Origin of the sequence: Microbacterium testaceum (assembly GCF_001476285.1) — a bacterium.
Classification (GTDB): domain Bacteria; phylum Actinomycetota; class Actinomycetes; order Actinomycetales; family Microbacteriaceae; genus Microbacterium; species Microbacterium testaceum_B.
Genome location: NZ_LDRU01000071.1, coordinates 1 through 44,195, shown reverse-complemented (window position 1 = coordinate 44,195; position 44,195 = coordinate 1). Strand labels below are relative to the sequence as shown.

Here is a 44,195-nt window from a genome sequence, read left to right as displayed (position 1 = left end):
CGATGTCCTGAGACATCACAGGCGGGAGCTTAACGGCGTGTCTTGGACACTCGACATTCGTGCGGGCGCCGGGGCGCGGTGCGCCGCGGCGGGCACCGCCGAGGTCAGCCCTGCGTCGGGATCGAGCCGGTGATCGCGGTGGTCGCGGCCTCGGCCGCCGGCATCCGGTGCTCGGGGTGACGACCCGAGCGGTCCTCGACGCGGTACGACACGATGGCGACGATGAGCCCGCCGAGGGCGAGCACCGCCCCCACCCACGCGGGAGCGACGAGTCCGAGACCGGCGGCGATCGCGAGACCGCCGAGGAAGGCCCCCAGGCTGTTTCCGATGTTCAACGCGGAGTGGTTCAGCGCGGCGGCGATGGACTGGTTGTCTTCGGCGACATCCATCAGCCGGGTCTGGATGCCGGGACTCAGGGCGGCACCGCAGAACGCGACGAGGAAGGCGAACAGCACGAGCGTGACGATCCACCCGGCGGTCAGTGCCAGTCCGACGGACGCCGCGCCGAGCGCGACGAGGCCGACGAAGAGCCAGAACCGCAGGTCTTTGTCGGCGAGTGCCCCGCCGACGACGTTGCCGACCGTCATGCCGACGCCGACGAGCACGAGGACGAGCGACACCGCCCACTCGGGCTGCCCGGCCACCTCGGTGATCATGGGGGCGATGTAGCTGTACATCGCGAAGAAGCCGCCGAAGCCGACGGCGCCGATGCCGAGCGCGAACCAGACCTGTCCGATGCGGAAGACGCGCAGCTCGTCGCGCAGTCGTCGTCCCGGTGCGCCGGGGTGCTTCGGGACGAAGAGGGCGATGCAGATCGTGGCGAGCACGAAGATGCCGGTGACGACCGCGAACGCGGCGCGCCAGCCGACCTGCTGGCCCAGGAGCGTGCCGAGCGGGACACCGACCACGTTGGCGATCGTGAGACCGGTGAGGACGAAGGCGACACCCTTCGCGCGGTTACCGGGACCGAGGGCGTCGGCGGCGACGAGGGCACCGATACCGAAGTAGGCGCCGTGCGGGAGGCCCGCGAGGAATCGTGACGCGGCGACGAGCTCGAACGTCGGGGCGATGACGGTGAGGAGCGTGAAGAACGCCAGGGCGGCCGCGAGCACGATCATCACCCGGTGCCGCGGGAACCGCGCGACGGATCCGGCGATCGTGGGGGCGCCGACGACGACGCCGAGCGCGTAGAGCGACACGAGCCAGCCGGCCTGGGCGATCGCGTCGTCGGGCGACGCGGCCCACACGGTGGGCACCAGTTCGCGGGCGATGTTGGGCAGGAGGCCCATCACCACGAACTCGGTCATGCCGATGCCGAAGCTGCCGATGGCGAGAGAAAGGAGCGCCCGCATCGCCGCACCTCTCGAGGTCGTCGAAGAGGTCACCCGACGATGGTAGTCGGCGGGAGAACGCCTGTCGAATCGTTTCGAGGCGAGGAGCCGCCGCCCGCGCGAACGTCGGATGCCGACGAACGACGGTGGGGTCAGATGTCAAGCTCGACCCCCGAATCTGGCGATGTCAGCGGGAGCGACTACGATCGACGGCGGCTGCCGGACGGTGTTCAAGGGGGACGGATGTCAGTGGGGAAATCTGTAAAGGGTCGAGGCGCGCTCCCGCGCGTCATCGCGGCGATGGTCGCTGTCGGCGCGCTCGTCACGGTGACCGCGTGCACGAACGGTGAGGCGCAGATCACGGCCACCCGACTGCTGCAGTCCGTCGCCGTCGGGGTCACCACCGACGCCGCCATCCAGAGCGTGCAGTCCACGACGATCGCCATCGGCAACTCCCCCTCGGAGACGACCAGCGAGACGGCCTCGTTCACCCCCGCCGACGTCGCGAACGACATCCCCGTGCGCATCCGCACCTCGTACCGCACCGCTGACTCGAGCGGCACCGACCTGGGCGACCTCAAGGGTTACTCGGGCCGCGTCGAGATCGACGTGACGGTCGAGAACCTCACCGTGAAGCCCCAGGAGCTCACGTACGACGCCGCGGGTCAGTCGCGCACGCGCGAAGCGCTCGTGGGCGCGCCCCTGACGATCGCCGCGTCGACCGTCCTCGGCGGCGTGGCCCCCAGCCGCGTGGTCATCGACTCCGACACCGACTCCGCCGTGACCAACGGCGTGCTGAGCCGCTCCGACGACGGCGACGCCGTGGTGCAGTGGGCGTCGCTGCTCGCCCCGCCCTCCGGTCGCGCCAGCAGCACCCTCACCCTCGTCGCCGACGTCGACGACTTCTCGGTGCCCGCGTTCGACATCGCGGTGCAGCCGGGGATCTCGACCGATCCGTCGATCGGCGGTGTCCTCGACGCGGCATTCAACGACGACCCCACGTCGCAGCTCGCGCTCCAGCGCCGCACCATCGAGGTCGTCGCGGCGGTGAACGAGGTGCTCGGCCGAGCCGGGACGACGATCACCGAGGTGCGCACGAACCTCGAGAGCACGGCCGACACCCTCGGTGTACGCACGGCACGAGAGCTCGCCGACAGCACCACCTCGCTCGGAACGTCGATGCGCGGTCTCACCGCGCAGCTCACGGGTCTGCAGTCCGACCTCTCGACGACGGTGAACAGCACCAACTCGGCGGTCCTCCAGCAGCTCGGCAGCGCCCTCTCGGCCGTCGACGGCATGCTCGGCGACACCAGCGCACCGCCGCCCCCGTCGATCCCGAGCGGCAGCGGATGCTCGGCGACGTCGACGATCCCGGGCGAAGCCAACACGATCTACGGCAACATCCAGCGCCTCGCGGTCGAGCTCGACAACTACGCCTCCGCCGCCGACGAATGCAAGGGCGAGGTGCAGAACGCGCTGCGCTCGACCATCGGCCCCGACGCTCCCAGCGCCGACACCTGCCAGACCCCGTCGACGACGTGCGCCCTGTTCAGCGCTCAGGGCGAGGTGAACGCCACGCTCGCCCAGCTGGTGGTCGACGGTCGAGAGCTCGTCGACTCTCTCAAGCCCGAGCTCATGTCGTCGGTCGTGACGCAGTTCGACCAGACCTCGCAGGCCGTCGAAGCCGTTCAGGCCGCGACGAAGAAGGTCACCGACGGCCTCCCCGACGGCTCCGTCCCGCAGTCGCTGGGCGAGGTCAGCACGGCACTCGACACGCTGTCGGGTTCGCTCGGATCGCTCAACTCCGCACTGTCGCAGGTCAACCAGATCTCTCGCGACGCCCAGGCGGAGTTGGGAAACCCGGATGTGCGCGGCTCGATCCGGGAACAGGCGGACCGCCTGGCGGACGAGATCTGCACGCTGGCCCCGGACGATGACTGGACTCCTCCCGGCGGCGGCAACGAGCCCACGCCGAAGCCCACCTCGACCTCCGGAACGGGCGGCGACGACGAGGGAAGCGGCGACTCCGACGCGAAGAGCTCCTCCTCCCCCGTGGTCATCGGCGGCCCGACGCTCGCCGAGGTCGACCGTCTGCGCTCCTTCCTCACCTCCGAGGGATGCGAGGGAGACCAGCTCTCGACCCCGTGGGGCTACTCGGCGCCGCTCCTCGACCGCCTGAAGGCCGACACCGCCGCGTGGATCAGCGTCGATGAGAAGACGCAGCCCTCCGGCGACCTCGGCACCGCCATCGCGGGACTGCTCGACCAGACCTCGAAGGTCCGCGACGCGGTCAACCGCATCAGCTCCTCCGCGTGGAACGGCAACGAGAACCTCACCGCTCTGGTGACCTCGCTGACCGACTCGACGAAGGCCCTCGCCGACCAGCGCACCGAGCTCGACCAGCGCATCAACGCCCTCGAGAAGCAGCAGGACGGCCTCGGCCCGAGCATCGAGCGGGCATTCGCCGACGCCGACGCCGAGGCGGCCGCGAAGGTCTCGGCCCTCATCGAGGAGCAGGTGCGCGTCATCTCCGCCCGCGGGAAGACGGACGCCGCCACCATCGGCGCCATGTTCGACCGTTCCGTGTCGGGTCTGACCTCGACCTCGACCGACATCGCGCAGAGCGGCAAAGAGACCGTCGAGTCGCAGCGCGACGACCTCACGGCCGCCGGCGAGGCGATCTCGCAGAGCGTCTCCGCGCAGACCCTGTCGTCGCTGTCGTCGATCTCGTCGAGCATCGGCGCCGCCACCCGCGACACGGACGGCGCGTCCTCGCTCCTGCAGGCCGACCTGAACAAGGTCCTCCTCGACCTGGGCGACCGTCAGGTCAACGGCTCGGGACTCCTGGGATCGATGGTCACCAGCGCCGCGAAGGTCGACACCGCCGACGTCCAGCTCGCCCTGGCCTCGCAGCAGGCGCAGGGGTACGCCAACGTGCGCTCCGAAGACGTCGCGGGCATCCTGCTCCAGCAGGCGCAGACGCAGGCTTCGCTGGAGGCCGGAGCGAAGCTGCCGCCGTTCCACATCGAGGCTCCCGCGGGCGCCGCGACGCAGACGGTGTACACCTTCCGGATCGGAGACGGCAAGTGAAGCGTCGCACCGTGGCCCTGATCGCCGGGGCCGCCGCCGTGGTCCTCGTCGCCGCCGGCGTCACCACCTGGTCGCTCACGCGCCCCACCGAGGCCCAGGCGGTCGGCTCGATCCCCGTCGCCATCTCGGCGCCGGTCCCCGATGACCTGACGATCGGCGTGATCGTCTCGCTCTCCTCCGCCCCCGGCGAAGGCGCGGAGTGGAAGGATGCCGCGAACGGCGCGGTCGTGGCCGCCCGCCGCCTGGCTCTCGGCGGTCACGACATCACGGTCCGCGCGGTGGACGACAAGGGCACCGCCGATGGCGCGCGCGCCGCCGCACAGGAGCTCGTCGACGACGGAGCCGCCGGCATCGTCGTCGCCACGAGCGGGTCGCACGTCACCGGTGCGGTCGAGGTCGCCCGCTCGGCCGGCGTCCCCGCCGTCCTTCCGTACGTCACCGACGGCTCGCTCGCGGGCGACGGCGTCTGGCTGACCGGCCCCACGAGCGACGCGATCGGCGCGGCTCTTCCCGCGGCGCTGAAGGGCGCCTCGTCGGTCCTTCTCGTGGACGCCGGGTACGGCACGCCCGCGGGCCTCTCCCCCGCCGCCATCGTGCCGTTCGCAGCCGGCGGCGACGCCGCGGCCTTCCGTGCCGCCGTCGCCGCGGCCCGTGGATCGCGCCCCCTCGACGCGGTCCTCATCAACGGGCCCGCCTCGACGCAGGCGAGCGTCGTACAGCTCCTCCAGAGCGACGACGCCGATCTCCCGATCGTCGTCACGCCCGAGGCCACGTCGCCGGCGTTCTCCGAGGCGCTCGTGTCCGCGGGCGGCACCCTCTCGACCGACCTGACCACGGTCGGCGCGGGCTGGAGCGACACCGTCGCCCTCTCGTCCGACGCCGACGGCCGAGCCATGTCCGCCTTCCTCGCGGGCGTGCGCGTCGTGGCCGACGACTCCTCGGCGACGACACTCTTCGAGGACCGCTCGTTCGCCTCCGTCGCCGGCCTCGCCGACTCGCGCAGCCACGACGCCACCATCCTGCTCGCGCTCGCTGCGGCATCCGCCGGCAGCACGCAGCCCTCCGCGGTGGCCTCGGCACTCGGCACGCTGTCGGCCGGGGCGGCCGACGGCATCGCCGGTCCGCAGCTCGACGGCACGAAGCCCACCGCCCTGGTGCCCGGAATCGTTCCCCTGTACTCGGCGGATCAGAATCTGGGCCTGCGCCCCCTGTCGGCCGACACCACCGCACCGCTGGTGTGGTTCGCCGGACAGCCCGACTGACATCTCCCGGAGGCTCCGATGCGTCTGCTGATCGCGATCGACGAAGACGAGCAGGTGGTCGACCTCGCCCGTCACCGCAGCCAGGCGACGCTGGGCGAGTTGATCGCGGCGGCGACCGGACACGATGTCGCCCCCGACACCCTCGTCGCGGTCGACGCGGAGCGGCACCCCGCCTCGACGGCGTTGAGCGAGGTGCTGCTGCTCGAGGGCACGCGCATCGCCCTCTCGGCGTCGCCCCGACCGAAGCCCGCGACGGACTGGACGGCGACCCTGTCCGGCGGCCTGGAGGCCGGACCGGTCGTGGACGTGCCGCGCGGGCGGGCACTGATCGCGGGACGCTCCCCTCAGGCCGACCTCAGGCTCCCCACCACGAGCGCCTCGTGGGAGCACTTCTCGGCCGCGCGCGACGACGACGGGCTCCGCGTCGACGACCGCGGATCGACGAACGGCACCCTCGTCGACGGCACCGCCGCCGCCGAGGACGGCACGGTCGTCGAGAGTCCCGCCGTCATCACCGCGGGAGGCACGACCGTGCTCCTGCGCCCCTCGATCGATGAGACCCCCGCCCCCGAGCCCGGTTCGCTGCACAACATCACCCCGGCCGCGACCGCGCCCTTCAACCGTCCGCCGCGGCCCGGTCGGCCCCCTGAGCCCGACCCGATCACCCCGCCGAGCCGCAAGGACGTCCCCCCGGCCTCCAAGTTCAGCATCATCACGGTCGCGGCCCCGCTGGTGCTCGCGTTCGCGATGGTCCTCATGCTCGGCGACGCGAGGTACGCCCTGTTCGCCGCCCTCAGCCCCGTCCTGGGTGTCGGCGTCTGGTTCGAGCAGAAGCGCCGCCACACGAAGAACGTGAAAGAAGAGGACGAGCGGTTCACGCAGGCCCTGCAGACCCTGCGTGACGACATCGCCTCGGCCGGGCAGGCCGAGAAGGCCCGGAGAATGGATGCCATCCCCGACCCGGCCACGACCCTCCGGCGCGCGGCGATCCCCGCGACCACGCTGTGGCAGCGCCGCGCGGGCTCGCCCGACCTGCTCGCGCTGCACGCCGGGATCGGCGATGTCCCGTGGCGCCCCGCGATCGACGAGCGTTCCGGCGCCCGCCTCGAGGACGAGGTCCGCGAGATCCTCGACACCGCCGCCATCCCCGCCGCGCCCGTCGAGATCGACCTCACCGCGGGCGGGGTCGTCGGAATCGTCGGCGACCGCGACGGGGCTCTCGCGCTGGCCCGGAGCCTCGTCATCCAGGCGGGCATCCATGTCGGCCCGGCCGATCTGACCCTCGGGGTCTTCTGCGATGCCGGCCGTTCTCCCGACTGGGCGTGGGCCGGATGGCTCCCCCACACGCGCCGACAGGGCACGGGCACCCAGGAACGCTGGATGTCCGACAACCGCGAACGCAGCACGGATCTGCTGCGTGGTCTGCGCGACGGCATCCACGACATCCCCACGGCAGCCGTTCTGCTGGTGCTGGACTCCGACGTCCTCACCGAGGGGCGCAACGCCCCCGCGCGCGAGCTGCTCGGCCACGGACGCCCCGACGGCGCGACCACACTCTCGCGCGACCGACAGGGCGTGCAGGTCTCGGGGATCGTCCTCGCGTCGTCCGAAGAGCAGCTCCCCGCCGCGTGCACCGTCGTGGTGCGGGTGGCGCCGGATGCCGCGGCCACCGTCACCCGCCCCGGTGACCTCGTGACGGTCGACGACGTCATCCTCGCGGGTATCGACGTCGACACCGCCGCGGCGGGAGCCCGCGACGTCGCCCGCTTCGACGATCCCGAGCTCGTCGTCCCGGGCGCGGCGCTGCCCGGCCTCGTGCGTCTCCCGCCGCTCCTCGGCCTGGACGAGGTGACGGCGGACGCGGTCCGCGAGCTGTGGGCCAACGCCCGCGGTATCACGGCCCCGATCGGGACGGGCGAGGGCGGCACGATGGAGCTCGACCTCGTGCACGACGGCCCGCACGGCCTCGTCGGCGGCACGACCGGCTCGGGCAAGAGCGAGTTCCTCCGCTCGCTCGTCGCGGGGCTCGCCCTGCGCAACGACCCCACCCGCCTGAGCTTCATCCTCATCGACTTCAAGGGCGGCGCGGCCTTCGCTGCGTGCGAGCGGCTCCCGCACACGATCGGCACGATCAGCAACCTCGACGAGCAGCTGGCCGACCGCGCCCTCCGCTCCCTCGAGGCCGAGATGCGGCGGCGTCAGCGCATCTTCGCCGCGGCGGGCGAGGGCGTCGACAACCTCGACGCCTACCTCGCGACGAAGCCCGCCGAGCCCATGCCGCGGCTGCTGCTCGTCGTCGACGAGTTCGCGATGCTCGCCAAGGACTTCCCCGACGTGCTGTCGTCGCTCGTGAGCGTCGCCGCCGTCGGCCGTACGCTCGGCGTCCACATGATCCTCGCCACCCAGCGCCCCGCGGGTGTCGTCAACGACGACATCCTCGCGAACACGAACCTCCGGGTCGCTCTGCGCGTGCAGAGCCGCGACGACTCGAACAACGTGATCGGTGTCCCGGCGGCAGCCGCGATCGGTCGCGCCCAGCGCGGTCGCGCGTACATCAAGCGCGGACAGGACGACATCGCGCCCGTGCAGACCGCGCTGGTCACCGGCGCCTCGGAGCGCGCCGTCGTCGAGGCCGTCGAGCTGCAGCCGGTGACGTTCTCGGGGATCGCTCCCGCGTCCAAGACGACGGTGGTCGACGACTCGACGACCGACCTCGACGTCGTGATCGACGCCATCCGCGCGGCGGCCGACGAGGCTGGGATCGCCGCTCCGCGGCCGGTGTGGCCCGAGGCGCTGGGCGCGCGTGTGCCGCTGGTCGGGTTCGGAGACGACGCCCCGACGCCGGGTGTCCCCGCGGTCGGCGGCGTGCAGGGTGCGGAGGTGTTCTTCGCTCTCGCCGATGAGCCGGACAGCCAGCGGCAGGTCGCCGCGGGGTGGAACCTGTCGCGGGGCAACCTGCTCGCGGTCGGCATCCCCGGCAGCGGCACCAGCACGGCCCTGTCGTCGATCGCCCTGGCCCTCGCGGCCGAGTCGCACCCCGACGACCTCGACATCCTCGTGCTCGACGCCGGTGCCCGCGACCTCGCGCCGCTCGCCGACCTTCCCCACACCGTCGCCTACGTGGGTGCCGGGGGCGGTGCGCGCGAGCAGCAGGCGCGATTCCTGCGCCACCTCCGCACCGACCTCGAGCGGCGCCGCGCCGACGAGGGACAGCGTCGCCGCGCGATCGTGCTGATCGACGGGCTGGCGGCCCTGCGCGACGAGTTCCAGGACCACGAGGGCCAGCAGCTCCTCGACGGTCTCTACCGCGCGTACGCCGACGGCCCCGAGCTCGGTCTGCATTTCGCCGTGTCGACGACCCGTGCCAAGGCGGTCCCCTCGGCGATCGACGAGGTCACCACCCAGAAATGGATGTTCCGCCTCGCCGACCCCTACGACTACACCTCCGCGGGCCTGCGCCCCAAGGACGCCCCGGCGTCGGTCCCGGGTCGCTGCGTGCTCGCGGAATCGGCCCGGCAGGCGCACGTCGCCACTCCCGCCGACGGGCTGGCCGGCGCCGTGGCCCGCGTGAAAGAGACGTACGCCGGCGCCGCGGCGAAGGCTCCGGTGGTGGGCCGGCTTCCCGAGCAGGTCGGGATCGCCGACCTCGGGGTCGCGGCCGACCTCCGGCAGGAGCCGTGGCGTATCCCCATCGGCGTCGCCGAATCCGACCTCGCCCCGGCGTTCCTCGAGGTCTACGAGGGCGAGCACGTCCTCGTCGCCGGACCCGCCCGCTCCGGCAAGTCGACGCTGCTCCTCGCGATCGCGCAGTCCGTGCGGATGACTCCGGATGCCACCGCCCCGGTGACCGTGTGGGGTGTCTGCGGTCGCCGCTCACCACTGGCCACGGCCGACCTCGACCGCGTCGTCGTCGGCTCCGACGAGATCCCCGCGCTCGTGGCATCCGTACGTCTCGAGAAGGGGCCGGTCGTGATCCTGGTCGACGACGCCGAGTCGTTCGAGGATTCCGACCAGTCGCTCGCGGGGCTGCTCACGATGTCGCAGCCGCACGTGCTGATCATCGCGGCGGGACGCTCCGCCGACCTCCGCGCGCAGTACTCCGGCTGGACGAAGACCCTGCGCAAGTCGCGCTGCGGGGTCCTGCTGCAGCCCGACGTCGACTACGACGGCGATCTGCTGGGCGTCACGCTCCCCCGCCGCGCCCCCGTCGCCGTCACGACCGGCCGCGGGTATGCGTGCGTCGCGGGCGCGGCCCGCTTCGTCCAGGCGGCGGGGCCGTCGGTCGCCGTCCCCGCGGGCTGAGCGGAACGCCCGCTCCGCACGCGGCTTGGCGCGCCTCCGAGCGTCTTCGCGCGAGACTGAGCGCCTCCGCGCCACTCCGCGCGCCTCAGCGCCACTCTGCGCGTGCCCGCGCGCCTCAGCGCGTCGTGATGCCGAACGGCGGGCTCACGAGGTCGGTGAAGTTGCCGACCCGAGCGCGCACCGTGCAGTCGGGAGCGACCGACAGCGCCGTCACCACGAGCCCGTCCGATGAGACGGTCAGGGCGCCGGCGCATCCGTCGCTGAAACGCACCCCGCTGGTCCCCCCGGCGACGGCGTCGAGCATCGCACTCGGCTCCCCCACCGACGGGCTCGTGAACAGGGGGTTCACCGGATCCGGGCCGCTGGGCCAGACGGGGAGCAGCGTCACGGGCAGGGCCGTCCCGCCGACGGTGCGAGAGGGCGTCGTCACCTGAACGCTGCGCAGCCGCTGCACGGGATACGCGGCCCCCGACACCTCGGAGTCCGAGATCGCCTTCGTCGTGGCCGCCGCGGCCGCCTTCAGCCACGCATCGACGGCCTCCTGACCGTTCAGCGCGATCGAGACCTGGGCGGTGACGGTGACCGAGTCCTGCGTCGGGACGGTGAGGCCGTCCACGCTCCACCCGCAGGGCACCGAGATGCCGGTGACGCTCGCCTGGTTGCGATCGACCGTGGCGTCCGCCCACGTGACGGCGGGACACGCGTCCGATTCCGCCGCCCCGGGCAGCACCTCGAGGAACGGCCCGCCGAGGGGAGCATTCTGCGCGCCGTACTCGATCGTGACGGTCGCCAGCTTCTTCTCCGGGTCGTAGCTGACCGAGCGGCTCACGCTCAACCCGGTCGGCAGGGCCCGGTCCTGCTGGCTGGAGGTCACGACGGGTCCGGCTGCCGCCGGTGCGGACTCCCCCGCGGGAGGGCGGAACACGAAGAACGCCGCGACCGCGGCCACGGCGACCACCGCGGCTCCCGCGATCCAGAGGGCGCGGCCGCGCGGCATCCGGGTCCACAGCGAGGTCTTCGCCTCGGGCTCTGCCTCGACCGGCCTGGGCGCCTCGCGACGCGGCATCGGTCGGAGGACCGTCGCCTGGGTCGCCGCACCGAGCTCGGGTGCCGGCTCGTCCGACGACACCGCGACCGGTTCGGGAGCCGTCGGGGCGACGCCCCGGAGCACGGTCGCCGGTCTCTCCGCCTCGACGAAACCCTCGGGAGCGGCGGCCGGCGTGAGAGCCGCGAGCTCCGCGATCGACGCTCTCAGACGCCGAAGGCTCGCCGCGGCCTCGGTCGCCGACGGGCGCTCCGCCGGCGCCTTCGCGAGAAGGCGGGCGAGAACACGCCAGAGGTCGTCGGGCACGTCGAGGCGGGGCACTTCGGCGCTGACGTGCCGATACGCGACGGTGAAGTCGGTTCCCGGACCGGCGAACGGCGTCCGACCCGAGAGGAGTTCGTAGAGCAGGATGCCGGTGGCGTAGACGTCGCTCGGAGGCCCGGCCTCGCCGAGGGTGACGAGCTCGGGCGACATGTACTCGGGCGTGCCGATGACGGCGGTCGTCGAGCGGCGGCGCTCGTCGAGCACGCGCGCGATGCCGAAGTCGACGACACGGACGGCAGCCCCGGGGTCGTCGCCCTCTCGCGCGTCACGATCGAGGAGGACGTTGTCGGGCTTGATGTCGCGGTGGACCGTGCCCACCGCGTGCGCGGCGGCGAGCGCGTCGAGCACGGCCGCGGTGAGGGCGACGGCTTCGGCGGGCGGCAGGGTACCGCGCTCGTCGAGGGCCTGACGCAGGCTCCCGCCCTCGACCAGGTCCATGACGATCGCGAGGCGCTCGCCCTCGACGACGAGGTCGCGCACCGCGACGACGTGCGGGTCGCGCAGGCGGGTGAGCACGGTGCGCTCGCGGATGAAACGCTCGACGAGGTCGGCATCCTGTGCGTGTTCCCGGCGGAGCACCTTGGCGGCACGCAGCGTCTCGTCGCGCACGTCGCGCACGCGCCACACCTCGCCCGCGGCGCCGGATCCGATCCGATCGACGAAACGGTACGAGGCGCCCAGCGCCTCACCGATCTCCGGTTCCACCCGTTCCCCCCGCTCTCCCTGTCTCAATTTATCCGGCCGCGCGCTTCGATCCTGACGCTTGCGCGACGCGTGATCCCGCCGCTTGCGCGACGCGCGACGGCGCGGCAAGGGACCTCGGAGCGGATGCCGGCCGGGTCAGCGCGGACTCACTCCGATGCGGCGTCGTCGATCGCGCGCTCGAGGCGCTCGATCTTGCCGTCGATCTCGCCCGTGCGGCCGGGTCGGATGTCGGCCTTGAGCACGAGCGACACGCGCGAGCCGTACGGCAGGACCGCCTCGGTGGCACGCCTGACGACGTCGAACACCTCGTCCCACTCGCCCTCGATCTCGGTGAACATCGAGGTGGTGCGGTGGGCGAGCCCCGAGGAGCGCACGACGGCGACCGCGGCGGCCACGGCGTCGTGCACCGACCCATCGGGGTTCTCGGCAGAGAGGCTGCCCGTTCCGGACGGGGCGACGGAGAAGGCGACGAGCATGGTGTCGAGGTTAGTCGGCCGTCGCAGCGATCGCCGTCGTACGGCGGCCCGTCACGAACTCGCGCAGGTCGCCGGGGCGGGCGACGCGCCCGACGGGCACCCGCACCACGCGCACGATCGCCCACACCATGAGCACGATCGCGAGCACGTTGCGCGCCTCGAGCAGGAAGACCGGGAAGGGAGCGGGGTGCGTGGCCATGAGGCCGTCGTAGACCATCGGGTACATCCACTGCGTCAGCCCGGCGATCACGAGGGTGAGCGCCGCGAGACCGTACCACCGGCGGCGATCGATCATCAGCCCGAGGATCACGGGCGCGAACACCCACACGTAGTACTGCGGCGAGCCGACCTTGTTGAGCGCGATGAAGGCCGTCACGAGGGCCAGCGAGAGCGGTGGGAACAGGGTCACGAAGGTCGCGCCCGCCCAGAGCTTGCGCGCACCAACGACCGCGACACCGGCAATGACGAGGAGCATCAGCGGGGTCATGATCGCGATGACCGGCTCGACGCCGGGACCGGTCACCTGGAACGTGAGCACCCCGCCGTCGTAGTAGACCTCCGAGCCGGGCACGTAGAAGGAAGCGAGGATCATGTAGAGACCCCCGACGGGCGCTTCCATCTGGATCCCGCGCGAGGTCTGGTCGCCCACGAACCCGAGCACGAACGGCGCACCGCCCAGCGCCACCACGGGAATGACCGTGGCCAGCGACACCGCGACAGCGCCCCAGACGAGCGAGAGCCGGCGTCGCACCACGATGAGTCCCGCCGCGAGGATCGCCGCGGGCCACACCTTCATCCACACCGCGATCGACAGGAGGACGGATGCCACGAACGGCCGCCGCACGAGCCAGATGCTGCCGAGGATCGCGAACGGCACCGTGATCCCGTCGATGCGGTAGAGACCGACCGGCCCGATGAGCAGGATCGCGGCGAGCCAGAACCACGCGGCCACGACCCGGCCGGTCGAGCGACCCTTGCCGACGAGGATGACGAAGGCGACGAGGTTCGCCAGCGACACGGTGAGCGCCCACGCCGGGGTGTAGCCGATCGCCCACGCGAACACCCACGCGAAGGTCATGGGCACGAAGGCGAGCTGCGGGTAGATCCACTTCTCGGTGATGCCGGGCCATTCCCACGTCGTGGACCGCGTGCAGGAGGTCACGTCGATGCCCCCGAACAGCGCGCAGCGCGACCAGGGTTCGTAGACCAGGTACACGTCGCCCATGGGTTCGTTCGGCTGCTGGTAGCCGAGGACCGCCACGGTGACGTGCACGGCGACGAACGCGATCAACAGGGGAACGACACGCCTCAGCACCGCCTCATCCTAAGCGGGAGACCCTCGACGGCCCGGACGGGCAGCCGCGCTCGGCCGGTGTGGACGCGGCAACCGTTACGCGATCGAGTCCGACAGCACCTCCGCGATCACCCGCGGCAACGCCTCCGCCACGTCGAGCGCGGTGATCGGCCCGCCCGCTCCCCCGTGGATCCCGGATGCCGCCCGCCCGGCCGTCCCGTGCAGCCACGCCGCGGTCGCCGCACACGCCGCGAGATCCTCCAGACCGACGCGATCCTCCGCGACCGCCCCCGCCGTCACGGCGCCCAGGACTCCCGCGAGCACGTCACCGGTCCCCGCGGTCGCGAGCCAGGGCGTGCCCGCCCGCACCCGACGGGTCCACCCGTCCGCCGTCGCGACGATCGTCGTCGCGCCCTTCAGGAGCACCACTCCCCCGAACGCCGCGGCGGTCTCGCGAGCCGCGTCCTCGCGTGCGTCGTCGTCCGTGGCATCCATCGACGGCAGCCCCAGGTCGGAGCGGAGACGATCGAGTTCCCGCGCGTGCGGCGTCACGATGACGGGGGCGCTGGCCCCGACGACGAGATCGAGCGCGCCCGCGTCGACGACGACGGGCAGGTCGCCCTTCAGAAGGCCGCGCAGCGCCGCCGTCTCGGCCGCGTCACGCTCGGCGGCATCCGTTCCCGATCCGATCACCCACGCCTGCACGCGCCCGTCGGCGGTCACCGTCTCGGGTCGACGCTGCAGCACGAGATCCTGCGCGCGCTCGGGGCCGAGGTAACGCACCATGCCCGTGCCGGTGCGCCACGCGGCCTCGACGCCGAGCATGGCCGCGCCGGGGTAGCGGGTAGAGCCGGCGCGAAGGCCTACCACCCCGCGGGAATACTTGTCGTCGCGAGCCGTTGGTCTCCGCAGGGCGCGGGAGCAGTCCTCCCCGGTCCATTCCTTCGCCGTCATGGCGCCACCATAGAACGCAGAGGTCCGACGTGAGCACCCTCTTCACACCCCTGTCCGTCCGCGGTATCGAGACGCGCAACCGCCTGTGGGTGTCGCCCATGTGTCAGTACAGCGCGACCGAGGGGATGCCGAACGACTGGCACCACGTCCACCTCGCCCAGTTCGCGGCCGGGGGTGCGGGCCTCGTCATCGCCGAAGCGACCGCCGTCTCCCCGGAGGGGCGCATCTCGCCCGACGACGTCGGCCTCTGGAACGACGCGCAGGCCGAGGCGTGGGCCCCGATCGTCGCGGCGATCCGTGCGCGCGGTTCGGTCGCGGGCGTGCAGCTCGGCCACGCGGGGCGCAAGGCCTCGACCACATCGCCGCTCACCGGAGGCCGCGGCAGCGTCTCGCCCGCCCACGGCGGCTGGACGACCGTCGCTCCCTCGGCGCTCGCGTACGACTCGTTCGCCGAGCCGGTCGCGCTGGACGTGGAGGGCATCGAGAAGGTCGTCACCGATTTCGCGGATGCCGCCCGCCGGGCCGTCGCGGCCGGCTTCGAGGTCGTCGAGATCCACGCCGCCCACGGCTACCTCCTGCACCAGTTCCTCTCGCCGCTCACGAACCACCGCGACGACGCCTACGGCGGCTCTTTCGAGAACCGCGTGCGCCTCGTCGTGCGCGTGACCGAGGCCGTGCGCGCCGCCGCCCCCGACGTGGCCGTGTTCGTCCGGTTCTCGGCGACCGACGCCGCCGAGGGAGGCTGGGACGTGGCCGACACCGTCGCCGCGTCGCGGCTGGTCGCCGAGGCGGGCGCCGATCTCATCGACGTCTCGAGCGGCGGGCTCGTGCCGCATCAGCACATCGTCCCCGGGCCGGGATACCAGGTCGACTACGCGGCGACCGTCCGCCGCGAGACGGGACTGCTCGTCGCCGCCGTCGGCATGATCGACGACCCGACCTTCGGCGAGCAGATCCTTGCCGACGGCCGCGCCGACGCGATCCTGTCCGCCCGCGAATGGCTCCGCGACCCGCACTACGCGCTGCGCGCCGCGGCCACCCTCGGCGACCCCGTTCCCGCGCCCGCGCAGTACCTCCGCGCCTACTGAGCCGCAGGCGGGCGCGCGGCGAACCCCGCGCGAACCGCGCGGCATCACGCGAACCGCCCGGCGGTGAGAACACCGGATGCCGCGAGGCCTGGGCCCCGTGGCATCCGGTGCTCTGCGTCAGGCGAAGCGGCGGCGCGCGGTGGCGTCCTGCACCTCGCCGACCAGCTCTTCGATGACGTCCTCGAGGAAGAGCACCGCGCGCACGTCGCCGGCCTCGTCGCGCACCTGCGCGAGGTGACGACCCGAGCGGCGCATGAGCGCGAGGGCGTCCTCGAGGTCGGTCGTCTCGAGCACCGACACCATGTGATGGATCCGCTTGCTCGGGATGGGGCGCGCCATGTCGGCATCCGACCCGTCCGCCGCGCGGAGCACGTCCTTGAGGTGCACGTAGCCCGTGGGATGGCCGGCCTCGTCGACGATCACGTACCGCGAGTAGCCGTGCTGGGCGACCGCGCGCTCGATCTCGCCCGGCGTGGTCCGCTCCGGCAGCGTGACGAGCGCGGCCATCGGCACAGCGATGTCGGCGGCCTTCTTCTCGGTGAACTCCACGACCGCCGTGACCGTACCCGCGGCGTCGTCGAGCACGCCCTCGCGCCGCGACTGGTTCACGATGGTGGCGACCTCATCGAGGGTGAAGGTGGATGCCGCCTCATCCTTCGGCTCGACACGGAACAGTCGCAGCACGTGGTTGGCGGTCCAGTTCAGCGCGACGATGATCGGGTGGAACGCCTTCGACACCGCGACGAGCGGCGGGGCGAGCATGAGCACAGCCCGGTCGGGCAGCGAGAACGCCAGGTTCTTCGGAACCATCTCGCCGAACACGACGTGCAGGTACGACACCAGCAGCAGGGCGACGACGAAGCCGACCACGCCGACGGCCGCCTCGGACAACCCGGTGAGACCCAGCGGACCCTCGAGCAGGTGGTGGATCGCCGGCTCCGAGACGTTCAGGATCAGCAGCGAGCAGATCGTGATGCCGAGCTGGCACGTGGCCAGCATGAGCGTCGCGTGCTCCATCGCGTAGAGGGCCGTCTTCGCCGCACGCGAGCCACGCTCCGCGAGCGGCTCGACCTGTGAGCGACGGGCCGAGATGACGGCGAACTCCGCGCCGACGAAGAAGGCGTTGGCGACGAGGAGGACGACCAACCAGGCGATTCCAGCCCAATCGCTCATCGCTGATCACCGCCCTTCGCGGCGCGCACGAGGTCGTCGATGTTCTCCTCCACCGGGTTTGCCGTGTACTGGACGCGATCGACACGACGGCCGTCCATGCGGTTCACGGTCAGGACACCGTCCTCGATGTCGACGGTGTCCCCCACCGCGGGGATCCGTTCCAGGGTCGCCATGATGAAGCCGCCCACGGTGTCGTAGGCGTCGCCCTCGGGCACGCGGACGCCCGCGCGGTCGAGCGCCTCGTCGGGACGCAGGTCGCCGGGGAAGGTCAGCGAGACGGCCGTCCGCACCACACCGGCGCGCGAGCGGTCGTGCTCGTCGAGCACCTCGCCGACGATCTCCTCGACGAGATCCTCGAGCGTCACGATCCCCGCGGTCCCGCCGTACTCGTCGACGACGATCGCCATCTGGTAGCCGCGCGAGCGCAGCTCCGACACGAGGGCGTCGAGGTGCACCGTCTCGGGAACGCGGAGCGGTTCGGTGGCGAGGGCCGCCACCGGCACCTCGCCGCGCTTCTCGCGGGGCACCCCGATCGCGGCCTTGAGGTGCACGACGCCGACGATGTCGTCCATCGACTCGCCGTACACGGGGAAGCGGCTGTGCCCGGTCCGTCGGGCGAGCTGCACGACGTCGTCGGTGGGGTCGCCCGCGGCGAGCGCGTGAACGCTCGGGCGGGGAGTCATGACGTCGGCCGCGCTGAGGCGCGCGAACGTCAGGCTGCGATCCAGCAGCGAGGCGGTGTCCTTCTCGAGCATGCCGGCGCTCGCCGATCGCTTGACGAGGCTCGACAGCTCCTCGGCCGACCGGGCTCCCGACAACTCCTCTTTGGGCTCCACGCCCATGGCACGCAGCACGCCGTTGGCGCTGCCGTTGAGCACGACGATCGCGGGCTTGAAGACGGCGGTGAAGGCGACCTGGAACGGGATCACGAGCTTCGCCGTCTGCCGCGGGATGGCGAGCGCGAAGTTCTTCGGCACCAGTTCGCCCAGGATCATCGACAGCACGGTCGCGAAACCGACGCCGATGACGGCCGCGACCGAGACGGTCACCGCCTCGGGCAGTCCCCACGACGCGAACACGGGGCGCAGCAGGTTCGAGATCGCCGGTTCCATCGTGTAACCGGTGAGAAGGGTCGTCAGCGTGATGCCCAGCTGCGCGCTCGACAGGTGCGTCGAGGTGATGCGCAGCGCATCGATCGTGAGCGACAGTCGGGACTCGCCGGCTTCGCGGCGGGCTTCGAGGTCGGCGCGGTCGAGGTTGACCAGCGCGAACTCGCTCGCGACGAAGAGTCCGGTTCCCACGGTGAGGAGCAGCCCCACGCCCAGCATGACGTAATCCATCAGGCATCACCCCCGCTCGAGCGGTCGGCGGGAGAGGGTCGTTGGGGCCTGGGTCTACAACTGGGAGGGTCGTCCATCGTGCCGACGATTCTAGGGCAGCGCCACGCCCCTCGCGGCCGGTCCGACCGGATCCGTGCCGCGGGCAGGATGGAGGAATGGATGCCACCTCCCCGGCGCAGGCGCGCGCGATGTCCGCCGAGGCCGCCGTCGTCCGCCGTTTCGTCCACCGCCTCGGTCCGGTGGCGTGGGCGCACGCTGCGGCGCCCGGGGTCGCGGGGGCGCGCACGTGGCACTACTGGTGGCACGCGCACCTCCTGCACGCGTTCAGCGACGCGCAGGAGCACCGCCCCGATCCGCGGCGGGCGCGGCTGCAGCGCGAGCTGCACCGCGGCGTCACCCTCCGCACGCTCGGTCGCTGGACGACGCCGTTCTACGACGACGTTGCGTGGATGACCCTCGCACTGCAACGCTACGACCTCGGGGATCGGCGGATCGAGCGGCTCGTCCGCCGACTCGCCGACGCGATCGACCCCGCCGTGGGGGCGCTGCCGTGGGCGGTGGGCAGCAGCCTGTACAACGCGCCCGCCAACTCCCCCGCGGCGATCGCCCTGGCGTGGACCGCGCGACGCGGGGTGGCGGTCGACCTCGACGCGTGGGTCGCGGCGACCCTCGACGACGCCGGGACGGGACTCGTCCGCGACGGCGTCGAGCACGGCGCCGTCCGGCCCGAGCTGTGGACGTACAACCAGGGGGTGGCGATCGGCTCGGCTCTCGCGCTCGCGGAAACGGCGCCCGACGCCGATTCGCGCGACGCGCACCTCTCTCGCGCGGCGGGCCTCGTCGATGCGGTCGAGCGCTGGTGTGCCCCGGACGACGGCCTCTTCCCCGCGGCCGGGGGTGGCGACGGCGGTCTCTTCGCCGGCATCCTCGCCCGCTACCTCGCCGAGGCGGCCGCGTCGTTCTCCGACGGCCCCACGGACGACGAGCAGCGCGCGGTGGCCGAGAGCGCGCGACGCCTGGTGCGCGTCAACGCCGAGGCGCTGTGGGAGGGCCGTCGCGGCGACCTGTTCCCCGCAGATCCGCGTCAGGCGGCACGCGCCGACGGCGACGACCTCGACCTCTCGGTGCAGCTCGGGGCGTGGATCACGCTCGAGGCCGACGTCGCGGCATCCGTCACCGGCTGACGGACGTCACCAGCTGACGGGGAGCGCCTTACCCTCTTCGTAACCGGCGGCCGACTGGAGGCCGACGCGCGCACGCTCGTGGAACTCCGCCACCGTGGCCGCACCCGCGTACGTGAACGACGAGCGCACGCCCGAGGTGATCATGTCGAGCAGGTCTTCCAGCCCCGGACGCTGCGGGTCGAGGTAGATGCGCGACGACGAGATGCCCTCGGCGAAGAGCTCTTTGCGGGCGCGTTCGAACGGGTCGAGCCGGCCGAAGCGCCCCTGCACGGCCTTCGTCGAGGCCATGCCCCACGATTCCTTGTAGATGCGGCCGCCCTCGTCGGTGCGCAGGCGCCCCGGGGACTCGATCGTCCCCGCGAACCACGAGCCGATCATCACGGATGCCGCGCCCGCCGCGAGCGCGAGGGCGACGTCGCGGGGGTAGCGCACCCCGCCGTCCGCCCACACGTGCGCGCCGACGCCGCGCGCCGCCTCGGCCGTCTCGAGGACGGCCGAGAACTGCGGGCGACCGACGGCGGTCATCATGCGGGTCGTGCACATCGCGCCCGGACCGACACCGACCTTGAGGATCGACGCGCCGGCGTCGGTGAGGTCGCGCACGCCCTCGGCGGTGACGACGTTGCCCGCGGCGATCGGGATGCCGAGATCCAGCGCCGCGACCTCGCGGAGCGCGCGCAGCATCTGCGCCTGGTGTCCGTGCGCCGTGTCGACGACGAGCACGTCGACCCCGGCCGCGGCGAGCGCGCGGGCTTTCGCCGCGACGTCGCCGTTGACGCCGACGGCCGCGGCGACGATCAGGCGCCCCTCGGCGTCGACGGCAGGGCGGTACACCGAGTCGCGCAGCGCGCTGCGCGCGGAGAGCGTGCCGACGATCCGGTCGCCGTCGACCACCGCGACGATGTCGGCCTCCCCCACGAGCGCGAACACCTCGCGGGGGTCGCCGACCTGCGTCACCTCGACCAGCGGCGCGTCGGTGCGGGCGATGTCGCCGAGGGTGGCATCCGGGAGCGCCGTCGCCAGGCGCGGGGCGGGAACGATGCCGCGGAAGTCCGAGACGCCGATGACGCCGTCGTCACGCGTGTCGGCCACGACGATCCCGCGCCCCGGCACCGGCGGCAGCACGAGACGGGCGTCGGCGACCGTGGCCGAGGGCGGGAGGACGAGCGGAGCATCCCACGCCACGGGCTGCGCCTTGACCCAGCCGACCGCGTCCACGAGCTCGGGAAGCGGCAGGTCCTGCGGCAGGACGCCGAGCCCGCCCCGGCGCGCCAGCGTCGCCGCCAGCCGCGTCCCGGTGACCGAGTTCATGTTGGCCGACACGAGCGGCAGGGTCGCCCCGCTCCCGTCCCCCGGAGCGAGATCGACGTCCAGGCGGCTGCGTACCTCGGAATGCCGCGGGACGAGGAAGACGTCCGAGTAGGTCAGATCGACATCGGGCTGAGCACCGGAGAACTCCATGGCATCCACCTCACCACATCAGGGGAATGTAAAGACCCGGAAGCCGTCCAGATTCCTCGGCTAGGGTTGAGAGAGTGCGTGACGGTGACGTCGTGCGCATTCCACAGGAATCTTCATCGAGGAAAGCAGGCGATCGACTGTGTCGAGCCAGGTGACGGGCGTCGGTACTTCGAGCGAGGGCGAGTTCGGCGCGAACGAGTGGCTCGTAGACGAACTCTACGAACAGTTCAAAGTCGACAAGCACTCCGTGGACAAGGCCTGGTGGCCGATTCTGGAGGCGTACCACCCGGTCGTCGACGGATCCGCCGCGGCCGGCAGTCCTCCCTCGGCCCCCGCGGCCGAGCCGAAGCCCGTGACGGCCCCCATTCCCGTGGTCGGTCAGGCTCCCGTGGCTCGCACCACGACGAAGCCCGCGGCCCCCCAGCCGATCCCCGCGCAGGCGCCCGCCGCGGCGCCGTCGTCCGGGACCGAGAGCACCGAAGAAGACCGCGTGACGGTCCTGAAGGGGATGCCGAAGGCACTGGCATCCAACATGGACGACTCGCTGACGGTCCCCACGGCGACGAGCGTCCGCACGATCCCGGCGAAGCTGATGATCGACAACCGCATCGTCATCAACAACCACATGTCGCGCACGCGCGGCGGCAAGGTGAGCTTCACGCACCTCATCGGGTGGGCGCTGATCCAGGCGCTCAAGGAGTTCCCGAGCCAGAACGTCTACTACGCCGAGATCGACGGCAAGCCCTCGGTCGTGGCGCCCGCGCACATCAACCTGGGCATCGCGATCGACATGCCCAAGCCCGACGGGTCGCGCGCCCTCCTGGTGCCGAGCATCAAGCGCGCCGACACCCTCACGTTCGGCGAGTTCCTCGCCTCGTACGAAGACCTCGTGCGCCGTGCGCGCAACAACAAGCTCACCCCGGCCGATTTCCAGGGCACCACGATCTCGCTGACGAACCCCGGCGGCATCGGCACGGTGCACTCGGTCCCCCGCCTCATGCGCGGCCAGGGCGCGATCATCGGCGCCGGTGCTCTCGACTACCCGGCCGAGTTCCAGGGCGCGAGCGAGAAGACGCTCAACGAGTTCGCGATCGGCAAGACGATCACCCTCACCAGCACCTACGACCACCGCGTCATCCAGGGTGCGGGCTCGGGCGAGTTCCTCAAGAAGGTGCACGAGCTGCTCATCGGGCAGCGCGGCTTCTACGACGACATCTTCGCGGCGCTGCGCATTCCGTACGCGCCGATCCACTGGGCCGCCGACATCAACGTCGACATCTCGGAGCGCATCGACAAGAGCGCACGCGTGCAGGAGCTCATCAACTCCTACCGCGTCCGCGGCCACCTCATGGCCGACATCGACCCGCTCGAGTACGTCCAGCGCACCCACCCCGACCTCGAGATCGAGTCGCACGGACTCACGTTCTGGGACCTCGACCGCGAGTTCGTGACCGGGGGCCTCGGCAACCGGCGCGTGGCGAAGCTCCGCGACATCCTGGGCGTCCTGCGCGACTCGTACTGCCGCACCATCGGCGTCGAGTACATGCACATCCAAGACCCCGTGCAGCGCACCTGGTTCCAGAGCAACGTCGAGGTCAAGTACACCAAGCCCGGCCACGACGAGCAGCTGCGAATCCTGTCGAAGCTGAACCAGGCCGAGGCGTTCGAGACCTTCCTGCAGACGAAGTACGTCGGCCAGAAGCGGTTCAGCCTCGAGGGCGGCGAGTCGCTCATCCCGCTGCTCGACCAGATCCTGCAGGGGGCCGCGTCCAAGGGCCTCGACGGCGCCGCGATCGGCATGGCCCACCGCGGTCGCCTCAACGTGCTGACCAACATCGGCGGCAAGACGTACGGCCAGGTCTTCCGCGAGTTCGAGGGCGCCGTCGCCGTGGGCAGCAAGCGCGGCTCGGGCGACGTGAAGTACCACCTCGGAACCGAGGGCACCTTCGTCGGCGACAACGGCGAAGAGCTCCCCGTGTACCTCGCCGCGAACCCGTCCCACCTCGAGACCGTCGACGGCGTGCTCGAGGGCATCGTCCGCGCCAAGCAGGACCGCAAGCCCATCGGGACGTTCTCGTGGCTGCCCATCCTCGTGCACGGCGACGCCGCGTTCGCGGGCCAGGGCGTCGTCGTCGAGACGCTGCAGATGTCGCAGCTGCGCGGCTACCGCACGGGCGGCACGATCCACGTCGTGGTGAACAACCAGGTCGGCTTCACCACCACGCCGACCGACGCCCGCACCTCGGTGTACGCCACCGACGTCGCCAAGACGATCCAGGCGCCCGTCCTGCACGTGAACGGCGACGACCCCGAGGCCGTCGTCCGCGCCGCGGAGCTCGCGTTCATGTACCGCGAGGAGTTCCACCGCGACGTCGTGATCGACCTCGTCTGCTACCGCCGCCGCGGTCACAACGAGGGCGACGACCCCTCGATGACGCAGCCGCTGATGACCAACCTCATCGAGGCGAAGCGCTCCGTCCGTCGCCTGTACACCGAGTCGCTGGTCGGCCGCGGTGACATCACCGAAGACGAGTACGAGCAGGCCAAGCAGGACTTCCAGAACCGTCTCGAAGTCGCCTTCGCCGACACGCACGAGGCCGAGACCGGGACGAACCCCGTCATCTCGACCGAGGCCGCCGACGACGTGCCGACCGGCGCGCCCGAGACGACCGGGGTGTCGCGCGAGGTCGTGCACCACATCGGCGACGCCTTCGTGAACAAGCCCGACGGCTTCACGGTGCACAACAAGCTCCAGCAGCTGCTCGAGAAGCGTTTCGACATGAGCCGCAACGGCGGCATCGACTGGGCCTTCGGTGAGCTCCTCGCCTTCGGCTCGGTACTCATGGAGGGAACGCCCGTCCGCCTCGCGGGTCAGGACTCGCGCCGCGGCACGTTCGTGCAGCGTCACGCGGTCCTGCACGACCGCAAGAACGGCCAGGAGTGGCTGCCGCTCGCGAACCTCAGCGAGAACCAGGGCCGATTCTGGGTCTACGACTCGCTGCTGAGCGAGTACGCCGCGATGGCGTTCGAGTACGGCTACTCGGTCGAGCGCTCCGACGCGCTCGTCCTGTGGGAGGCGCAGTTCGGCGACTTCGCGAACGGTGCCCAGTCGGTCATCGACGAGTTCATCTCGTCGGCCGACCAGAAGTGGGCGCAGCAGTCGAGCGTCGTGCTGCTGCTCCCCCACGGCTACGAGGGCCAGGGCCCCGACCACTCGTCGGCGCGCATCGAGCGCTACCTGCAGATGTGCGCGCAGGACAACATGATCGTCGCGCGCCCGTCGACCCCCGCGTCGTACTTCCACCTTCTCCGTCGCCAGGCGTACCAGCGCCCGCGCCGTCCGCTCATCGTCTTCACCCCGAAGGCCATGCTGCGCCTGCGCGGGGCGACGAGCCCGGTCGAGGACTTCCTCGAGGGTCGCTTCGAGCCGGTGATCGACGATGACCGCGGTCTCGACGGCGGCGCCGTGAAGCGCGTGCTGCTGCACGCCGGAAAGATCCACTGGGATCTGCGGGCCGAGCTCGACAAGAACCCGAACCCCGAGATCGCCCTCGTCCGGCTCGAGCAGTACTACCCGGCGCCGATCGAAGAGCTCACGCGCGCTCTCGACCAGTACCCGAACGCCGAACTGGTGTGGGTGCAGGACGAGCCCGAGAACCAGGGTGCGTGGCCCTTCATCGCGCTCGAGGTCGACGACAAGCTGGGTCGCCCGATCCGCGTCATCTCGCGCGCTGCCGCCGCCTCGACGGCGACCGGCTCGCCCAAGGTGCACGCGAACGAGCACGCCGAGATCATGAAGGCGGCTCTCGAGCGCTGATCCTCCCCACGAGAAAAGGCCCGGTCGAAAGACCGGGCCTTTTCTCATGGGGCCCCTCACGCCATCTGGCCCCCGTGTGCCCCGACGGTGATGGCGCATGCATACGGCGCACGTCAGCACGCTCGCGGCCGCGCGGCCGTGTCAGGACACAGGCGCGTCAGGACGCGGGCGGAGCCAGACCGAGCACCGGGGCCAGCACGGGGAGGGAGTACGTGAGGCTGGCATCCAGTGCCTCCCCGGTGTGCCCCGCTCCCTGCACGACGTAGGTCACGACGGTGAATCCCGCGGCCTGGGCGGCCTCGGAGTTCGCCTTCTGCCCGGGGCCGTAGGTGGTGTCCTCGCTCCCCCACGTGAAGATCGCGAGGTGGCCGGTGTAGCTGCCGGGGGGCGCCGCGGCCATGATGACCGACGGCTTCGTCGCCTGGAACGCGTTCGCGTCGCCGTTGAACACCTCGGCCACGGTCTTGTCGACGTGCTCGGAGCCCGGGAACTCGTTGCCCATGATGTCGAGCATCTGGCCCCACACCTCGGGATACTTCGCGCCGTACACCGCGGCGCACGACCCACCGTTCGAGAACCCGCCGATGGTCCAGTACCGGTGGTCCTTGACGATGTTGAGCTTCGCCTCCGCCCACTGCGGCACGAGCTGGTTGATGTAGGTCGACACGGCGCCGTACTTCGCGGAGTCGACGCAGGCGGGGTCTCTGTCAGCGGCGCCCAGCTGGTCGACGACCACGGCGATGGGAGCGAGACCGTTGTGCTGAGCGGCGAACGCGTCGAGCGCCTTGGCGAGGTTGGTCGGGTCGGGGGAACCAGGCTGCCCCATCATGAACACCAGGAGCGGGAGCGCGGGCGGGTTCGCGACCTGCGCCGCCGGCGGGAGGTAGAGGGAGGCGTCGCGCGCGGCGTACTGCCCCGTCGGGATCTTGGCATCCCCCGTCAGGGCGCTCACCGAACCCTTCGAGGGCATTCCCGCGGGAGGCTGCCAGTTCTGGTACAGCGTCGCCGGATCGCCCGCGGTCGCGGTGGGTGCGGGCAGCGACGCGGGGTCGAGAGCCTGCACGCCCAGGATCGCCGCGAGATTGTGCGTGACGCCGTACGACGTGTTGACGCCGAGCGCGGCCGCGAAGAGGCCGGCGAGCACCGTCACGACACCCACCACCCGACGACCCCACGGGCGGCGGCAGATCCCCACGACGCCGATGGCGACGGCGACGATCCCGCCCGTGGCCCAGGTGGCCGCGTGGGCCGGTAGCGGCCCCTGAAAGAGCCCCCTGGCCTCCAGGATGTGGGCGACGATGTACATGAGGATGCCCGCGCTGGCACCGATGAGCAGCGTCGGGACGATCCGCCGCGGGGCCCACGCGATCACGGCGATCACGCCCAGACCCGCGATCACCGCGCAGATCGTGAGCAGTGGACTGTCGATGAGTTCGAAGGACAGCACGAAACGGTTCACCGGCGCCCCTCCCATGCGGTTCTCGCCAAAGCGACGATCTCACGGCGCGACGCGTCGGGGAGGTAGGCGCGGCCGACGGCCGCACCGATTGCCGGAAGCTGGAGCGGGTCGCGATAGGCGAGCGAGAGCGGGCGGTAGCGCGGGCGGAACTTGCCCTTGAAGCGGAACAGCGACGCGAAGCCGTACGCGGGTTCGAGCACCTCGGCGAGCCACCGCAGCAGAGCCCGCAGCGGACCGGGGTCGCCGTCCGCCGGCTCATCGGGATCGTCCGCGAGGGGCGCTCCCGACAGGCTGAGGACCGTAGCCCCCTCGGACTGCAGCTGCAGGGCCGCCTTGGCGATGAGGAACTCCATCATCCCGTTGGGCCCGTCGGTGCGTCGACGCATGAAGTCGAGCGTCCACCCCGTGAGCTCGCCGTCGGTCCAGCTCGGCATCCAGCTCGTCACCGCTTCGATGCGGTCGTCGGGCCCGACCGCCAGGAGCAGACGGACGTCGCGGTCGCGCAGCTCATCGAGGGAGCCGAGCGTGAAGCCCATCTCGGGCAGCGCCCGATCGGCCACCCATTCCTCGTCGATGGCGATCACCTGCGACACCTGCGACACCGTCAGCTCGTGCCATCGGGTCCAGACGGCGGTGTAGCCCTCGCGCTCCGCGCGCGTCATCGGCTGCCGGACCTTCTGCCACGCTTTGCCCGCGAACGTCAGTCCGGGAAGATCCATGACCGTCTCGACGCCGACCGGGATCTGCCTCCACCCGAGGTCGCGCAGATCGTCCGCGGTGTCGGAATGGATGCTGTAGAACGCAGGTGTCCACCCGTGCTCGACGCAGAAATCGGTGAAGGCCCGCAGCGCCTCGGTGCGCCCGCCGGGCGGCGTCAGGGGGTCGCCGACGGCGAGCGCCACGTCGCCGACCAGTCGATACGCGATCGCGCTCTGCCGATCGGCCGACGACCAGTGCCGGTTTCCCTCCCATGTGCCGAGGAAGCCGAGGGTGTCGCTCCCCCGCCGCAGCAGTTCCCGGTAGAGCGAGTCGTCTTCGGCATCCGGGCGCTGCACCCGGCGATACAGCCACAGGATCGCCGCGATCACGATCGCCCAGAAGAGAACGCCGACCCACTGGTAGGCGAAGAGGGCCACGCCGTGGTGCGGGAATCCCGAGGCCCCGGGCGTGGTGTACGACGGCGGGAAGAACCGACGCAGCGTGAGTCCCAGCATGTCGAGCACGGAAAGCTCGCGGTCGAAGGCGCGTCGCCCCAGCTCCTCGGTGACGAAGAAGCCCGAGCCGATCGCGACGAAGGCGAGCCCGACGATGACGGCGAAGGTGCGCGTCGCGCGCCGCGTCGCGCGCACGGGGAAACGGCGCCGAGCCACCACCAGGGCTGCGGCGAGGACCAGCGGGATGACGACGGATGCCAGGGCCCACAGCACGTACTCGGCACCACTGCCGTCGACCCACGGGTCGATGCGCAGCCGACCGTTCGCCAGGGCGACGAGGGGCGAGACAGCGGACATCACGAGGGTGAGGACCGCGAGGACGAGGGCCGCACGCCGGCCCTGACGCAGCCCCCAGGCCGCGACCAGCATGAGGGCGAGGGGAACGATCGCCAGCAGCGCCGGTCCCAGCCCCCGGGTCATCAGCAGCGCGACCTGCTCGTTGCAGACCGACTCCGAGAGCTGTTCGCACCGCGCGAGGAGGGCGTCGTCGTACTGCGTGTACGCGTCGACGACGAGGGACAGGGGTCCGCGTCCGCCGCCGCTGATGAGCGCGACGAGGGGCCCGCTCCCCACGACGGCGACCATGAGGGCCAGGAGCGTCCGCGTCTCGCGCGCGGAGCTGCGATGCCAGGACCGTCGCTCGATCCCCCGGGCGAGCACCGCACCCACGACGAGTCCGATGGTCGCCGTGATGATGCGGTACCAGGAGTCCGCGTCGCCGGCGTAGAGCGCGAACAGCGAGAGCAGGGCGAACCCGACCAGGCGGAGTCGACGGCGCCACAGGGTGAGGGCGAACGCGCTGGCCACCATCACGACGCCCGCGAGCGGTGTCGTGGGGTCGAGGACCGGCACCTCGGCGGCCACGACCGGTCGCAGATCGGTCACCGACCAGACGGCCGCGTGCATCCCCACGCCGGCGAGAAGCCCGACGACACCGATGACGAGATACAGGATGCCGGTACGCCGGGAGCCGAGGAGTCGTTCGGCCGCGGCGAGCGCCGTCAGGGCGAGAACCACCGACGTGACCGCGTCGATCGGCGAGTCGGGGATGAACAGCGCGGTCACGATCGTCCACCACCGCCCGGAGGCGAACGTGGCGAGGGGGCCTGCGCCCCAGATGAGAGCGTCCTCGCCCCAGAGCGTGCCCGTCGCCGCCGCTGACGCGGTGATCAGCACCGCGATGCACACCGCGACCGGGTTGGCCCGCACGTACCGCCCGAGGGCCGCCGCGACGGCGCGCGGATCGACCCGGAACCGCGAGCGCCGCGGCGGGGAGGGGGGTGGGGCGTCGGACATCGGCAGGAGATTACGGGGCGACCCTATGAGAAACGCTCAGTACCAGATGTCCAGGAGAGGGGCGACGTCCGGAACGAAGGCGGCGTCGACCTCGGCCAGTGCCTGCGCGGAACCGTGCACGAGGCCCGCGGCGGCGAGCTCACGGGCTCGGACACCGCCGAGCAGCAGGGAGCTGAGCGCGCCGACCGACAGTTCGACGTCGACGGCGCGGGACTCGGGGGCCGCGTCGACCTCCGCCACCCCGTCGGCGTCGATGCGCAGGCTCCATGCGCCATCGGCGAAGCCGAGGGGATCCTCGACCCGCATGACGACGTCGAGAGCACGTGCGTAGCGGCGCGCACTCAGGGTCGCGGGCACGTCGAGGATGCGCAGCCAGTGGTGGTCGGTGAGCGTCGCGGTCACGGCCCGACGGTCCGCGACCATCCACTGAACCGGCGGAACAGCGGGCTGCAGCGACGCCTTCACCTCGCCGACGAGATCGTGCTCGATCGCGAAGCGCCACAGCGCAGCCGCCGCCTCGTCGCCGTCGGCGAAGAGCGCCCGCACGCTCAGGACGTGTGCCGAGTAGTCGTCGTTCGGTCCGGGGTCGAGCGTGTACACGAGGATGCCGCGTTCCTCGCCCGCCGCGTCGCGGTACGACACCGCGCGCACCTTGTTGCCGTCCTTGGCGTCGGGGGTGAGACCGGCCACGCCGCGCCAACGCCCCTCCCAGCCGGGCACGGACCCGGGGCGTTCGAGGCGAACCCGCTCGTGGACGCGGCTCAGTCGCTCGGGGAGGCTCTCGCGCGAGACGAAGTCCAGGCGCCCCGGTGCGACGGGACCGGTCCACCGTGCGCGCCGCGTGTCGACGACGACGTCGGAGGCCCAGGCGGCGGGAGAGAACCCCCACCGCCCGTAGATCGTCGCCTCGGTGACCGTCAGTCCCGCGAGCGGAAAGCCCGCGGCGGCCGCGGTGCGCAGTTCGCCCGTGAGCATCGCGCGGGCGATCCCCCGGCGCCGGTGGGTCGGCGCCACCGTGACGGCGCTGATCGACCAGAGGGGGATCGTCCGCCCGGGCGACACGGTGAGCTCGGTGGCCCACGAATCGACGGTCGCGACGGGTGACTCGGGGGCCACGCCCGAACGGTCGAACACGCCGGTCAGACGACGCGGGGTCAGCGCTCGGCGAGCACTCTCGACCTCGTCCGCGGAGGGATCCTCACCGAGGAATCCTCGCGACACCGCACGCAGGAAAGGCTCGAAGCCCTCGTGGTCAGCCGGTACGAGGGCGTACTCGAGGCCGCTGGCTTCCAGATCGGCGGCGGAGGTGGCGTCGAGAGCGAGAGCGCGCGTGTCTGTCGTGGCCATACCCCCAGCCTACGGACCCTCGTGGGGCCGCTGCCCGTCCGCGTCAGTGAGCGGCCTGCACCGAACGGAGTCGGGCGAGCACCTGGTCGCGGAGTTCCTCCGGCGCCGTCTCTTTGCAGGCCCGCGCGACCACTTCGGTCAGCGTGCGGGCGACGAGCGCCTCGTCCTGGCATCCGGGGCAGTTCTCGAGATGGTCCCGGATGTCCTTCGCCTCGGTCTTGCAGACCTCGTTGCGCAGGTACTCCTCGAGGTCGCGCCGTGCCTGGTCGCAGCCGCAGTCGCTCATTTCTTCTCTCCCGTCGCGGCCTGGAAGCCACGTTCTTTCGCGTAATCCGACAGCAGGTCGCGCAGCAGCCGTCGGCCGCGGTGCAAACGGCTCATGACCGTGCCGATCGGGGTTTTCATGATGTCGGCGATCTCTTGGTAGGCGAAGCCCTCCACGTCGGCGAGGTACACCGCCAGGCGGAAGTCTTCGGGGATCGACTGCAGCGCGTCCTTGACGACCGACGCGGGCATGTGGTCGATGGCCTCGGCCTCGGCCGAGCGCGCGCTGGTCGCGGTCGTCGACTCGGCGCCGCCGAGCTGCCAGTCCTCGAGGTCGTCGATCGCGCTCTGGTACGGCTCGCGCTGCTTCTTGCGGTACGTGTTGATGTACGTGTTCGTGAGGATCCGGTACAGCCACGCCTTGAGGTTGGTGCCCTGGGTGAACGTCGCCCACGACCCGTAGGCCTTGACGAACGTCTCTTGCACGAGGTCGGCCGCGTCGGCGGGGTTGCGCGTCATGCGCATCGCCGCCGCGTACAGCTGGTCCATGAAGGGCAGCGCCTGCTCTTCGAACTGCGCGCGGGGTTCCGCCACCGGCGGGAGGGTGTCTGCCGTGTCGTCCATTGGGCGCCAGTCTACGTCGGGCGTGTCGACGACCACCGGGATGGTCGTGCGCACGCCGGAGCGCTCGAGAAGTGCGGTCACGTGTCGTCCCCTTTCAGTAGGCTAGAAACCGATGACACGTCTCGGGTATTCCCCTTCCGCCGCCACTCCTCGTGGGGCGTGGAACGCGCCCGTCGCCGACGCAGCGGTGGATGCCACCGTCACGGTGCCCGGCTCCAAGTCGCTCACCAACCGCGAACTCGTGCTCGCCGCGATCGCCGACGGCCCCGGCATGCTGCACGCTCCCCTGCACTCCGACGACTCGGCCCGCATGGTCGAGTCCCTGCGCGAACTGGGGGTCGGCATCGAAGAGGTGGCCACCGACTCGCCCTTCGGCCCCGACCTGCTCGTCACCCCGCCCGCCGCGTTCTCGGGCGACGTCACGATCGACTGCGGGCAGGCCGGTACCGTGATGCGCTTCGTCGCACCGGTCGCCGGACTCGCGCGCGGCGACGTCCACGTCACGGCGCACGAGAGCGCGCTGCACCGTCCGATGGGCGCGATGATCTCCGCGCTGCGCGAGGTCGGCGTCGACATCGACGACGGCGGCCACTGGGCGCTCCCGTTCACCGTCCGCGGCCACGGTCACGTGCGCGGCGGTGAGGTCGAGATCGACGCGAGCCAGTCGAGCCAGTTCGTCTCGGGCCTGCTGCTGGCCGCTCCACGTTTCGACGTCGGCCTGCACCTGCGCCACGTGGGCTCTCGCCTGCCGAGCATCCCGCACATCGACATGACCGTCGAGGCGCTCGCGCACCGCGGCATCCACGTCGAACGACCGGCGGTCGGCGAATGGATCGTCCCCGCGGGCCCGATCCGTGCGAAAGACGTCGCGATCGAACCCGACCTCTCGAACGCCGCTCCGTTCCTCGCCGCGGCGATGGTCACGGGCGGATCCGTCACGGTCACCGGATGGCCCCTCCACAGCACGCAGCCCGGTGCGCTCCTGGCCGACATCCTCAGCGAGATGGGGGCCAGAGTGAGCCGCCGCGGCGGCGCGCTCACCGTGTCGGCGGGCGAGCGCATCGCGGGACTCGAGCTCGACCTCTCCGCCGCGGGCGAACTCGCCCCGACCCTCTTCGGTCTCGCCGCGTTCGCCGACGGCCCCACGACGCTGCACGGCATCGGCCACATCCGGGGTCACGAGACCGACCGCATCGCCGCCCTCGTGGGCAACCTGCGCTCGCTCGGCGGCGAGGCGCACGAACTCGAAGACGGCATCCGCATTGTGCCGCAGCCCCTGCGCGGCGGCGAGTGGAAGGCGCACCACGATCACCGCCTGGCGACGACGGGCGCGCTGATCGGCCTGCGGGTCCCCGGCGTCGAGATCGATGACATCGGCACGACCGCGAAGACGCTCCCCCAGTTCGCCGGACTGTGGCACGCCATGCTGGGCCTGGACGAGGGCACGGATGCCGCGCGCTGACGCCCGGAGCGCCGCGTGAGCTGGCTCGACGACGGCGACGACGACGACCTCGAGTACGACGAGTCGTCCATCCGCGTCCGGCCCAACCCCAAGGCGAACCGGCCACGCACGAAGCGTCGACCCGCGCACGCGGACGCCCGGATCGCCCGCGTCCTGGGCGTCGACCGCGGTCGCTACACCGTGCTGCTCGACGAGGACGAGCCGACCGAGCGCAGGGTCCTCGCGACCCGCGCGCGCGAGCTGCGCAAGCAGCCGATCGTCAACGGCGATCGCGCCCGCGTCGTGGGAGACCTCTCGGGCGACGAAGGCACGCTCGCGCGCATCGTCGGGATCGAGGAGCGCACGTCCCTGCTCCGCCGCAGCGCCGACGACACCGACCAGGTCGAGCGGGTGATCGTCGCGAACGCCGACCAGATGCTCATCGTCGTCGCGGCGGCCGATCCCGAGCCCCGGGAGCGGCTCGTCGACCGGTACCTGGTCGCAGCGCTGGATGCCGGCATCCGTCCCCTGCTCGTGGTCACCAAGACCGACCTGGCCGACCCGACGGAGTTCCTCTCGCACTTCGACGGCATCGACCTGCGCGTCTTCACCAGCGCGCAGGGAGCCATGCCGCTCGATGAGATCGGCGAGGCCATCGCGGGGCACTCGACGGTGTTCGTCGGGCACTCCGGCGTCGGCAAGTCGACGCTCGTGAACGCGCTCACCGGATCGGAGCGCGCGATCGGGCACGTCAACACCGTCACGGGCCGCGGGCGCCACACCTCGTCATCCGCCGTGTCGCTGCGCTACCGCGGTCCCGCGGGTTCCGGCTGGGTCATCGACACCCCGGGAGTGCGCTCCTTCGGCCTCGGCCACGTCGATCCCGCCCACGTGCTCGGGGCCTTCACCGACCTCGCCGAGGCCGCGGAGGACTGCCCTCGTGGCTGCACGCACCTGCCCGACGCCCCGGACTGCGCAATCGCCGAAGCCGTGGCATCCGGTCGCCTGGGCCCGGGGGCCGAGGCCCGACTCGACTCGCTTCACCGATTGCTGACCACGTTCCAGGCCATCGAGCGTTCTAGGCTGGAGGGGTGACGAACCTCTCAAAGGGCGACACCGCCCCCGACTTCACCCTGCTCGACCAGGACGAGCACCCCGTCTCGCTGAGCGACTTCCGCGGGCGCCGTGTGATCGTGTACTTCTACCCGGCGGCGCAGACCCCTGGGTGCACGACGCAGGCGTGCGACTTCCGCGACAGCCTCGCTTCGCTGCAGGGCGCCGGCTACACGGTGCTCGGAGTCTCGCGCGACACCCCCGAGAAGCTGCGCGCGTTCCGCGACAGCGACGGCCTGACCTTCCCGCTGCTCAGCGACCCCGACCACGCCGTGCACGAGGCCTACGGCGCGTGGGGCGAGAAGCAGAACTACGGCAAGACCGTCACGGGCGTTCTGCGCTCGACCTTCGTGATCGACGAAGACGGCACGATCGTCGAGGCGCAGTACAACGTCAAGGCCACCGGCCACGTCGCGCGCCTGCGCAAGGCGCTCGGCCTCGCCGCCTGACACGGACGCCACGGCCCCGCCCCGCGCTCGCGGCGGCGGGGCCGCTCCGTTGCCGGCGTCGCAACGCTGCGCAGCGCTCGTGCGGCGCCGGGGCCGCGTCGTTCCCCGCGTCGCGACGCTGCGCGGTGCCGGCGCGGCGGCAGGGCCGCATCGTTCCCGGGGTCGCAACGCTGCGCGGCGCTCGTGCGGCGCCGCACGCCTCGGCCCGCACGCCCCGTAAACGCTCTCCGCTCGCATAAACGCGAGCAGCACATGTTTATCAGCGCGGATAGCGTTTATGGCGAGGGCAGGCGGGCTCACCGCCGACGCTGCTCGCTCGACGGGACCGGCTCACGGCCCCGGCCCCGCGGCCACACCGAGCCCGCCCGGATCCGCAACGGTGCGCGGCCCAGACGACCCATAAACGCTCTCCGCCCGCATAAACGCGAGGAGCCCGTGTTTACGGGCGCGGATCGCGTTTATGGCGAGGAAACGCGACCACCGTCGGCGCCCACGCCCCGCGACGTCGTCGCCGCGGACGGGCGCAGGTCAGGCGCCGTCGCCGTCGGCAGCGTCACGGCGACGTGGCGCGGCGGCCCGAACGGCGAGCACGAGCAGCACGAGACCGATCACCGCGGGGACCGCGATGAGCAGGGCGACGGCGGGCGCGGCCCACTCCCCCGTGATCGCACCGAGGGCGACCGAGAGGATCAGCAGCTGGGTCACGATGCCGCCGGAGCGTCCGGCCGATACCCCGCGAGCGGTGGCCACGCCGAACGCCGCGACGATGGCCGCACCGATGACGGTGAGCACGATCAGGGCGATCGAGCTGACGACGGAGTCGGTATCGCCGCCGATGAGAGCGACCACCTGCCAGCCGGCGAGGGCCAGGATGCCGAGGGCTTCGAGGCCCAGAACGAGCGCGGCCCAGAGGCGAACAGGCATCGGAAAAGCCCTCCCGGCGGAGATCATCACGCCGTTACGATCTGGAAACCTACCGGTTACCTCTTGATCGTGCGGAATCGCTATGGGAGCATGGAACAAGCCGTGTGCTCCCACAGCGAAGTGGGGCGAGCAATCGCTCGCGTTCCCACCAGGGTACCGGACCCGAATGCCGGTGCCGAATCGACCATTTTTCTGTTACAAGGAGCACCCCTATGGATTGGCGCGACAAAGCAGCCTGCCTGACCGTCGACCCCGAGCTGTTTTTCCCCGTGGGCAACACCGGCCCCGCGGTCGACCAGATCGAGAAGGCCAAGTCGGTCTGCGCTCGCTGCACTGTCACCGAGGTCTGCCTGCAGTACGCCCTCGAGTCCGGCCAGGACTCGGGCGTGTGGGGCGGTCTGAGCGAAGACGAGCGTCGCGCTCTCAAGCGCCGCGCCGCTCGCGCTCGCCGCGCGTCCTGACCTCACGGCATCCGCCGTTCGACGAAGCCCGTCCCTCCGGGGCGGGCTTCGTCGTGTGCGCACGCGGCCCCGCGACCAGGTCCTCGGGCCGACGGAGAAACGGGCGGCCCCGGGCGATGTGATCCCGGCGGACCTGGGGACGGCACGGCCGGGCGGCCCGACACTGGACGGCGGGGGAAGCCCGATACGGGACGGCCCGGAGGCGTACCGTCACGCGGAGTCGGTCGACGACACGCCGCGTCGGCGCGACGATCCCCAGCGTGTCCCGCACGGACTCCGCCGGACGGCACGGCGGGGCGGCCCGACGCCGGACGGCGGGGGAAGCCCGACACCGGACGGCGGGGAAGTACGGCGCGTACCGTCACGCGGAGTCCGTCGGCGACACGCCGCGTGGGCGCGACGATCCCCGGCGCGTCGCGCGCGGACTCCGCCGGACGGCACCACCGGGCGGCCCGACACCGGACGGCCGGCGAAGCCCGACACCGGACGGCGGGGAAGCACGGCGCGTACCGTCACGCGGAGTCGGTAAGCGACACGCCGCGTGGGCGCGACAGGCCCCGGCGCGTCGCGCGCGGACTCCGCCGGACGGCACGGCGAGGCGAGCCGGCCGGCCCGCGCGGGACGGATGAGTATCCGCGCCGAAGAGGAATCCACCGGCCCCCGCCGCTATCAGCGCCGCCCGCCGAAGCGCGCGTCAGACGGACGTGCCGCCGATGTAGCGCAGGGGGATCTCGATCGTCACCTCGGTGCCGCTGCCCATGAGCGTGTGCCAGTCGATCGTTCCGCCGAGCTCGCCCTGGATGAGCGTGCGCACGATCTGCGTGCCGAGACCGCGGCCGACCTGCCCCTCGGGCAGACCCACCCCGGTGTCGCGCACACTCACCGCGAGCACCTCGTCGGTGCGCTCAGCGGCGATCTCGACGTCGCCCTCCTGACCCGCGAGGCCGTGCTCGACGGCGTTCGTGACGAGCTCGGTCAGGGCGAGCGCGAGCGGCGTCGCGAACTGGCTCGGCAGGGTGCCGAACTGACCCGTCGTGCGGGTGCGCGCGCGGGTGTTGGGCGCCGCCGCGACCTCGGCGACGAGCTTGAGCACGCGGGCGAACACGTCGTCGAAGTCGACGTTCTGCGCGAGGCCCTCCGAGAGGGTGTCGTGCACGACCGCGATGGCCGAGACCCGCCGCATGGCCTGGGTGAGCGCGTCGCGCGCCTCGTCGGAATGGGTGCGACGGGCCTGGATGCGAAGGAGCGAGGCGACCGTCTGGAGGTTGTTCTTGACGCGGTGGTGGATCTCGCGGATCGTCGCGTCCTTGGTGATGAGCTCCTGCTCCTGGTGACGGATCTCGGTGACGTCGCGGCTGAGCACGATGGCACCGATGCGCGTCCCGCGATCCCGCAGCGGGATCGTTCGCAGCGACACCTGCACACCGCGCGCCTCCATGTCCGCGCGCCACGGCGCGCGGCCGCTCACGACGACGGGGAGCGACTCATCGACGTCCAGCCGCTTGGCGGGAAGGATCCGCGCGGTCACCTCGGCGAGCGACTCCCCCTCGAGCTCGTCGTCGAATCCCATGCGGTTGAAGGCCGACAGCGCGTTGGGACTGGCGAACGTGGTGATGCCGTCGACGTCGAGGCGGATGAGACCGTCCGAGGCGCGCGGAGCGCCACGCCGCGGTGCGGTGGGCGCGGCGAGATCGGGGAACTCGGCCGAAGCGATCATGCCGAAGAGGTCGTCGGCGCAGTCGTTGAAGGTGATCTGCTGGCGCGAGGGGGTTCGCGTCTCGCCGAGGTTGGTGTGCCGTGTGAGCACGCCGACGGTCGTCACCGCGTCGCCCTCGCGCGAGAGCTCGCGCACGATCGGCACCGCGCGGACGCGGGTGGGCGTCTCTTCGAACCAGTCGGGGGATGCCGAGTCGACGATGCGTCCGCTCTGGAACGCATCGCGGACCTGGGTGCGCCACTGCGGGCGAACCCGGTCGCCCACGATGTCGCGGTAGAACAGGGTGGCCGCTCCCCCGGGTCGCGTGTGCGCGACAGCGACGAACGAATCGTCGGGCGTCGGCACCCAGATCACGATATCGGCGAAGGCGAGGTCGGCGAGGAGCTGCCCGTCGCCCGCCAGGCGGTGCAGCCACTCGACATCGGCCTCGCTGGCGCGGCCTTGGGCGTAGACGAGTTCACTGAGTGTCGACACCACTCCACACTAGAGGCCGTCCCCCTTCCCGGCGGTGCGCGGAACGCCTACCCTCTCCCCACGGGACACATTCTTCTGAATGCGCCACGCATCCTGTGGGTGAGGCCGTTCTCCCGACCATACGGCGGACATAATGAGGGCGTGACCGACATGAGTTCACCTCCGAGCCGATACGTGGACCCGGATGCCGTCGCCTCGCGCCTCGGGATGACGCGCGACGAGGTGCTCGGGCTCATCGGTCGCGGCGAGATCCGCGGGATGGAGGTCGGCACTCCCCCGCGCTGGGTCATCGACGAGGAGAGCGTCACGACGTACGTCGACGACCGTATCGAGATCGCCCGGCGGGCTGCCCTGTGGAATCAGTCCCAGGAGGCGAGCTTCCCCGAGCTGTGGGGAGAGGGCGACGTCCGGCATCCGGACTGACCGCTCTTCCCCATGCATTCACCCTGCGATTCTTATCCACAACCTGAGTTCCTCACCCCGTCGACGGGGGTGGCGGTGTCCTACTGTCGAGCGACGAAGACCGCTTCCATCGCCGCCACACAAGGAGGAACGTATGACCGTTCCGCTCACGATCGTCGACTCCGCGCGCCTCGCGACGGCCCCGCAGATCGACGATTTCGCCCCGCAGAAGACCCCCGCTGCGCGGCTGCCGCGCGCAGACGTGTTCACGCGGAACATCGTTCGCGGCGTCTTCGAGGTGTTGGCGGGTGTCCGCGAGGTCGAACAGCTCGCGCGCTGGACGTCGGAGGAGGTCTACCGCTCGCTCGTCGTACGCGCCAGCCTCGCGAAACGTGCACGCAGCGCCCGCGGCGTGCCCGTGCCACGCGACGTCCACGAGATCCGGAACGTGCACCTCTTCGCCCCGACGGACGGGGTCTTCGAAGCGACCGTGACGGCCGCCGCCCGGGCGCGGACCCGCGCCGTCGCCCTGCGTCTCGAGGGCATCGACGGACGCTGGCGCGTCACCGCCCTCGCTCTGCTCTGAGGGGTCGCGGCCGCCGGTTCGCGGCCGCGGCGCCGGGGGCGCCGGCTCAGGGCCGCCACGACGCGAGGAAGTTGCCCAGCCGCTCGATCGCGTCGCTGATCACGCGAGCCTCGGGCAGCGTCACGATCCGCACGTGGTCGGTCGCGGGCCAGTTGAAGCCCGAACCCTGCACGAGCAAGACGTGCTCCGCGACGAGGAAGTCACGGACGAACTTCGCGTCATCGGGGATTTCGTAGACCTCGGGGTCGAATCGAGGGAAGGCGTAGAGGGCACCCCGGGGCATCACGCACGAGACACCCGGGATCGCTTCGAGGCCCTGCCACGCGGCATCCCTCTGCTCGTGCAGACGACCGGTGGGGGCGATCAGCGCGTCGATCGACTGCACACCCGACAGCGCGGCCTGCACCGCGAACTGCGCCGGCACGTTGGGACACAGCCTCGTGGATGCCAGCAGGTTGATGCCCTGCAGGAAGCCGGCCGCGTGCGTCTTGGGCCCCGTGATCGCGAGCCACCCGGAGCGGTAACCCGCCACACGGTAGGTCTTGGACAGGCCGTTGAAGGTCAGCACCAGCAGGTCGGGTGCGACCGTCGCCATCGGGATGTGCACGGCATCGTCGAACAGGATGCGGTCGTAGATCTCATCGGCGAGCACGAGCAGCGAGTGCTCACGAGCGATGTCGGCGATGCCCTCGAGCACCTCACGCGAGTAGACCGCACCCGTCGGGTTGTTCGGGTTGATCACCACGATCGCCTTGGTCCGCGGAGTCACCTTCGACCGGATGTCTTCCAGGTCGGGCTGCCATTCGCGCGACTCGTCGCACAGGTAGTGCACGGGGGTGCCGCCGCCCAGGCTCGTCATCGCCGTCCACAGCGGGTAGTCGGGCGCGGGGATGAGGACCTCGTCACCCTCGTCGAGCAGCGCCTGCATGGTCATCGTGATCAGCTCGGACACGCCGTTGCCGAGGTACACGTCGTCGGGGTCGAGGTGCGGGAAACCGGGCTCCTGCTCATAGCGCGAGACCACCGCGCGGCGCGCCGACAGTACGCCTCGGCTGTCGCTGTAGCCGTGCGCGTTCGGCACGGCCGCGATCATGTCGCGCACGATCTGGTGCGGCGCCTCGAAGCCGAAGATCGCCGGGTTGCCCGTGTTGAGCTTGAGGATCGCGTGCCCCTCGGCCTCGAGCCGGTCTGCCTCGACGAGGGCCTCTCCACGGATCTCGTAGAGGACATCCTTCAACTTCGACGACTGATCGAGGGGGCGCAACGGGCTCATCGGTTCAGGATATCCCCGCCCCCTCAGAGCCAATCGACACCGGGTGGACTGCCCCTGGGCACACGGATGCCGCGCCCCCGATGAGCGTCAGGGGCGCGGCATCCGTGTGTCCGTTACTTCTTCTTGCCGGCGGCGCGGCGATCGGCGCGGTTGTTCGCCACGGGCTGCTCGGGAGCCTCGGTGCGCTGGCCGAAGGCGCCGCGCGGTCCGCTCGGCGCCGGGGCCTCGGCGGCGGGAGCCTGCGCGGCGGCCTGGCGCAGGCGGTTCGTCGCCGCCTGCTGCACCTGGCCGCGGTCGTTGCGGACCTCGACCTCGCCGGCGTCGTTGGCCGCGGAGTACTCCAGGCGCTGACCCTCGACGGGCGCGGGCGCGAGACCCTTCGCCTCGACCTGGGCACTCTCTTCGCCCTCGACCTTGCGGACCTCGACTTCGAGGTTGTAGAGGAAGCCCACGGACTCCTCCTTGATCTGCCCCATCATCGACTGGAACATCTGGTAGCCCTCGCGCTGGTACTCGATCAGCGGGTCGCGCTGAGCCATGGCGCGCAGGCCGATGCCGTCCTTGAGGTAGTCCATCTCGTACAGGTGCTCGCGCCAGCGGCGGTCGAGCACCTGCAGCACCACGCGGCGCTCGAGCTCGCGCAGGGCGGGAGCACCCAGCGACTCCTCGCGGTTCTGGTAGGCGATGCGGGCGTCCGAGATGATCTCGCGCTTGAGGCCCTCGGCCGTGATGCGACCCTTGTTGCCGCCGGCCTCGGCGACGACCTCGTCGATCGTCACGCTCACCGGGTAGAGGGTCTTCAGCTCGGTCCACAGCGCATCGAAGTCCCACGACTCGGTGTGACCCGAACCCGTGTGGTCGTCGATGACCGCGGTGATGGCGTCTTCGATGAAGTGCTGCACGCGGTCGGCGATGTCATCGCCCTGCAGCATGTGACGACGGTCAGCGTAGATCGCCTCGCGCTGGCGGTTCAGGACGTCGTCGTACTTGAGGACGTTCTTGCGCATCTCGGCGTTGCGCGCCTCGACCTGGGACTGCGCGCTCTTGATCGCGCGCGAGACCAGGCCCGACTCGATCGCGACGTCGTCGGGGAAGTTCGTGCGGGCGAGGATCGCCTCGGCCGCGCCCGACTGGAACAGACGCATGAGGTCGTCGGTCAGCGACAGGTAGAAGCGGCTCTCGCCGGGGTCGCCCTGACGGCCGGAGCGACCGCGCAGCTGGTTATCGATGCGGCGCGACTCGTGACGCTCGGTGCCGAGCACGTACAGGCCGCCGGCCTCGACGACCTTCGCCGCCTCTTCGGCGACGGTGTCGCGCACCCCCTGGTACACGGCATCCCACTCGGCCTCGTAGGCCTCGGGCGTCTCGACCGGATCGAGGTTCTTCGCCTTCATCTCCTGCACGGCGAGGAACTCGGCGTTACCGCCGAGCATGATGTCGGTTCCACGACCGGCCATGTTGGTGGCCACCGTGACCGCGCCGAGGCGTCCCGCGCGAGCGACGATCTCGGCCTCGCGCGCGTGGTTCTTGGCGTTGAGCACCTCGTGCTTCACGCCCTTCTTCGCGAGCAGGCGCGAGAGGTACTCGCTCTTCTCGACGCTCGTCGTACCGACGAGGACCGGTTGGCCCTTCTCGTGACGCTCGGCGATGTCTTCGACCACCTGAGCGAACTTCGCGGTCTCGTTCTTGTAGACGAGGTCGGGCTGATCCTTGCGGACCATCGGCTTGTTCGTCGGGATCGGCACCACGCCGAGCTTGTAGGTCGACATGAACTCGGCCGCCTCGGTCTCGGCGGTACCCGTCATGCCGGCGAGCTTGTCGTACAGGCGGAAGTAGTTCTGCAGGGTGACGGTGGCCAGCGTCTGGTTCTCGGCCTTGACCGGCACGTTCTCTTTCGCCTCGATGGCCTGGTGGATGCCCTCGTTGTAGCGGCGCCCGACGAGGATGCGACCGGTGTGCTCGTCGACGATCATGACCTCGTCGTTCATGACGACGTAGTCGGTGTCGCGCTTGAACAGCGCGATCGCCTTGATCGAATTGTTGAGGAACGAGATCAGCGGGGTGTTGGCCGACTCGTAGAGGTTGTCGATGCCGAGGTAGTCCTCGACCTTCTCGATGCCGGGCTCCAGCACACCGATCGTGCGCTTCTTCTCGTCGACCTCGTAGTCGACGCCGGGCTCGAGGGTGCGGGCGAGCTTCGCGAACTCGGCGAACCAGCGGTTGGCCTCGCCGGACGCGGGTCCCGAGATGATCAGCGGGGTGCGCGCCTCGTCGATGAGGATCGAGTCGACCTCGTCGACGATCGCGAAGAAGTGCCCGCGCTGAACGAGGTCTTCCTTGCGCCACGCCATGTTGTCGCGCAGGTAGTCGAAGCCGAACTCGTTGTTCGTGCCGTAGCTGATGTCGGCCTCGTACTGCTGGCGACGGACCTCGGGGGTCTGGCCCGAGATGACGGTGCCGGTCGTCATGCCGAGCGCGCGGTACACGCGGCCCATCAGCTCGGACTGGTAGCTCGCGAGGAAGTCGTTGACGGTGATGACGTGCACGCCCTTGCCGGCGATGGCGTTCAGGTACGCCGGGAGCGCCGCGGTCAGCGTCTTGCCCTCACCGGTCTTCATCTCGGCGATGTTCCCGAGGTGGAGAGCCGCGCCACCCATGATCTGCACGTCGTAGGGGCGCTGTCCGAGCGTGCGCTTGGCGGCCTCGCGCACCGCGGCGAAGGCCTCGGGCATCAGCTGATCGAGGGTCTCACCGGCTTCGTACCGCGCGCGCAGTTCGGCGGTCTCGTTGCGCAGCTCGTCGTCGGTGAGGTGTTCGTAATCCTCTTCGAGCGCACCGGTCGCCTTCACGACGCCCTGCAGGCGGCGCAGGATGCGTCCCTCACCGGCGCGCAGCAGTTTCTCGAGCGGATTGGCCACGAAGCATCTCCATCTGTCGGGTGCGACGCCCGTGCGGACGCCGGCCTGCGAACAGGCATACATCGCCCATGCTATCCGTGTTACCCGTTCGTGACCTGCGAGCCGGCCCGATGCCCTCGCGCCCGTAGCGAACACACGGCACCCTCCTCGATGACGCGGCCTAGGATCGTGCCATGGCCGGTTTCTGGGGCAGAAGGAAGCGCGAAGAACAGGATGCCGCGGACGCCGATCTGGCGCGACGGGCGGAGCTTGCGATCGTCGCGGCGGACGAACGCGTGCGGCTGACGTCGGACGAACTCGACTTCGCCCGCGCCGAGCTCGGCGACAAGGCCACGGAGGACCTCGCTGCGGCGTTGGACTCGGTGAAGACGCACCTCGCGGAAGCGTTCCAGCTGCACCAGCTCAACCACGACGAGATCCCTGACACCGCCGAGGAGCTGCGCACGCGCAACGCGCGGATCATCCAGCTGTCGAAGTGGGCGGAAGACCTCCTCGAAGAGCGCACGCTCGTCCTCCAGCCCAAGATCGACGCGGTGCGCCGCGCCCCGGAGATCCTCGCCCGCGTGCGCGCCGACCGCGAGCGTCTCGCGGAACGCGTGCCGCACGCCCGCGACGTGGTGGAGCGTCTCTCGCACCGGTACAACGACGCGGCCCTGCAGCAGATCGGCGGGAACCCCGACGAGATCGACCAGCTGCTGGACTTCGCCGTGCACACCGCCGGCGTCTCCGAGCGCCGACGCGAAGCGGGTCAGCGCGAACAGGCATCCGTCGCCCTCGAGGCGGCCACCGAGGCGGTGCGGCGAGCCGAGTCCTTGCTCGACGCCGTCGACACCTTCGAGATCGAAGCCCTCCGTGCCGAATCGACGCTCGCGGCCGTCATCGACGACTCCCGCAGCGACCTCGCCGAGGCCCGCCGCGGGCCGATGACGCCCATCGTGACCCAGGCCATGGCGAATCTCGAAAGAGCCCTCGCTTCCCTTCCTCCGGCCGGCTCGCGCACCGACCCCTTCAGTTCGCTCTCGACACTTCGGCAGGCCAACGCCGAGCTCGATGCGGCGCGTGAACGCGCTGCGCGTCCCGTGCCCTCTCAAGAACAGGTCGATCACGCGATCGACGACGCCGACCGCCAGCTCGCCGTCGCGCGCGGGCTCATCACCGGGCACCGCGGCTGGATCGGCGCGGATGCCCGCACACGCTTCGTCGAAGCCGAGCGGCTGCGGTCGGGGCTCCCGCTCGGCCCCGTCGCCGAGGACGAACGCGAGACGGTGCTCGCCACCGCACGACGCACGGGAGCGCTGGCCGCCGAGGCCCTGCAGATCGCGCAGCGCGACATCGAGCAGTCCCGCCCGTCGGACTGGGGTGACGGCGGAGGCGTGGGCGGCGGCGG

30 protein-coding genes are annotated in these 44,195 nt (G+C 71.3%); 13 read left to right on the top strand and 17 right to left on the bottom strand.

The window, feature by feature from the left end; translation table 11 throughout:
- Nucleotides 1-104 precede the first annotated feature (104 nt).
- Nucleotides 105-1,352 (bottom strand): MFS transporter, encoded by a 1,248-nt coding sequence (locus NS283_RS12555; RefSeq protein ID WP_058597204.1) that lies wholly within the window; start codon nt 1,350-1,352, stop codon nt 105-107.
- Between the two features lie 228 nt (nt 1,353-1,580).
- Here NS283_RS12555 and NS283_RS18720 point away from each other — a divergent pair, with 228 nt between their 5' ends.
- From NS283_RS18720 to NS283_RS12540, 3 genes are read left to right on the top strand one after another with little or no spacing between them, the layout of a single operon-like run.
- Nucleotides 1,581-4,421 carry a hypothetical protein gene (locus NS283_RS18720; RefSeq protein ID WP_153003363.1) on the top strand — a complete coding sequence of 947 codons (2,841 nt, stop codon included), beginning with the start codon at nt 1,581-1,583 and terminating at the stop codon, nt 4,419-4,421.
- Nucleotides 4,418-5,683 (top strand): ABC transporter substrate-binding protein, encoded by a 1,266-nt coding sequence (locus NS283_RS18715; RefSeq protein ID WP_058597202.1) that lies wholly within the window; start codon nt 4,418-4,420, stop codon nt 5,681-5,683. The genes NS283_RS18720 and NS283_RS18715 overlap by 4 nt, the downstream gene beginning before the upstream one ends.
- A gap of 18 nt (nt 5,684-5,701) precedes the next feature.
- Nucleotides 5,702-9,985 (top strand): FtsK/SpoIIIE domain-containing protein, encoded by a 4,284-nt coding sequence (locus tag NS283_RS12540; RefSeq protein WP_058597201.1) that lies wholly within the window; start codon nt 5,702-5,704, stop codon nt 9,983-9,985.
- 115 nt (nt 9,986-10,100) lie between these two features.
- On the opposite strand, the gene NS283_RS12535 is transcribed toward NS283_RS12540, so the two are convergent.
- The 4 genes from NS283_RS12535 to NS283_RS12520 all read right to left on the bottom strand — a co-directional run bounded on the left by NS283_RS12535 (nt 10,101) and on the right by NS283_RS12520 (nt 14,783).
- Entirely contained in the window at nt 10,101-12,059 is a 1,959-nt protein-coding gene (locus NS283_RS12535; RefSeq protein WP_058597200.1) for a serine/threonine-protein kinase, read from the bottom strand.
- Between the two features lie 146 nt (nt 12,060-12,205).
- Nucleotides 12,206-12,535, bottom strand: a complete 330-nt coding sequence (locus tag NS283_RS12530; RefSeq protein WP_058597199.1) for a thiamine-binding protein — start codon at nt 12,533-12,535, stop codon at nt 12,206-12,208.
- A 10-nt stretch (nt 12,536-12,545) separates the two neighbouring features.
- Nucleotides 12,546-13,850 (bottom strand): DUF2029 domain-containing protein, encoded by a 1,305-nt coding sequence (locus NS283_RS12525; protein WP_058597198.1) that lies wholly within the window; start codon nt 13,848-13,850, stop codon nt 12,546-12,548.
- Between the two features lie 75 nt (nt 13,851-13,925).
- Nucleotides 13,926-14,783: an ADP-dependent NAD(P)H-hydrate dehydratase gene (locus NS283_RS12520; RefSeq protein WP_058597197.1), complete on the bottom strand. Its 858-nt coding sequence runs from the start codon at nt 14,781-14,783 to the stop codon at nt 13,926-13,928.
- 29 nt (nt 14,784-14,812) lie between these two features.
- On the opposite strand from NS283_RS12520, the gene NS283_RS12515 reads away from it, so the two are divergent.
- Nucleotides 14,813-15,871 carry an NADH:flavin oxidoreductase/NADH oxidase gene (locus NS283_RS12515; RefSeq protein ID WP_058597196.1) on the top strand — a complete coding sequence of 353 codons (1,059 nt, stop codon included), beginning with the start codon at nt 14,813-14,815 and terminating at the stop codon, nt 15,869-15,871.
- A 117-nt stretch (nt 15,872-15,988) separates the two neighbouring features.
- Here NS283_RS12515 and NS283_RS12510 read toward each other — a convergent pair whose 3' ends face one another.
- Nucleotides 15,989-17,044, bottom strand: coding sequence for a hemolysin family protein (locus NS283_RS12510; protein WP_058597195.1), 1,056 nt, complete (start codon nt 17,042-17,044; stop codon nt 15,989-15,991).
- A complete protein-coding gene (locus NS283_RS12505) occupies nt 17,041-18,384 on the bottom strand; it encodes a hemolysin family protein (protein WP_058597194.1) in 1,344 nt (447 codons plus the stop codon). The genes NS283_RS12510 and NS283_RS12505 overlap by 4 nt, the downstream gene beginning before the upstream one ends.
- A gap of 155 nt (nt 18,385-18,539) precedes the next feature.
- On the opposite strand from NS283_RS12505, the gene NS283_RS12500 reads away from it, so the two are divergent.
- Nucleotides 18,540-19,568, top strand: a complete 1,029-nt coding sequence (locus NS283_RS12500) for a glycoside hydrolase family 76 protein (protein ID WP_058597193.1) — start codon at nt 18,540-18,542, stop codon at nt 19,566-19,568.
- Nucleotides 19,569-19,574: 6 nt separating this feature from the next.
- On the opposite strand, the gene NS283_RS12495 is transcribed toward NS283_RS12500, so the two are convergent.
- On the bottom strand, nt 19,575-21,029 hold the full coding sequence (locus NS283_RS12495; protein ID WP_058597192.1) for a GuaB1 family IMP dehydrogenase-related protein: 1,455 nt from the start codon (nt 21,027-21,029) through the stop codon (nt 19,575-19,577).
- Between the two features lie 139 nt (nt 21,030-21,168).
- On the opposite strand from NS283_RS12495, the gene NS283_RS12490 reads away from it, so the two are divergent.
- On the top strand, nt 21,169-24,846 hold the full coding sequence (locus NS283_RS12490; protein WP_081317419.1) for a multifunctional oxoglutarate decarboxylase/oxoglutarate dehydrogenase thiamine pyrophosphate-binding subunit/dihydrolipoyllysine-residue succinyltransferase subunit: 3,678 nt from the start codon (nt 21,169-21,171) through the stop codon (nt 24,844-24,846).
- Between the two features lie 157 nt (nt 24,847-25,003).
- Here the strand turns inward: NS283_RS12490 and NS283_RS12485 are convergent, their stop codons facing one another.
- From NS283_RS12485 to NS283_RS12465, 5 genes are read right to left on the bottom strand one after another with little or no spacing between them, the layout of a single operon-like run.
- Nucleotides 25,004-26,305 (bottom strand): alpha/beta hydrolase, encoded by a 1,302-nt coding sequence (locus NS283_RS12485; protein ID WP_153003362.1) that lies wholly within the window; start codon nt 26,303-26,305, stop codon nt 25,004-25,006.
- Nucleotides 26,302-28,815 carry a bifunctional lysylphosphatidylglycerol flippase/synthetase MprF gene (locus tag NS283_RS12480; protein ID WP_058597190.1) on the bottom strand — a complete coding sequence of 838 codons (2,514 nt, stop codon included), beginning with the start codon at nt 28,813-28,815 and terminating at the stop codon, nt 26,302-26,304. Before NS283_RS12480 ends, NS283_RS12485 begins: the two co-directional genes overlap by 4 nt.
- A 36-nt stretch (nt 28,816-28,851) precedes the next feature.
- Nucleotides 28,852-30,162 carry a GNAT family N-acetyltransferase gene (locus NS283_RS12475; protein ID WP_058597189.1) on the bottom strand — a complete coding sequence of 437 codons (1,311 nt, stop codon included), beginning with the start codon at nt 30,160-30,162 and terminating at the stop codon, nt 28,852-28,854.
- A 43-nt stretch (nt 30,163-30,205) separates the two neighbouring features.
- Nucleotides 30,206-30,448: a zf-HC2 domain-containing protein gene (locus NS283_RS12470; protein WP_058597188.1), complete on the bottom strand. Its 243-nt coding sequence runs from the start codon at nt 30,446-30,448 to the stop codon at nt 30,206-30,208.
- Entirely contained in the window at nt 30,445-31,050 is a 606-nt protein-coding gene (locus tag NS283_RS12465) for a sigma-70 family RNA polymerase sigma factor (RefSeq protein WP_058597207.1), read from the bottom strand. The genes NS283_RS12470 and NS283_RS12465 overlap by 4 nt, the downstream gene beginning before the upstream one ends.
- Nucleotides 31,051-31,162: 112 nt before the next feature.
- On the opposite strand from NS283_RS12465, the gene aroA reads away from it, so the two are divergent.
- The 3 genes from aroA to bcp are packed head-to-tail and all read left to right on the top strand — an operon-like array spanning nt 31,163 to nt 34,053.
- Complete coding sequence (gene aroA / locus NS283_RS12460) at nt 31,163-32,512, top strand: 3-phosphoshikimate 1-carboxyvinyltransferase (protein WP_058597187.1); 1,350 nt, start codon at nt 31,163-31,165, stop codon at nt 32,510-32,512.
- A gap of 15 nt (nt 32,513-32,527) precedes the next feature.
- Nucleotides 32,528-33,586: a ribosome small subunit-dependent GTPase A gene (gene rsgA, locus NS283_RS12455; RefSeq protein WP_058597186.1), complete on the top strand. Its 1,059-nt coding sequence runs from the start codon at nt 32,528-32,530 to the stop codon at nt 33,584-33,586.
- The gene (gene bcp / locus NS283_RS12450) at nt 33,583-34,053 is read left to right on the top strand and encodes a thioredoxin-dependent thiol peroxidase (RefSeq protein WP_058597185.1); all 471 of its coding nucleotides are present in this window, start codon (nt 33,583-33,585) and stop codon (nt 34,051-34,053) included. The genes rsgA and bcp overlap by 4 nt, the downstream gene beginning before the upstream one ends.
- Before the next feature lie 528 nt (nt 34,054-34,581).
- Here the strand turns inward: bcp and NS283_RS12445 are convergent.
- The gene (locus tag NS283_RS12445; protein ID WP_058597184.1) at nt 34,582-34,977 is read right to left on the bottom strand and encodes a hypothetical protein; all 396 of its coding nucleotides are present in this window, start codon (nt 34,975-34,977) and stop codon (nt 34,582-34,584) included.
- Between the two features lie 212 nt (nt 34,978-35,189).
- Here NS283_RS12445 and NS283_RS12440 point away from each other — a divergent pair, with 212 nt between their 5' ends.
- The gene (locus NS283_RS12440) at nt 35,190-35,438 is read left to right on the top strand and encodes a WhiB family transcriptional regulator (RefSeq protein ID WP_013583608.1); all 249 of its coding nucleotides are present in this window, start codon (nt 35,190-35,192) and stop codon (nt 35,436-35,438) included.
- Between the two features lie 694 nt (nt 35,439-36,132).
- On the opposite strand, the gene NS283_RS12435 is transcribed toward NS283_RS12440, so the two are convergent.
- Nucleotides 36,133-37,629 carry a sensor histidine kinase gene (locus tag NS283_RS12435; protein WP_058597206.1) on the bottom strand — a complete coding sequence of 499 codons (1,497 nt, stop codon included), beginning with the start codon at nt 37,627-37,629 and terminating at the stop codon, nt 36,133-36,135.
- 150 nt (nt 37,630-37,779) lie between these two features.
- Between NS283_RS12435 and NS283_RS12430 the strand changes: the two genes are divergently transcribed.
- A complete protein-coding gene (locus tag NS283_RS12430) occupies nt 37,780-38,052 on the top strand; it encodes a hypothetical protein (RefSeq protein WP_058597205.1) in 273 nt (90 codons plus the stop codon).
- A gap of 133 nt (nt 38,053-38,185) precedes the next feature.
- Nucleotides 38,186-38,617 (top strand): Rv3235 family protein, encoded by a 432-nt coding sequence (locus NS283_RS12425; RefSeq protein ID WP_058597183.1) that lies wholly within the window; start codon nt 38,186-38,188, stop codon nt 38,615-38,617.
- 46 nt (nt 38,618-38,663) lie between these two features.
- On the opposite strand, the gene NS283_RS12420 is transcribed toward NS283_RS12425, so the two are convergent.
- Both NS283_RS12420 and secA read right to left on the bottom strand, forming a co-directional pair.
- Nucleotides 38,664-39,890, bottom strand: coding sequence for a pyridoxal phosphate-dependent aminotransferase (locus NS283_RS12420; RefSeq protein WP_058597182.1), 1,227 nt, complete (start codon nt 39,888-39,890; stop codon nt 38,664-38,666).
- Nucleotides 39,891-40,003: 113 nt separating this feature from the next.
- Nucleotides 40,004-42,808 (bottom strand): preprotein translocase subunit SecA, encoded by a 2,805-nt coding sequence (gene secA, locus NS283_RS12415; protein ID WP_058597181.1) that lies wholly within the window; start codon nt 42,806-42,808, stop codon nt 40,004-40,006.
- Between the two features lie 173 nt (nt 42,809-42,981).
- Between secA and NS283_RS12410 the strand changes: the two genes are divergently transcribed.
- Nucleotides 42,982-44,195, top strand: a 1,214-nt coding sequence (locus NS283_RS12410) for a hypothetical protein (protein WP_058597180.1), incomplete at its 3' end; no start/stop codon positions are given.

Bases quoted from the DNA above. Each gene is read 5' to 3' on its own strand.
- NS283_RS12555 (WP_058597204.1), bottom strand. From the start codon at position 1,352: ATGCGGGCGCTCCTTTCTCTCGCCATCGGCAGCTTCGGCATCGGCATG.
- NS283_RS12540 (WP_058597201.1), top strand. From the start codon at position 5,702: ATGCGTCTGCTGATCGCGATCGACGAAGACGAGCAGGTGGTCGACCTC.
- NS283_RS12530 (WP_058597199.1), bottom strand. From the start codon at position 12,535: ATGCTCGTCGCCTTCTCCGTCGCCCCGTCCGGAACGGGCAGCCTCTCT.
- NS283_RS12520 (WP_058597197.1), bottom strand. From the start codon at position 14,783: ATGACGGCGAAGGAATGGACCGGGGAGGACTGCTCCCGCGCCCTGCGG.
- NS283_RS12510 (WP_058597195.1), bottom strand. From the start codon at position 17,044: ATGAGCGATTGGGCTGGAATCGCCTGGTTGGTCGTCCTCCTCGTCGCC.
- NS283_RS12505 (WP_058597194.1), bottom strand. From the start codon at position 18,384: ATGGATTACGTCATGCTGGGCGTGGGGCTGCTCCTCACCGTGGGAACC.
- NS283_RS12500 (WP_058597193.1), top strand. From the start codon at position 18,540: ATGGATGCCACCTCCCCGGCGCAGGCGCGCGCGATGTCCGCCGAGGCC.
- NS283_RS12495 (WP_058597192.1), bottom strand. From the start codon at position 21,029: ATGGAGTTCTCCGGTGCTCAGCCCGATGTCGATCTGACCTACTCGGAC.
- NS283_RS12480 (WP_058597190.1), bottom strand. From the start codon at position 28,815: ATGTCCGACGCCCCACCCCCCTCCCCGCCGCGGCGCTCGCGGTTCCGG.
- NS283_RS12475 (WP_058597189.1), bottom strand. From the start codon at position 30,162: ATGGCCACGACAGACACGCGCGCTCTCGCTCTCGACGCCACCTCCGCC.
- NS283_RS12470 (WP_058597188.1), bottom strand. From the start codon at position 30,448: ATGAGCGACTGCGGCTGCGACCAGGCACGGCGCGACCTCGAGGAGTAC.
- NS283_RS12465 (WP_058597207.1), bottom strand. From the start codon at position 31,050: ATGGACGACACGGCAGACACCCTCCCGCCGGTGGCGGAACCCCGCGCG.
- aroA (WP_058597187.1), top strand. From the start codon at position 31,163: ATGACACGTCTCGGGTATTCCCCTTCCGCCGCCACTCCTCGTGGGGCG.
- NS283_RS12445 (WP_058597184.1), bottom strand. From the start codon at position 34,977: ATGCCTGTTCGCCTCTGGGCCGCGCTCGTTCTGGGCCTCGAAGCCCTC.
- NS283_RS12440 (WP_013583608.1), top strand. From the start codon at position 35,190: ATGGATTGGCGCGACAAAGCAGCCTGCCTGACCGTCGACCCCGAGCTG.
- NS283_RS12430 (WP_058597205.1), top strand. From the start codon at position 37,780: ATGAGTTCACCTCCGAGCCGATACGTGGACCCGGATGCCGTCGCCTCG.
- NS283_RS12425 (WP_058597183.1), top strand. From the start codon at position 38,186: ATGACCGTTCCGCTCACGATCGTCGACTCCGCGCGCCTCGCGACGGCC.
- NS283_RS12420 (WP_058597182.1), bottom strand. From the start codon at position 39,890: ATGAGCCCGTTGCGCCCCCTCGATCAGTCGTCGAAGTTGAAGGATGTC.